Source organism: Streptomyces sp. KR80 (genome assembly GCF_052245555.1).
Classification (GTDB): Bacteria; Actinomycetota; Actinomycetes; order Streptomycetales; family Streptomycetaceae; genus Streptomyces.
The window spans coordinates 1-57078 of record NZ_JBQQCD010000023.1 but is presented as its reverse complement, the minus strand read 5'-3'; the positions used below and the strand labels follow the sequence as shown (position 1 = coordinate 57078).

51 protein-coding genes and 1 riboswitch (1 of these 52 only partly in view) are annotated in these 57078 nt (G+C 71.2%); of the genes, 35 read left to right on the top strand and 16 right to left on the bottom strand.

The genetic code is table 11. From position 1 onward, the window contains the following. Nucleotides 1-802: the 5' portion of a nicotinate-nucleotide--dimethylbenzimidazole phosphoribosyltransferase gene (cobT, locus tag ACTWQI_RS25810; protein ID WP_443274139.1), read on the bottom strand. Its footprint begins 338 nt before the window's first position; only the first 802 of its 1140 coding nucleotides appear in the window; it begins with the start codon at nucleotides 800-802; the stop codon falls past the left edge of the window. Between the two features lie 205 nt (nucleotides 803-1007). After that, complete coding sequence (locus tag ACTWQI_RS25805; protein WP_443274138.1) at nucleotides 1008-2231, bottom strand: bifunctional adenosylcobinamide kinase/adenosylcobinamide-phosphate guanylyltransferase; 1224 nt, start codon at nucleotides 2229-2231, stop codon at nucleotides 1008-1010. A gap of 208 nt (nucleotides 2232-2439) precedes the next feature. Here ACTWQI_RS25805 and ACTWQI_RS25800 point away from each other — a divergent pair, with 208 nt between their 5' ends. Continuing rightward, on the top strand, nucleotides 2440-2649 hold the full coding sequence (locus ACTWQI_RS25800; RefSeq protein WP_443274137.1) for a hypothetical protein: 210 nt from the start codon (nucleotides 2440-2442) through the stop codon (nucleotides 2647-2649). 113 nt (nucleotides 2650-2762) lie between these two features. Here the strand turns inward: ACTWQI_RS25800 and ACTWQI_RS25795 are convergent, their stop codons facing one another. Next, nucleotides 2763-3521, bottom strand: coding sequence for a class I SAM-dependent methyltransferase (locus tag ACTWQI_RS25795; RefSeq protein WP_443274136.1), 759 nt, complete (start codon nucleotides 3519-3521; stop codon nucleotides 2763-2765). Nucleotides 3522-3613: 92 nt separating this feature from the next. Next, entirely contained in the window at nucleotides 3614-4210 is a 597-nt protein-coding gene (locus ACTWQI_RS25790; protein WP_443274135.1) for a DUF3043 domain-containing protein, read from the bottom strand. Nucleotides 4211-4462: 252 nt separating this feature from the next. Between ACTWQI_RS25790 and ACTWQI_RS25785 the strand changes: the two genes are divergently transcribed. From ACTWQI_RS25785 to ACTWQI_RS25765, 5 genes are all read left to right on the top strand, one after another. Then, nucleotides 4463-5245, top strand: a complete 783-nt coding sequence (locus tag ACTWQI_RS25785) for a PspA/IM30 family protein (protein ID WP_443274166.1) — start codon at nucleotides 4463-4465, stop codon at nucleotides 5243-5245. Nucleotides 5246-5294: 49 nt separating this feature from the next. Further along, on the top strand, nucleotides 5295-5573 hold the full coding sequence (gene pspAA / locus ACTWQI_RS25780; protein WP_443274134.1) for a PspA-associated protein PspAA: 279 nt from the start codon (nucleotides 5295-5297) through the stop codon (nucleotides 5571-5573). A gap of 182 nt (nucleotides 5574-5755) precedes the next feature. Beyond that, on the top strand, nucleotides 5756-7096 hold the full coding sequence (locus tag ACTWQI_RS25775; protein WP_443274133.1) for a sensor histidine kinase: 1341 nt from the start codon (nucleotides 5756-5758) through the stop codon (nucleotides 7094-7096). Further along, nucleotides 7093-7779 (top strand): response regulator, encoded by a 687-nt coding sequence (locus tag ACTWQI_RS25770; RefSeq protein WP_443274132.1) that lies wholly within the window; start codon nucleotides 7093-7095, stop codon nucleotides 7777-7779. The genes ACTWQI_RS25775 and ACTWQI_RS25770 overlap by 4 nt, the downstream gene beginning before the upstream one ends. Nucleotides 7780-7923: 144 nt before the next feature. Beyond that, the gene (locus ACTWQI_RS25765; protein ID WP_443274131.1) at nucleotides 7924-11091 is read left to right on the top strand and encodes an efflux RND transporter permease subunit; all 3168 of its coding nucleotides are present in this window, start codon (nucleotides 7924-7926) and stop codon (nucleotides 11089-11091) included. Between the two features lie 90 nt (nucleotides 11092-11181). Here ACTWQI_RS25765 and nadA read toward each other — a convergent pair whose 3' ends face one another. Then, nucleotides 11182-12360: a quinolinate synthase NadA gene (nadA, locus tag ACTWQI_RS25760; RefSeq protein ID WP_443274130.1), complete on the bottom strand. Its 1179-nt coding sequence runs from the start codon at nucleotides 12358-12360 to the stop codon at nucleotides 11182-11184. Nucleotides 12361-12650: 290 nt separating this feature from the next. Here nadA and ACTWQI_RS25755 point away from each other — a divergent pair, with 290 nt between their 5' ends. Further along, nucleotides 12651-13007, top strand: a complete 357-nt coding sequence (locus tag ACTWQI_RS25755) for a HesB/IscA family protein (protein WP_443274129.1) — start codon at nucleotides 12651-12653, stop codon at nucleotides 13005-13007. A gap of 94 nt (nucleotides 13008-13101) precedes the next feature. Here the strand turns inward: ACTWQI_RS25755 and ACTWQI_RS25750 are convergent, their stop codons facing one another. Both ACTWQI_RS25750 and ACTWQI_RS25745 read right to left on the bottom strand, forming a co-directional pair. Continuing rightward, entirely contained in the window at nucleotides 13102-14748 is a 1647-nt protein-coding gene (locus ACTWQI_RS25750) for a hypothetical protein (RefSeq protein WP_443274128.1), read from the bottom strand. A 125-nt stretch (nucleotides 14749-14873) separates the two neighbouring features. Next, nucleotides 14874-15101, bottom strand: coding sequence for a hypothetical protein (locus ACTWQI_RS25745; protein WP_443274127.1), 228 nt, complete (start codon nucleotides 15099-15101; stop codon nucleotides 14874-14876). Nucleotides 15102-15298: 197 nt separating this feature from the next. On the opposite strand from ACTWQI_RS25745, the gene ACTWQI_RS25740 reads away from it, so the two are divergent. Then, nucleotides 15299-16273, top strand: a complete 975-nt coding sequence (locus ACTWQI_RS25740; RefSeq protein WP_443274126.1) for a carbohydrate kinase family protein — start codon at nucleotides 15299-15301, stop codon at nucleotides 16271-16273. A 246-nt stretch (nucleotides 16274-16519) separates the two neighbouring features. Here the strand turns inward: ACTWQI_RS25740 and ACTWQI_RS25735 are convergent, their stop codons facing one another. After that, complete coding sequence (locus tag ACTWQI_RS25735) at nucleotides 16520-17959, bottom strand: cysteine desulfurase/sulfurtransferase TusA family protein (protein WP_443274125.1); 1440 nt, start codon at nucleotides 17957-17959, stop codon at nucleotides 16520-16522. Nucleotides 17960-18890: 931 nt separating this feature from the next. Between ACTWQI_RS25735 and ctaC the strand changes: the two genes are divergently transcribed. The 4 genes from ctaC to ACTWQI_RS25715 all read left to right on the top strand — a co-directional run bounded on the left by ctaC (nucleotide 18891) and on the right by ACTWQI_RS25715 (nucleotide 23343). Beyond that, the gene (gene ctaC, locus ACTWQI_RS25730) at nucleotides 18891-19853 is read left to right on the top strand and encodes an aa3-type cytochrome oxidase subunit II (protein ID WP_443274124.1); all 963 of its coding nucleotides are present in this window, start codon (nucleotides 18891-18893) and stop codon (nucleotides 19851-19853) included. After that, nucleotides 19850-21592 carry an aa3-type cytochrome oxidase subunit I gene (gene ctaD, locus ACTWQI_RS25725; protein WP_443274123.1) on the top strand — a complete coding sequence of 581 codons (1743 nt, stop codon included), beginning with the start codon at nucleotides 19850-19852 and terminating at the stop codon, nucleotides 21590-21592. The genes ctaC and ctaD overlap by 4 nt, the downstream gene beginning before the upstream one ends. Beyond that, a complete protein-coding gene (locus tag ACTWQI_RS25720; protein WP_443274122.1) occupies nucleotides 21589-21987 on the top strand; it encodes a cytochrome c oxidase subunit 4 in 399 nt (132 codons plus the stop codon). Before ctaD ends, ACTWQI_RS25720 begins: the two co-directional genes overlap by 4 nt. Before the next feature lie 123 nt (nucleotides 21988-22110). Continuing rightward, nucleotides 22111-23343 (top strand): Ig-like domain-containing protein, encoded by a 1233-nt coding sequence (locus ACTWQI_RS25715; RefSeq protein ID WP_443274121.1) that lies wholly within the window; start codon nucleotides 22111-22113, stop codon nucleotides 23341-23343. Nucleotides 23344-23353: 10 nt separating this feature from the next. On the opposite strand, the gene ACTWQI_RS25710 is transcribed toward ACTWQI_RS25715, so the two are convergent. Beyond that, the gene (locus ACTWQI_RS25710; protein WP_443274120.1) at nucleotides 23354-23755 is read right to left on the bottom strand and encodes a hypothetical protein; all 402 of its coding nucleotides are present in this window, start codon (nucleotides 23753-23755) and stop codon (nucleotides 23354-23356) included. 134 nt (nucleotides 23756-23889) lie between these two features. Here ACTWQI_RS25710 and ctaE point away from each other — a divergent pair, with 134 nt between their 5' ends. The 6 genes from ctaE to ACTWQI_RS25680 all read left to right on the top strand — a co-directional run bounded on the left by ctaE (nucleotide 23890) and on the right by ACTWQI_RS25680 (nucleotide 31223). Then, complete coding sequence (ctaE, locus tag ACTWQI_RS25705) at nucleotides 23890-24510, top strand: aa3-type cytochrome oxidase subunit III (protein WP_443274119.1); 621 nt, start codon at nucleotides 23890-23892, stop codon at nucleotides 24508-24510. 64 nt (nucleotides 24511-24574) lie between these two features. Beyond that, entirely contained in the window at nucleotides 24575-25384 is an 810-nt protein-coding gene (gene qcrC / locus ACTWQI_RS25700; protein WP_443274118.1) for a cytochrome bc1 complex diheme cytochrome c subunit, read from the top strand. Further along, the gene (gene qcrA / locus ACTWQI_RS25695; protein WP_443274117.1) at nucleotides 25381-26442 is read left to right on the top strand and encodes a cytochrome bc1 complex Rieske iron-sulfur subunit; all 1062 of its coding nucleotides are present in this window, start codon (nucleotides 25381-25383) and stop codon (nucleotides 26440-26442) included. The genes qcrC and qcrA overlap by 4 nt, the downstream gene beginning before the upstream one ends. Continuing rightward, nucleotides 26439-28061 carry a cytochrome bc1 complex cytochrome b subunit gene (gene qcrB, locus ACTWQI_RS25690; RefSeq protein ID WP_443274116.1) on the top strand — a complete coding sequence of 541 codons (1623 nt, stop codon included), beginning with the start codon at nucleotides 26439-26441 and terminating at the stop codon, nucleotides 28059-28061. Before qcrA ends, qcrB begins: the two co-directional genes overlap by 4 nt. Nucleotides 28062-28291: 230 nt before the next feature. Further along, entirely contained in the window at nucleotides 28292-29347 is a 1056-nt protein-coding gene (trpD, locus tag ACTWQI_RS25685; RefSeq protein WP_443274115.1) for an anthranilate phosphoribosyltransferase, read from the top strand. A 97-nt stretch (nucleotides 29348-29444) separates the two neighbouring features. Beyond that, a riboswitch (SAM riboswitch) is annotated at nucleotides 29445-29561 on the top strand. Between the two features lie 216 nt (nucleotides 29562-29777). After that, the gene (locus tag ACTWQI_RS25680; RefSeq protein WP_443274114.1) at nucleotides 29778-31223 is read left to right on the top strand and encodes an aminotransferase class V-fold PLP-dependent enzyme; all 1446 of its coding nucleotides are present in this window, start codon (nucleotides 29778-29780) and stop codon (nucleotides 31221-31223) included. A 306-nt stretch (nucleotides 31224-31529) separates the two neighbouring features. Here ACTWQI_RS25680 and ACTWQI_RS25675 read toward each other — a convergent pair whose 3' ends face one another. Both ACTWQI_RS25675 and ACTWQI_RS25670 read right to left on the bottom strand, forming a co-directional pair. After that, complete coding sequence (locus tag ACTWQI_RS25675; RefSeq protein ID WP_443274113.1) at nucleotides 31530-31811, bottom strand: Lrp/AsnC family transcriptional regulator; 282 nt, start codon at nucleotides 31809-31811, stop codon at nucleotides 31530-31532. A 110-nt stretch (nucleotides 31812-31921) separates the two neighbouring features. Further along, the gene (locus ACTWQI_RS25670) at nucleotides 31922-32641 is read right to left on the bottom strand and encodes a rhomboid family intramembrane serine protease (protein WP_443274112.1); all 720 of its coding nucleotides are present in this window, start codon (nucleotides 32639-32641) and stop codon (nucleotides 31922-31924) included. 138 nt (nucleotides 32642-32779) lie between these two features. On the opposite strand from ACTWQI_RS25670, the gene ACTWQI_RS25665 reads away from it, so the two are divergent. The 5 genes from ACTWQI_RS25665 (at nucleotide 32780) to ACTWQI_RS25645 (ending at nucleotide 38379) form a co-directional block, all read left to right on the top strand. Beyond that, entirely contained in the window at nucleotides 32780-33019 is a 240-nt protein-coding gene (locus tag ACTWQI_RS25665; RefSeq protein WP_443274111.1) for a hypothetical protein, read from the top strand. A 20-nt stretch (nucleotides 33020-33039) separates the two neighbouring features. Continuing rightward, nucleotides 33040-34398, top strand: a complete 1359-nt coding sequence (locus ACTWQI_RS25660; protein ID WP_443274165.1) for an NYN domain-containing protein — start codon at nucleotides 33040-33042, stop codon at nucleotides 34396-34398. A 318-nt stretch (nucleotides 34399-34716) separates the two neighbouring features. Beyond that, nucleotides 34717-35742: an NlpC/P60 family protein gene (locus tag ACTWQI_RS25655; RefSeq protein WP_443274110.1), complete on the top strand. Its 1026-nt coding sequence runs from the start codon at nucleotides 34717-34719 to the stop codon at nucleotides 35740-35742. A 230-nt stretch (nucleotides 35743-35972) separates the two neighbouring features. Further along, complete coding sequence (locus ACTWQI_RS25650) at nucleotides 35973-37013, top strand: NlpC/P60 family protein (protein WP_443274109.1); 1041 nt, start codon at nucleotides 35973-35975, stop codon at nucleotides 37011-37013. Nucleotides 37014-37083: 70 nt separating this feature from the next. Beyond that, nucleotides 37084-38379, top strand: a complete 1296-nt coding sequence (locus ACTWQI_RS25645) for a hypothetical protein (protein ID WP_443274108.1) — start codon at nucleotides 37084-37086, stop codon at nucleotides 38377-38379. Here the strand turns inward: ACTWQI_RS25645 and ACTWQI_RS25640 are convergent. Next, complete coding sequence (locus ACTWQI_RS25640) at nucleotides 38309-39595, bottom strand: glycosyltransferase 87 family protein (RefSeq protein WP_443274164.1); 1287 nt, start codon at nucleotides 39593-39595, stop codon at nucleotides 38309-38311. The two genes, ACTWQI_RS25645 and ACTWQI_RS25640, sit on opposite strands and share 71 nt — an antisense overlap. Nucleotides 39596-39770: 175 nt before the next feature. On the opposite strand from ACTWQI_RS25640, the gene ACTWQI_RS25635 reads away from it, so the two are divergent. Continuing rightward, on the top strand, nucleotides 39771-40913 hold the full coding sequence (locus ACTWQI_RS25635) for a glycosyltransferase family 4 protein (RefSeq protein WP_443274107.1): 1143 nt from the start codon (nucleotides 39771-39773) through the stop codon (nucleotides 40911-40913). A 120-nt stretch (nucleotides 40914-41033) separates the two neighbouring features. Here ACTWQI_RS25635 and ACTWQI_RS25630 read toward each other — a convergent pair whose 3' ends face one another. Next, nucleotides 41034-42830, bottom strand: a complete 1797-nt coding sequence (locus tag ACTWQI_RS25630) for an AMP-dependent synthetase/ligase (RefSeq protein ID WP_443274106.1) — start codon at nucleotides 42828-42830, stop codon at nucleotides 41034-41036. Nucleotides 42831-43152: 322 nt separating this feature from the next. Here ACTWQI_RS25630 and ACTWQI_RS25625 point away from each other — a divergent pair, with 322 nt between their 5' ends. The 6 genes from ACTWQI_RS25625 (at nucleotide 43153) to ACTWQI_RS25600 (ending at nucleotide 48691) form a co-directional block, all read left to right on the top strand. Next, nucleotides 43153-43914, top strand: a complete 762-nt coding sequence (locus ACTWQI_RS25625; RefSeq protein WP_443274105.1) for a metallophosphoesterase family protein — start codon at nucleotides 43153-43155, stop codon at nucleotides 43912-43914. Nucleotides 43915-44075: 161 nt separating this feature from the next. Further along, on the top strand, nucleotides 44076-44525 hold the full coding sequence (locus tag ACTWQI_RS25620; protein ID WP_443274104.1) for an SRPBCC family protein: 450 nt from the start codon (nucleotides 44076-44078) through the stop codon (nucleotides 44523-44525). Between the two features lie 2 nt (nucleotides 44526-44527). Further along, nucleotides 44528-46147 carry an ArsA family ATPase gene (locus ACTWQI_RS25615; RefSeq protein WP_443274103.1) on the top strand — a complete coding sequence of 540 codons (1620 nt, stop codon included), beginning with the start codon at nucleotides 44528-44530 and terminating at the stop codon, nucleotides 46145-46147. A gap of 64 nt (nucleotides 46148-46211) precedes the next feature. Beyond that, nucleotides 46212-46754: a DUF5304 domain-containing protein gene (locus tag ACTWQI_RS25610; protein ID WP_443274102.1), complete on the top strand. Its 543-nt coding sequence runs from the start codon at nucleotides 46212-46214 to the stop codon at nucleotides 46752-46754. A 78-nt stretch (nucleotides 46755-46832) separates the two neighbouring features. Continuing rightward, the gene (locus tag ACTWQI_RS25605; protein ID WP_443274101.1) at nucleotides 46833-47774 is read left to right on the top strand and encodes an ROK family glucokinase; all 942 of its coding nucleotides are present in this window, start codon (nucleotides 46833-46835) and stop codon (nucleotides 47772-47774) included. A 137-nt stretch (nucleotides 47775-47911) separates the two neighbouring features. Further along, nucleotides 47912-48691, top strand: coding sequence for an endonuclease/exonuclease/phosphatase family protein (locus ACTWQI_RS25600; RefSeq protein WP_443274100.1), 780 nt, complete (start codon nucleotides 47912-47914; stop codon nucleotides 48689-48691). Nucleotides 48692-48840: 149 nt separating this feature from the next. On the opposite strand, the gene ACTWQI_RS25595 is transcribed toward ACTWQI_RS25600, so the two are convergent. Together ACTWQI_RS25595 and ACTWQI_RS25590 are read right to left on the bottom strand one after the other, a co-directional pair. Then, nucleotides 48841-49512 (bottom strand): hypothetical protein, encoded by a 672-nt coding sequence (locus ACTWQI_RS25595; protein ID WP_443274099.1) that lies wholly within the window; start codon nucleotides 49510-49512, stop codon nucleotides 48841-48843. Next, nucleotides 49505-50287, bottom strand: a complete 783-nt coding sequence (locus ACTWQI_RS25590; RefSeq protein WP_443274098.1) for an alpha/beta hydrolase — start codon at nucleotides 50285-50287, stop codon at nucleotides 49505-49507. The genes ACTWQI_RS25595 and ACTWQI_RS25590 overlap by 8 nt, the downstream gene beginning before the upstream one ends. A 181-nt stretch (nucleotides 50288-50468) precedes the next feature. On the opposite strand from ACTWQI_RS25590, the gene ACTWQI_RS25585 reads away from it, so the two are divergent. The 4 genes from ACTWQI_RS25585 to ACTWQI_RS25570 all read left to right on the top strand — a co-directional run bounded on the left by ACTWQI_RS25585 (nucleotide 50469) and on the right by ACTWQI_RS25570 (nucleotide 54429). Next, nucleotides 50469-51206: a lysophospholipid acyltransferase family protein gene (locus tag ACTWQI_RS25585; protein ID WP_443274163.1), complete on the top strand. Its 738-nt coding sequence runs from the start codon at nucleotides 50469-50471 to the stop codon at nucleotides 51204-51206. Between the two features lie 23 nt (nucleotides 51207-51229). Then, nucleotides 51230-52585: a MacS family sensor histidine kinase gene (macS, locus tag ACTWQI_RS25580; protein WP_443274097.1), complete on the top strand. Its 1356-nt coding sequence runs from the start codon at nucleotides 51230-51232 to the stop codon at nucleotides 52583-52585. A 35-nt stretch (nucleotides 52586-52620) separates the two neighbouring features. After that, nucleotides 52621-53265: a response regulator gene (locus tag ACTWQI_RS25575; protein WP_443274162.1), complete on the top strand. Its 645-nt coding sequence runs from the start codon at nucleotides 52621-52623 to the stop codon at nucleotides 53263-53265. A gap of 135 nt (nucleotides 53266-53400) precedes the next feature. After that, nucleotides 53401-54429 (top strand): 6-phosphofructokinase, encoded by a 1029-nt coding sequence (locus tag ACTWQI_RS25570; protein ID WP_443274096.1) that lies wholly within the window; start codon nucleotides 53401-53403, stop codon nucleotides 54427-54429. A 136-nt stretch (nucleotides 54430-54565) separates the two neighbouring features. On the opposite strand, the gene ACTWQI_RS25565 is transcribed toward ACTWQI_RS25570, so the two are convergent. Beyond that, a complete protein-coding gene (locus ACTWQI_RS25565) occupies nucleotides 54566-56554 on the bottom strand; it encodes an anthranilate synthase family protein (RefSeq protein WP_443274095.1) in 1989 nt (662 codons plus the stop codon). Between the two features lie 274 nt (nucleotides 56555-56828). Here ACTWQI_RS25565 and ACTWQI_RS25560 point away from each other — a divergent pair. Beyond that, a partial coding sequence (locus tag ACTWQI_RS25560) for a 3-deoxy-7-phosphoheptulonate synthase (RefSeq protein ID WP_443274094.1) occupies nucleotides 56829-57078 on the top strand: 250 nt, incomplete at its 3' end.

Sequence of the window (57078 nt, the reverse complement as noted above, 5' to 3'; positions counted from 1 at the left end):
GGATCACGGGCGTACGGCGCACCGCGCACTGCAGCAGGAATCCGGTGATCGCGGCGAGGTCGGCGCCGCCGGTGGTGGCGAGCAGTTCGAGCTGGTCGCCGAGGACGGGCCGGGCCCGACGCAGGGCATCACGGATCGCGGCGCACTTACGCATCCAGGCCAGGTCGTCGATGCTCGCTCCGCCGCGGCCCGTGACGACGGAGGCGTCGGTGCCGCAGAGTGCGGCGATCAGGGCGCCGGCAGCGGTCGTACCGCCGACGCTGAGATCGCCCAGGACGACGATGTCGGTGCCGGAGTCGGCCTCCTCGTCGGCGATCGCCATTCCCGCGCGGAAAGCTTTCTCCGCCTCGTCCAGGGTGAGCGCGTCCTCGACGTCGATCCGGCCCGAGCCGCGGCGGACGCGATACCGCGCGACGTCCTCGGGAAGCTCGCCCGGGTCGCAGTCCACGGCCATGTCGACGACCCGCACCGGGACGCCGTACCGGCGGGCGAGCACGGCGACCGCGCTCTCCCCGTCGAGTACGGCGCGGACCAGCTGCCGGGCGGTCCCGGCGGGGCGGGCGGAGACGCCGAGCCCGGCCACGCCGTGGTCCCCGGCGAAGAGGATGACGCGGGGCTGCTCGATGGGCGCTACGGGTACGGTGCCCTGCGCCGCAGCGAGCCACTCGGCGAGCTCGTCGAGGCGCCCGAGCGAACCGGGACGTGCGATCAGGCGCTCCCGCCGCTCCTCGGCGTCCCGCCGCACGCCGGCGTCGGGGCGCTCGATCACATTGCCGAAGTCGTCGAGATTCAGGCGGCTCACCCGCAAAACCCTACCCTTCGCCGGGGTGGCCGCTCCGCGCCAGGGGCGTAACCACGGTGGGGCTTCGAGTCCGTGCGACTCGATGCCGCGGGCGGGGTGGGGTTCCAGCCTTCCCCGCGCCAGGCGGGGCCCGCTGCGAGAGGTGAGGGGGACCGTCTCGGAGGGCCCGGCCCCCGACCTGTCCGGAGGCAGCGGACCGGAGTGGTTAGAAGCCCGCCGGAGGGAAAGGGTCGCGGGGGCGCAAGGGCAGGGGCTGGCCCGCTACGACCAGGAGGACGTGTTCGCACTCCGCGGCGAACGCCGCGTTGAGGCGGCCCAGTTCGTCGCGGAAGCGGCGGCCCGCGGAGGTTGCGGGATGGACCCCGGAACCCACCTCGTTCGACACGGCGACCACGGTTCGCCGGGTCGCCCGTACCGCCGCGACCAGCGCGTCCGTACGCTCCCGCAGCGCTCGCCGGCCTTCGGCGGCCCATGTGTCGTCGTTCCAGGCACCGGTGGAGTCCATCGCGTCCGTGAGCCAGAGGGCGAGGCAGTCGATGAGGAGCGGGGGCCCGTCCTGGGACAGCAGGGGGACCAGGTCGCAGGTCTCCAGCGTCCGCCACGAGCCGGGGCGGCGCTCCCGGTGGAGGGCGATCCTGGCCGCCCAGTCAGGGTCGTTCTCCCGCCCACCGCCGGTCGCCACGTACACCACGTCGGGGAAGGACTCCAGCCGCCGCTCCGCCTCGACCGACTTCCCCGAGCGGGCCCCGCCGAGCACGAGCGTCCGCCGCGGCAGGTCGGGCACCGCGTGGTACTCACCGACCACCAGTGACTCCCCGTCTCGTACCGTCCGCGTCCCCGCCGACGCCAGCCTGCGGTGCAGCTCGGCTCCCGGCGGCACGTCGTGGTCGAGATGGACGGCGATCACGTCGGTCGTCGCGGTCACCGCGTCCGCGGCCCGCAGCCGGGCGAGTGCGTCGGGGCGGCCGATGACGTCCAGTACGGCCATGTCGTACGGTTCGAGCCCTTCGGGAAGGCCCGCCGGCGCGGCCCCCGGCGGCAGGTACAGCAGCCGGTCGCCGTCCGGTCCCGTGACCACGTACCCGGTCCCGGGCGCGTCCACCGCGACGGCCCAGACCTTGTGGCCGCTGATCAGAGCCAGTTCTCGCCCGTCGGCCCGGCCCGGTGTCGGCAGCCCGGCCGGCGCCTCGACGGCGGGGCCGTTGTGCGGGTGGGACAGCAGCACCTGCTGGACACCGACCAGTGTCCGCCCCGCGCGGGCGGCGGCGAGGGCGGCCCCGGGGGTGAGGTCGAGCAGCAGCGCGCCGTCCACCAGCAGCGCGGTCGGGGCCCGTGCCTCGTCGCCGACGGCGGTCGCGCACGCAGCACACGGGCAGTCGGGGCGGGGCAGCCCGCCGGGGGCTCCGGTGCCGAGCAGAGTGATGTCCACGCCTCGATCGTCTCGCGTCACCGTTGGGGGCACCTCCCTGGGGGCACCACCCAGCGGTAGTCCCCCTGGGCCCAACGGCCCGGGTGCTACCCCCGGGGGGAAGTCGCGCGGGGCCATCCTGGGGCACCTTCGGGGCGCTGGGGGAGGGGGGCGGCGCAGGCCGTTAGGCTGCGGGCAGCACGCACGCGGAGGGACTCAGGAGGCGGGCATGGAGTGGGCATGGCGGTTCGAGAAGGCCGACGGTACGGAGACGGTGCCGGCGGTCGAGCCCGAGGAGTTCACCACCCAGGGAGACGCGGAGTCCTGGATCGGGGAGGTGTGGAAGGACCTGCTGGAAGGCGGAACCGAACAGGTGACGCTCTTCGAGGACGGCACCAAGGTCTACGGGCCGATGAGCCTGAAGGCCGACGAGGGGTAGCCGACCACGGGACCGGGTCGTGATCACCGGCTTCTCGGGGGCGGTGGCTGTCTCGTCAGCAGGACACGGGAGCCTGATGGGGTGACCGCGTCTCGAGGAGCTGGGGAGACGGCTCAGCCCCGTACGCCGCACAGGTGCAGCAGGGCGGCCACGCTGCGGTAGGGGTCGGTGCGCCCGGCCCGCTCCTCGGCGGCGAGCAGGCGTTCCAGCTCCCCGGCGCTCGGCGGCTGCCGGTCCTCGGGAACGTCGGTGAAGACCCGTACGCCGTACCAGGTCTGCAGCGGGGCGCCGATCCCGGCGAGGGTGGCGGTGAGCGCACCGAGCCGGTCGGCCCGCACGTCCAGCCCGCTGCGCTGCGCGTCGAGCGGGGAGTCGAAGGCCGCCAGCGCGGCGTCCCAGTCGCCGGCCAGCCCCGGCCGCATCGCGAGCGCGTCCGCGTTGCGTACGAGCAGGGAGAGCAGGCCGCCGGGGGCCAGCACCCGGGCGAGGCCGGCGAGCAGGGGGTCCGGCTCGGATATGTACATGAGCACCCCGTGGCACAGCACGATGTCGAAGCTGCCGGGCAGGAAGTGCACGCCCGTCTCGCGGCCGTCGCCCTCGATCAGCCGGACCCGATCGCGGATGCCCTCCGGTTCGGCGGCCAGCGCGGTGCGGACCGCGGACAACACCTGGGGATCGGACTCCAGCCCGGTGACCTGGTGACCGGCGCGGGCCAGCCGGAGCGCCTGCGTCCCGCCCCCTGCCTCCGGCAGCGGGGACCCATGGCCCAGCCCCACGTCGAGGACGCGCAGCCGCTGTCCCACCGGGAAGCGGCGGACTATCTGCTCCTCGAGCTGTCGCGCGATCAGCTCCTGGCGGACGGTGCTCCGCACACAGCCCAGGACCTGGCCCGGCCAGGCCGGCGAGTCGCTGTCCTGCCACTCGGCCGGGAGCGGCGCCCCTGATCCCTGGGCCGTGGCAGCGCTCAGGGCCGCTCTCCCCGCTTGACCTGCGGCTTCGGCAGTCGCAGCCGACGCATCTGGAGGGTGCGCATCAGGGCGTACGGCACGGCGCCGCGCAGGTTCTCGTTCGGGTAGCGCGCCCGCAGCTGCTTCTTCAGACGGATCGAGATGCCGACCGAGTCGATCACGATCATCACGATGACGCCCAGCCACAGCAGCAGCGAGGCGTTCTTGATCGCGAGCGAGGGCAGCATGCTCAGCACCAGGATGAGCACTGCGAGAGGCAGGAAGAACTCCGCCACGGCGAAGCGCGAGTCGACGAAGTCACGGGCGAACCGACGGACCGGGCCCTTGTCCCGGGCCGGGAGGTACCGCTCGTCGCCGCTGGCCAGCGCCTCGCGCTGCCGGGCCAGCTGCTCGCGGCGCGCCTCCCGCTGGCGCTTGGCGCCGTCCTTGCGGTTGGTCGGCGTGGACGCCACGCTCCGGCGCGGTGACTGGGCGTCGCTGCGCTTGGGGGTGGGGCGGCCCTTCGGGGCCTGCGGGTCACGGGGCTGCTGCGGCTGGTCCGCGGTCATCTTGGCGACCGTGGCCTGCTCATCCTTGGAACGGCTTCGGAACACAAAGCCCAAGGGTACGGGGTCCGGGGTCGCGACCCCACCCCCCATGGGCACGATCCGGCAACGCCGCTGGGCCGTGCTGCGCCCGCCGCCTCCTCCTTGCGCCGGATATGCCGATCCCCTGATCGTCCCGGAGGAGGAGCGCATCCAGGTGCGAACAGTGCGGTAATAGAGGCAGGCCCCGTACTGTTGGGTCATAGAGGTGCTGTAGTCCGAGCCCGGAGAAGGGGGCGCGCGAGGCCCATGAGCGGTGTCATGAAGCGGATGGGGATGATCTTCCGCGCGAAGGCCAACAAAGCCCTGGACCGGGCCGAGGACCCGCGCGAGACCCTCGACTACTCGTACCAGAAGCAGCTCGAGTTGCTTCAGAAGGTCCGCCGTGGCGTCGCGGACGTGGCCACGTCGCGCAAGCGGCTCGAGCTGCAGCTCGGCCAGCTGCAGGGCCAGTCCGCCAAGCTGGAGGACCAGGGCCGCAAGGCCCTCGCACTGGGCCGTGAGGACCTGGCCCGCGAAGCGCTGTCCCGGCGGGCCGCGCTCCAGCAGCAGGTCACCGACCTGGAGTCGCAGCACCAGACGCTGTCGGGCGAGGAGGAGAAGCTGACGCTGGCCGCCCAGCGGCTGCAGGCCAAGGTGGACGCCTTCCGTACGAAGAAGGAGACCATCAAGGCCACCTACACCGCTGCGCAGGCGCAGACCCGGATCGGCGAGGCCTTCTCCGGCATCTCCGAGGAGATGGGCGACGTCGGCATGGCGATTCAGCGGGCCGAGGACAAGACCGCCCAGCTCCAGGCGCGGGCCGGGGCGATCGACGAGTTGCTGGCCTCGGGTGCGCTCGAGGACTCCAGCGGCACGGCCAAGGACGACATCGCGGCGGAGCTGGAGCGGCTGTCCGGCGGCTCGGACGTCGAGCTGGAACTGCAGCGGATGAAGGCGGAACTGGCGGGCGGCAGCGGCACGCAGCAGGCCATCGAGGGCGGGCAGCAGGGGCAGTCCGCCCCGGAGGAGTCGCAGGAGCGGCCCAAGTTCGACAAGCAGTAGCCCCCGCCCGGCGGCACACCGCCCCGGCCGTACGCATCGGGAGGTCGTCGTGATCGTAAGGATCATGGGGGAGGGGCAGGTGAGGCTGGGGGACAGCCATGTCGCCGAGCTGAACAAGCTGGATGACGAACTGCTCGCCGAGATGGAGAGCGGTGACGATGCCGGCTTCCGGCACACGCTCATGGCGCTGCTCGGTGCGGTCCGCGAGTTCGGTGAACCGCTGCCCGACGACTCCCTCGAGCCGTCCGAACTGATCCTGCCGTCGCCCGACGCGACGCTGGAGGAGGTCCGGGCGATGCTCCGGGACGACGGCCTCATCCCCGGCTAGGCCCGGTCCGGCCGATCAGGCCGGACGGGACCCCCTCGCCGGGGCGGCCGCTCCGCGCCGCAGAAGTCCTGGGAGCACTCCGCCAGCTAACGCCGGGGTACCCCCACCCTGGGCACCGCCCAGCGGTAGCTGGGGCAGGTAGCTGGGGGAAGGTCGATGCCGGGTGTCGGGACGGCCTAACGTTGCCTCTCGTGACCTCTCTCGCCGTCGGGCCGGGCCTCGTCCGCCCTCAGCGGTGGCTGCGGGCCCACCCGCTCGCGTTAGACGCCGCCCTCGCCGTCGTCCTCCTCGCCCTGATCCTCATCAATCTGGTGTCGGATCCTCATGGCTATCGCGGCCCGTACGGCCCGCGGTTCGGGCAGCACCCCCCGAAGGTGTCGAGCGTCCTCATAGCGGTCCTCGCCTGCGCGGCGCTCGTGCCGCGCCGCCGAATACCGCGCCAGGCTCTCGCCGTCACCGGTCTGCTCACCCTTCTCGAGCTGGTGACCGGCGCAGACGACCGCGGCGCGCCGGTCGCCCTGACCACCGCCGTGGCGCTCTACACCGTCGCCTCCCGCACCGACCGTCCGACGGCCTGGCGGATCGGCGCGCTCACCGTCGTCGTCCTCACCGCCGCCACGATGCTGTTCGGGCCCGACCCGTGGTACGGGCAGCAGAACCTCGGGATCTTCGCGTGGACGGGCATGGCCGCGGCCGTGGGCGACGCCGTACGCAGCCGCCGCGCCTACGTCGACGCCATCCGCGAGCGGGCCGAGCGGGCCGAGCGGACCCGTGAGGAGGAGGCCCGCCGCCGGGTGACCGAGGAGCGCATGCGGATCGCCCGCGAACTGCACGATGTCGTCGCTCATCACATCGCGCTGGTCAACGTCCAGGCCGGGGTGGCGGCCCACGTCATGGACAGCCGGCCCGACCAGGCCAAGCAGGCGCTCGCCCACGTACGGGAGGCCAGCCGCTCCGCGTTGCAGGAGCTGCGCGCCACCGTCGGCCTGCTGCGCCAGTCGGGGGACCCCGAGGCGCCCACCGAGCCGGCCCCTGGCCTCGGAGTGCTCGACCAGCTGATCGACGGCTTCGCCCGGGCCGGACTGCCGGTCGAGGTGGAGGTGTTCTCCACCGGGCTTCGGGGGCCATGGCACAGCCGGCGTGCGGAGCGGGCCGCCGAGGTCGTCGGCGACCTGCCCGCGGCCGTGGACCTGACCGCCTACCGGGTGGTCCAGGAGGCCCTGACGAACACACAGAAGCACGCCGGAGCACGGGTGCACGCCGTGGTCCGGATAGCACGCACCGGGGACCACCTGGAGATCACGGTCGTCGACGACGGAGTCGGGGTGCCGCAGTCGGAGGAGGCGGGGGAGTCTGCGGGCCCCGACGGCACGTCAGAGGCGAGCGATGGTCACGGACTGATGGGCATGCGGGAGCGCGCCGCCGCGCTCGGCGGCGAGTGCCGGACCGGCCCACGTCACGGAGGCGGCTTCAGGGTCCACGTACGCTTGCCGCTCACGACCGCGCAAGAGGGGGCCACGTGACGATCCGGGTGCTGCTCGCCGACGACCAGGCACTGCTGCGCAGCGCGTTCCGCATCCTGGTCGACTCCGAGCCGGACATGGAGGTGGTCGGGGAGGCGGCCGACGGCGCGGAGGCCGTACGGCTGGTGCGCGAACAGCTGCCGGACGTCGTCCTCATGGACATCCGGATGCCCGGCACGGACGGGCTCGCCGCGACCCGCGAGATCAGCGGAGATCCGGCCCTGGACGGCGTCCGGGTGGTGATGCTGACGACCTTCGAGGTGGACGAGTACGTGGTGCAGTCGCTGCGCGCGGGTGCCTCGGGCTTCCTCGGCAAGGGGGCGGAGCCGGACGAGCTGCTGGCGGCGATCCGGGTCGCGGCGGCGGGCGAGGCGCTGTTGTCACCCGCCGCGACCAAGGGACTGATCGCCACCTTCCTTGCCCAGACGGATGGTTCGGAGGCCGCGGAGGAGCGGGCCGTCGACGCCGAGCGGCTCGCGGCGCTCACCGGGCGCGAACGCGAGGTCCTCGTCCACGTCGCGGGCGGGCTCTCCAACGACGAGATCGCGGAGCGGCTCGCGGTGAGCCCGCTGACCGTCAAGACGCATGTCAACCGGGCGATGGCGAAGCTGGGCGCGCGGGACCGGGCGGGGCTGGTGGTCATCGCGTACGAGACCGGGCTGGTACGCCCAAGGGTGGAGTGACCGGGCGGTCACGGTACTGCGCCTGCGGTACTCGGCTCGTCCGAGAACCGACCTGGGAGCGAGGAAATCCGGCTTTTCACGGCTGATCGTATAAGCGGGCCGTAAGCCCTCTCCCGACCGGCGACAGAAGAGAGACCTCCACCCATGTCCTGGCTGTCCAGAATCAGCCTCCTCCAACGCGGTTTGATCGCCCTGACGGCGATCGTCGCGATCGCCTTCGGGGCCGTTGCGATACCTCAGCTCAAGCAGCAGCTCCTGCCCTCCATCGACTTGCCCATGGTGTCGGTGCTGGCCCCCTACCAGGGAGCGTCCCCTGAAGTCGTCGAGAAGCAGGTGGTCGAGCCGCTCGAGGACAGCATCGAGGGGGTCGACGGCATCACGGGGATCACCTCGACGGCGAGCGAGGGCTCGGCCGTGATCATGGCTCAGTTCGACTACGGCAACGGCTCGAAGCAGCTGGTCGCCGATGTGCAGCAGGCCGTGAACCGGGCCCGCGCACAGCTGCCGGACGACGTCGACCCGCAGGTCGTGGCCGGCTCCACCGACGACATCCCGACCGTCGTGCTCGCCGCCACCTCGGAGCAGGACCAGCAGAGGCTGGCCGAACAGCTCGACCGTACGGTCCTCCCGATCCTGAAGGACATCGACGGCGTCGGCCAGGTGACCGTGGACGGCGTCCAGGACCGGATCGTCTCGGTCACGCCGGACGACGGGAAGCTGGCCCGGGCGGGCCTCACGGCGGCCGCACTGGGCCAGGCGCTCGAGGCGAACGGCGCGTCGGTGCCCGCCGGTTCGTTCGCGGAGCAGGGGAGGAGCAAGACCGTCCAGGTCGGCACCGGCTTCACTGCGCTGCGGCAGATCGAGGACCTGCGGGTGTCCCCGGCAGCGGGCGGCCCGGGCGGCGACCGCGGGTCCGCCCAGGCCCCGAAGCCCGTACGGATCGGTGACGTCGCCACCGTGAAGGAGGAGTCGGCGACTCCGGTCTCCCTCACACGTACCAACGGCGAGCGGAGTCTCGGCATCACCATGACGATGGGTCAGGACGGCAGCGCCGTCGCCATCTCCGACGCGGTCCGGGACCGACTGCCCGAGCTGCGCAAGGATCTCGGCTCCGGCACAGAGCTGACGGTGGTGAGCGACCAGGGCCCGGCCGTCTCCAAGTCCATCGACAGCCTCACCACCGAGGGCCTCCTCGGCCTGCTCATGGCCGTCGTGGTGATCCTGGTCTTCCTGGTGTCGCTGCGCTCCACGCTCGTGACGGCGGTGTCGATCCCGCTGTCCGTCGTGATCACCCTGATCGTGCTGTGGACCCGTGACCTGTCGCTCAACATGCTGACGCTGGGCGCGCTGACGATCGCCATCGGCCGGGTCGTCGACGACTCGATCGTGGTCCTGGAGAACATCAAGCGGCATCTGTCCTACGGCGAGGAGCGGCAGGTGGCGATCCTCACCGCGGTGAAGGAGGTCTCGGGCGCGATCACCTCCTCGACGCTGACGACGGTCGCCGTCTTCCTGCCGATCGGCGTCGTCGGTGGCATGGTGGGCGCGCTGTTCGGCCCCTTCTCGCTGACCGTCACCGTGGCGCTGCTCGCCTCGCTGATCGTGTCGCTGACCGTGGTGCCGGTGCTCTCGTACTGGTTCCTGCGCGCCCCCAAGGGCACGGACGGTATGGATCCAGCGGAACTGCGCCGCGTCTCGGAGGCGAAGGAGGCGCGGAGCCCGCTGCAGCGGCTGTACGTCCCGGTGCTGCGGTTCGCCACCCGCCGCCGCTTCACCAGTCTCGTCATCGCGGGCGTGGTGCTTGTCGCCACCTTCGGCATGGCGCCGCTGCTCAAGACCAACTTCTTCGATCCCGGGGACCAGGACACCGTCTCCATCAAGCAGGAACTGGCGCCCGGCACCAGCCTGGACGCCGCCGACGCCGCTGCACAGAAGGTCGAGAAGATGCTCGCGAGTCTGGACGAGGTCAAGGACTTCCAGGTCACGGTCGGCTCGTCCGGCATCATGGCGGCGTTCGGCGGCGGTACGGGTGCCAACCAGGCCTCGTACCAGGTCAAGCTGGCGGATTCCGCCGACTCCGCCGCAGCCATCGACCGGATCCGCGACGGTCTCGACGGTCTCGGCACGGGCATCGGCCAGACCACCGTCCAGGCCGGGGACGGCTTCGGCAACCAGGACCTGAGCGTTGTGGTCAAGGCCGCGGACGCGGACGTGCTGAAGAAGGCGTCGGAGCAGGTGCGCAGCGAGGTCGCGAAGCTCGACGACGTCACAGACGTGCAGAGCGACCTGGCGCAGAGCGTCCCGCGGATCTCGGTCACGGGCAACGAGCAGGCCGCCCGCTACGCCTTCACCGAGGCCACCCTCGGGCAGGCCGTCGCCCAGGCGGTGCGCGGCACCACCTCCGGCAAGGCGACGCTCGGCGACACCGAGCACGATGTCGTGGTGAAGTCGGCGAACCCGGCGACCACCGAGGAGGCACTGCAGAACCTCTCGCTCGCCACGCCGACCGGTGCGGTCGAACTCCGGGAGATCGCCGAGGTCAAGACGGTCCCGGGACCGGTCCAGACGACGCGGATCGACGGCGCCCGGGCGGCGACGATCACTGCCAAGCCGACCGCGGAGAACACCGGCGCGGTGAGCGCGGAGCTCCAGACGAAGATCAATGCGCTGGAGCTGCCCGAGGGCGCCACGGCGAAGATCGGCGGCGTCTCCGAGGACCAGGACGAGGCGTTCTCCTCGCTGGGCCTGGCCATGCTGGCCGCCATCGCGATCGTGTTCATGCTGCTGGTCGCGACCTTCCGGTCGCTGGTGCAGCCGCTGATCCTGCTGGTGTCCATCCCCTTCGCGGCCACCGGCGCGATCGGACTGTTGGTAGCCACGGGCACCCCGCTCGGCGTGCCGGCCCTGATCGGCATGCTGATGCTGATCGGCATCGTGGTCACCAACGCGATCGTCCTGATCGACCTGATCAACCAGTACCGGGCGCAGGGTTACGGCATCGTCGAGGCCGTCGTCGAAGGCGGCCGCCACCGACTCCGGCCGATCCTGATGACCGCGCTGGCGACGATCTGCGCGCTGCTACCGATGGCGCTGGCGATCACCGGGGACGGCGGGTTCATCTCGCAGCCGCTGGCCGTGGTGGTGATCGGTGGCCTGGTCAGCTCCACCGTGCTCACGCTGCTCCTCGTCCCGACGCTCTACGCGATGGTCGAGCTCCGCAAGGAGCGTAGGCGCGCCAAGCGTGCCGCGAGGCGCGCCGCGAAGTCGGCGGAGCTGACGCCTCCGCGCCAAGCGGAACCGGCAGGCGTCTGACGCGCAGAGCCGGTTCGGGGGCATTCGTTCCTCCCCCAGCTAACGCTGGGAGGTGCCCCCAGGCGGAACGAATGCCCCCGAACCGGCTGCCTACGGCAGCGCGAGCATCCGCTCGAGCGCGAGCTTGGCGAACTTCTCCGTCTCCGCATCCACCTGGATCCGGTTGACCACCTTGCCGTCCGCCAGGGATTCCAGCGCCCAGACCAGGTGCGGCAGGTCGATCCGGTTCATCGTGGAGCAGAAGCAGACCGTCTTGTCGAGGAAGACGATCTCCTTGCCCTCGTCGGCATAGCGGTTGGCCAGCCGCCGTACGAGGTTCAGTTCCGTGCCGATCGCCCACTTCGAGCCGGCGGGCGCCGCCTCCAGCGTCTTGATGATGTACTCCGTCGAGCCGACGTAGTCCGCCGCCGCGACGACCTCGTGCTTGCACTCGGGGTGCACCAGCACGTTCACGCCCGGCATACGCTCACGGACGTCGTTGACCGAGTCCAGCGAGAAGCGCCCGTGCACCGAGCAGTGCCCGCGCCACAGGATCATCTTCGCGGCCCGCAGCTCCGCTGCACTCACCCCACCGCCCGGCTTGTGCGGGTTGTAGACCACGCAGTCGTCCAGCGACATCCCCATGTCCCGGACGGCCGTGTTCCGGCCCAGGTGCTGGTCCGGCAGGAACAACACCTTCTCACCCTGCTCGAACGCCCAGTCCAGCGCTCGCTTGGCGTTGGACGAGGTGCAGATCGTGCCGCCGTGCCGGCCGGTGAAGGCCTTGATGTCGGCGGAGGAGTTCATATACGAGACCGGGACCGTCGTCTCGGCGATCCCGGCTTCCGTGAGCACGTCCCAGCACTCGGCCACCTGCTCGGCCGTCGCCATATCGGCCATCGAGCAGCCCGCGGCCAGGTCGGGGAGTACGACCTGCTGGTCGTCGTTGGTCAGGATGTCCGCGGACTCGGCCATGAAGTGAACACCGCAGAAGACGATGTACTCGGCCTCCGGCCGCGCGGCGGCGTCCCGCGCGAGCTTGAACGAGTCCCCCGTGACGTCGGCGAACTGGATGACCTCGTCACGCTGGTAGTGATGTCCGAGCACGAAGACCTTGTCCCCGAGCCGGGCCTTGGCTGCTCGGGCCCGTTCCACCAGGTCCGGGTCGGACGGGGACGGCAGGTCGCCGGGGCACTCCACACCGCGCTCGCTCTTCGGGTCGGCCTCCCGGCCGAGCAGAAGAAGAGCGAGCGGCGTTGGCTGGACATCGAGAGTTTGGGCGGTGGTCACTGCACGCACCCTTTCTTGTTTTCCGCAGACACGCCTTTTCGTCTGATTGACGCTATCTATCATAACTGCTTCGTGTCAGTTTGACGATGGCCATCGTGTCGATGTGACGCATTCCCGGAGCGACCCCGGGCGGCGGAGCCGCGGCCAGGAGCCGGTGCCCCACGCCGCGGTGGTGTGCGAGCATGAAGGCGGAGAACACGCGGAAGACACCGTGCGGGCCCGGAATGAATCCGCGGCCCCGTTGGTTCCAGCCGACGGCAAGCAGTCCGTACAACCCGGGAGAGAAGCAGATGTCCGTTCAGGACGAGAAGACCAGCGTGAGCGACGGCATCATTCTGTCCGACGCCGCCGCAGCGAAGGTCAAGAGCCTGCTGGAGCAGGAAGGCCGTGACGACCTCGCGCTGCGCGTCGCCGTCCAGCCCGGTGGCTGCTCGGGCCTGCGTTACCAGCTCTTCTTCGACGAGCGCTCGCTCGACGGGGATGTCGTCAAGGACTTCGGTGGCGTCAAGGTCGTCACCGACCGGATGAGCGCCCCGTACCTGGGCGGCGCCTCCATCGACTTCGTCGACACCATCGAGAAGCAGGGCTTCACGATCGACAACCCGAACGCCACGGGTTCCTGCGCCTGCGGCGACTCCTTCCACTGAGTCACACGGGCTTGCGCGCATACGCCGAGGGCGGCGGACCTGTTTCAGGCCCGCCGCCCTCGGCACGTCCGGGACCGCTCCCCGGATCCGCTGATCACTTCTTCTTCGGCACGGCCTTGCCGCTCGAGGCGTCCACGACCTTCCGGTCGCCCAGCGGCTCGTCCAGTGTCACCTTCTCCTGGAACCGCTTCGCGATCTTGATGCATGCGTGGCCGGGCTTCTTCTCCTTGCCGATGACCTTGGCCTTCACCGTCCCCGAGGAGACGTCGGCCGAGGCCGAGTAATCACTGCACACCCCGCCCCAGAAGTGCAGGATCAGGGTCCGGCCATCGATGCTGTAGCCGTCGATGTGCTGGGTCTCGACCCGTCCTCCGGGCTTGCCGGGCTCGGTGGTCGGCTCGTCCCCGGGCTTCTCGCCGCCGGGTGCGGACTGGGCGAGGTACTTCGGGTGTACGGCCGGGTGGGTCACGGTGTAGGTGTTCTGCGAGCCCGTGGCACCCGGCAGCTCCACCTCGAACATCCACGACGGCACAAGCGCCTGCCGTCCCGCCACGAAGTGCACCGCCAGCCCGAAGACCGCGTCCCGTACGGTCGAGGGCTTCGGCTTCGCGTCGTTCCGGGGCGGGCAGGGAAGAGTCCCCGCCTCCGCCGCGATCGAGCCCTCGCCCCCGCCGTCCCGCTCCTTGTGCGGCACGGGCGACGCGCAGCCGCCGATGCCGACCTTGCCGGGTCGGCCGGCCTTGTTGAGCTCCTTCAGCGTCTCCTCCGCGCCGAGCACCGGGTACTCCGGGCCGGCCACCAGCTCCGCGAGATGCCCGCTGCCGCCGACCACCTGACCGTCGGAGCCGACCTGCAGACCCGTCTGCCAGCCGTACGTCGGCAGTCCGTCGACCACCGGCTCCGCGTTCACGATGCGCAGCGCACCGATCGTCTGGTCCGCGGCCAGCTTCGCGTCGCTCAGCCCGATGCTCTTCATCACGGGCGCGGCCGCCTTCTTCGCGCGCTCCTCGGAGACCGGTCCCGTGCCGTCACCGCCCTTGCCGCCGTCCGGCGCGGACGGATGTTCGCCCGGGGCGGGGCAGCGTGCGGGCGAGGACGTGGACGCTCCGTCGCCCTTTCCGCCCTCGGGCGGTGGAACGGGCTCCGTGCACCCTCCGCCCGCGCCGTAGCGCACGTACGTCCAGGTACCCGGGGCCTTCTTGGCGATGTCCAGCGTCGGCCCCGCCGCGTCACGGGTCTGCCCGAACTTCCAAGTCTCTTGGACCAGCCGGGGCGCGCCTTGTACGTCGAGCGCTTTCGCCAGCCGCTCGGCCTGCGCGCGCGTCACCTCCCCCTGCACGCGGTGGACCGCTGCCGCATCGGGCCCGTCCGGGAGCGGGCCGTCGGCGCGGTAACGCGCTCCGGAGGGGTCCGGCTCACCAGGGGCGATGCCCGGGCCGTTCTTGCCGTCGCCACGCCCGTACCCGTCCAACCGGAGCGGCGGCGGGTCCCCTTGACCAGCGGCGGGCGAGCCGTTGCCGGTCCCGTCGCCCGACGCGGTCGAGGCCCAGTACGCGCCGCCGCCACCGGCCAGCAGCACCGCGGCCGCAACCGATGCGGCGATCAAGGTGGAGCGCCGGCGCGGCGCGGTGACATGCGTCTCGGGGGTGTCCGGTGCGCCGCTCGCGTCGGCGGTCTCGGCTGCCCCGGGTACGCGATCGTCCGGGGTGCCCTCGGGCTCGGGGGTGTGGTCGCTGCTCACCGCAATGCTCCTTCGGCTCCGCTCGACACATCATGTCGGATCCCCCACCCGGGGGACGCGGATTGGACGGAGCGGCGCGGTGCGCGGTTCCCGTGACGCCGGGCGCGGCCGGCGGGCCGTGCTCCTCAGTCGCCGTACTCGGACATGCCGTCCAGCAGATGGGCGGACTTCGGCGGAACCTTGACACCCCGGATGCGCGAGGGCGGTACGGGCTCGGCCGCTGCCCGGTCCTGGGGGTGGGGCGAAGTCCAGTGCGGAGCCATGCGCGCGCAGTCGCCGCGCAGCTCGTCCAGCGACTCGGGCTCGGCGGCGAGGGTGAGGGGGGAGGCGGATTCGACGCGCTGCTTGGGCATGGGGACTCCCGGTCCATGGGGTGTGCCGGCTGCGGACCCCGTACGAAGGCACCGTATGATCTCGAGCGGAGCCATGAAAGCCCTACTATTGGGTAGTTTTGCCAGGTCGGAAAGGGCGGGCAGGAGCCGGTAGCGTTGGCGGCGCTCTTTCCGTCGTCCTCGCCGTCCTCATCCCCTCGCCGCAGGAGCAGACCGCCGTGCGCATCGCTGTCACCGGTTCCATCGCCACCGACCATCTGATGACCTTTCCCGGCCGCTTCGCCGACCAGCTCGTCGCGGAGCAGCTGCATACGGTCTCGCTGTCGTTCCTGGTCGACACCCTCGACGTACGCCGGGGCGGGGTGGGTCCCAACATCTGCTTCGGGATGGGGCTGCTCGGCCTCAACCCGATCCTGGTCGGTGCGGCCGGGACGGACTTCGCGGAGTACCGCGGATGGCTGGACCGGCACGGGGTGGACACCACCTCGGTGCGGATCTCCGAGGTGCTGCACACGGCCCGTTTCGTCTGCACCACCGACACCGACCACAACCAGATCGCGTCCTTCTACACCGGTGCGATGAGCGAGGCCCGGAACATCGAGCTGAAGCCCGTCGCGGACCGGGTCGGCGGGCTCGATCTGGTGGTCATCGGGGCCGACGACCCGGAGGCGATGATCCGCCACACGGAGGAGTGCCGCTCGCGTGGCATCCCCTTCGCCGCGGACCCCTCCCAGCAGCTGGCCCGGTTGGAGGGCGACGACATCCGCGTCCTCGTCGATCGCGCCGCGTATCTCTTCACGAACGAGTACGAGAGCGCGCTGATCGAGTCCAAGACGGGCTGGACGGCGGACGAGATCCTCCAGAAGATCGGCACGCGGGTGACGACGCTCGGCGCACAGGGCGTACGGATCGAGCGGCGCGGCGAGGACCCGATCCAGGTCGGATGCCCGGAAGAGGAGGCGAAGGTCGATCCCACCGGCGTGGGCGACGCCTTCCGCGCCGGGTTCCTGGCCGGTGTGTCCTGGGAGCTTCCGCTGGAGCGGGCGGCGCAGCTGGGCTGCATGCTCGCGACGCTGGTGATCGAGACCCTGGGGACGCAGGAGTACGAGCTGCGGCGCGGGCACTTCATGGACCGGTTCACCAAGGCCTACGGTCACGAAGCGGCGGCCGAGGTCCGCGCCCACCTGAGCTGACCGGCCCGCCCTCCCGGGGCTGCATCCCCGCATCCCCGGTGGGGGTCCCCGACACCCCGCCGGGGTGCGGGGCTGCCACCCCGCGCGGCTCTGCCCGCCGCTGGTGGCACACACGGCACCGGTTGGGCTCCTTCCGGGACTCCGGTGGGTCCCCGCCGGGACCCAGGGGGCGGGTGCCGCGGATTTCGCGCGGCCCCCGGCGACCCCGCCCTCTGCAGCGGGCAGCTCGCCGGTGGCCGGGTGCGGTCAGGCGAGTCGACGGACCAGGTAGGCGGCGCCGCGCTCCGCGGGGCGCTCGCCCACGTACTCCTGGCCACGCATCTCGCACCAGGCAGGGAAGTCGAGCTTCGCCGCCTCGTCGTCCGACAGCACGGCGACGACCTCGCCCACCTCGACATCGCCGATCACCTTCGCCAGCTCGATCACCGGAACCGGGCAGCGCTTGCCCAGCGAGTCGACCGTCAGCGCGGGCCGCTCGGCGTCCGGTGCGTCGTCCCCAGCCGCGTCCCCGGAGGAGGCGGCGGCCCCGGCCGGTTCGGCGGAAGGGGCGCCGCTGGACGGCGCACCCAGCGCAAGCCGCACCTCCCGCACCGCGTCCGGCAGCACCGCGAGGAAGCGCTCTACGTCCTCCTCCGCCGTGCCCAGCGGCAGCGACAACCGGATGTTGCCCTCGGACAGCACCCCCATGGCCCGCAGCACATGGCTCGGCGTGAGCGTGCTCGACGTGCACGAGGAGCCGGAGGAGACCGAGAACCCCGCCCGGTCCAGCGCATGCAGCAAAGTCTCCCCATCGACATAGAGACAGGAGAAGGTGACCAGATGCGGCAGCCGCCGCACCGGATCGCCGACGACCTCGACGTCCGGCACCAGCTCCTGGACGCGTGACCGGATCCGGTCCACCAGCCCGCGCAGACGCTTGGCCTCCTCGGCGGCCTCCTGCTGCACGGCGCGCAGCGCCGCTGCCGCCGCGACCACCGCGGGGATGTTCTCGAACCCGGCTGCGCGCCCCGACTCCCGCTCGTCCGCCGGGGCTTGTGGCGCGAACCGGACGCCCTTGCGTACGACGAGCAGCCCTACACCGGACGGCCCGCCCCATTTGTGGGCACTGGCGGTCAGAACCGACCAGTCGCCCTCGACTTGACCCCAGGCGAGCGACTGGGCCGCGTCCACGAGCAGGGGCACCCCCGCCGCTCGGCATGCCTCCGCGACCTCGGCCACCGGCTGCTCCGTACCCACCTCGTGGTTGGCGGACTGCAGACAGGCGAGGGCCGTGTCGGGCCGGAGTGCGGCACCGTACTCCTGGGGGTCGACCCGGCCGGTACGGTCCACGCCGACCTCGGTGACCGTCCCGCCGTCCGCGGCATGAGTCTCGGCCGCGTGGAGGACGGAGGAGTGCTCGACCGCGGACACGATCAGATGCCGGCCGACGCGGCGTCGGCCGGCCAGCGCTCCGGCGACGCCGGTGTGCACGGCGCGCGTGCCGGACGGGGTGAAGGTCAACTCGTCCGTCCGGCATCCCACCGCGTCGGCGGCCGCCTCGCGGGCGGCGTCGAGCAGCATCCGGGCGCGGCGACCCTCGCGATACAGCCGGGCAGGGTCGGCCCACCCCTCGTCGATCGAGGCCAGCAACGCCTGGCGGGCGACGGGGTGCAGCGGGGCGGACGACGCCGCGTCGAAATAGACCACGAAGAAACGCTAACGCGCGACGGCCGCCGGCGGCCTTGCCCGACGACCGCCCTTGCGGTGCGGTGGCCCGTCCCCAGCGTTCCGCACACTCGCGGCGCTCGGCACCCTGCCCCACTCCCCTCGAGCTCGCGCGCCGAGGCGCGGACCGTTGCACCCGTTTCTGCGACGGGACTCGCACCGTGGTTGGCGCCCTCGGGGATGGGCCTGGGTTCTGGCGGTTTCGCCCGCGGTGCGCCCGACTCGCATGGCACGCTGTGCGGCGGCGGGCGCCGATCGGAGACGCGTCTCCGGGACAGGTACGATGCCGCTGGCTCAACGGGGGCCGTGAGGGCCCGCAATGAAGCATCACCGCAGGCCAGGACCTTGGAGCGCAGGGGTGCGCCGTAAGCCACCGGCCTTGGGGCCAGGCGGACCGATTCCGCGGCGGTCTCGCCCCTCGGCGCCGCGCGCAGGTGTTGCGCTCTTGCCGCGTGGTGGCCGAAGGCAGGGCCCTGGTCCGTGCGGTGGCGTCGGCACGTCACGTTTCTCCCAGGGGCCCAGAGGGAAACCGCAACTGATCGCCACGGGTTGCTATGGATCGGGCCCGGCGCCGGCCTGGCAGCGGTGGGAGGCGTTGCGTCCGGGTCTGCTTCGCTGGGGCCGGCGGAGCAGCGCGCGGCCCGGCGGCCGGGCACCGGACGCACGCCCTGTGCGGAGCGCCGAGAGGCCCCGCGCCTCGGCGAAATCCCAGCCCACGCCGGAGGCGAATCCCGCATTCCACCCCTTCGGGGTGTGCCGCGGCGCGTTGGGCACCCTCCCCGCGCAGCCCCAAATAGCGTCCAGTAGGGTTTGGTCCGCATAAACATCCAAACCCCTGCCCGCGCCAGGGCCGGCGACCGACCAGCGTGACGGCCGCAGCCGGCCGCGCGGGCGACTCTCGGGAAGGCGCTACGTGAGTCCCAACGGCTCCGACCGCTCGTCGCGGCGCCCGATGCGGCGGAAGCTGCCGCAGGCGCTGGCCGCGGGCCTGGTCCTTGCGACCGCCACCGGTTGCACATACAAGGACTTTCCCCGCCTCGGCATGCCTGGCCCCGTCACGGACGAGGCGCCGCGGATCCTCTCCCTGTGGCAAGGCTCGTGGGCGGCTGCGCTCGCCACGGGTGTGCTGGTCTGGGGCCTGATCCTGTGGAGCGTCGTCTTCCACCGGCGGTCCCGGACCAAGGTCGAGATTCCTCCGCAGACTCGGTACAACATGCCGATCGAGGCCCTCTACACCGTGGTCCCGATCATCATCGTCTCGGTGCTCTTCTACTTCACCGCGCGCGATGAGAGCGAGCTGCTCAAGACCTCCAAGAAGCCGGACCACGTCATCAACGTCGTGGGCTACCAGTGGAGCTGGGGCTTCAACTACCTGGAGGACGTCGACGGCGACCTCAGCACGCCGGCCGAGGCCCCCGCGCAGCTGCGGTCCATCGCGGACCGGAAGCTCGAGGGCACGCCGAAGGGCGCGGAGGGCGTCTACGAGGCCGGTATCCCCGGAGACCGGAACCCGGACACGAAGAACCCTGGCCCGACCCTGGTGCTGCCGAAGGGCGAGTCGGTCAAGTTCATCCTGACCTCTCGTGACGTCATCCACTCCTTCTGGGTGCTGCCCTTCCTCTTCAAGCAGGACGTCATCCCCGGTCACACCAACGTCTTCGAGGTGACCCCGAACAAGGAGGGCACGTTCCGGGGCAAGTGCGCCGAACTCTGCGGCGTCGACCACTCCCGGATGCTCTTCAACGTCAAGGTCGTCTCCCCGGCGGAGTACCGGGCGTACCTGAAGGACCTTGCGGAGCAGGGCCAGACCGGCTACATCCCGGCCGGCATTCCCCAGACTGATGCCGCCAAGAACGCGGAGACGAACGAAGAATGAGCATCCTCAACGAACCCCAGGGTGCTGCCGACACCGCCGCCTACGAGGACGAGCTGCCGATGCGCCGCAGGCAGCCCGGCAATGTCGTGGTGAAGTGGCTGACGACCACCGACCACAAGACGATCGGCACGCTCTACCTCGTCACGTCGTTCGCGTTCTTCGTCATCGGCGGAGCCATGGCGCTGCTGATGCGCGCCGAACTGGCTCGTCCGGGCACGCAGATCATGTCGAACGAGCAGTTCAACCAGGCGTTCACCATGCATGGCACGATCATGCTGCTGATGTTCGCCACCCCGCTGTTCGCGGGCTTCACGAACTGGATCATGCCGCTGCAGATCGGTGCGCCGGACGTGGCGTTCCCGCGGCTGAACATGTTCGCCTACTGGCTGTACCTGTTCGGGTCGCTGATCGCGGTGGCGGGTTTCCTGACCCCCGACGGGGCCGCCAACTTCGGCTGGTTCGCGTACTCGCCGCTGTCGGACGCGGTGCGCTCGCCGGGCATCGGCGCCGACATGTGGATCATGGGTCTGGCCTTCTCCGGCTTCGGCACGATCCTGGGGTCGGTCAACTTCATCACCACCATCATCTGCATGCGCGCCCCGGGCATGACGATGTTCCGGATGCCGATCTTCACCTGGAACGTGCTGCTGACCGGTGTGCTGGTGCTGATCGCCTTCCCGGTGCTGGCCGCCGCGCTGCTCGCTCTGGAGTCGGACCGGAAGTTCGGGTCGCACATCTTCGACGCGTCCAACGGCGGCGCGCTGCTGTGGCAGCACCTGTTCTGGTTCTTCGGGCACCCCGAGGTGTACATCATCGCGCTGCCGTTCTTCGGCATCGTCTCGGAGGTCATCCCGGTCTTCAGCCGTAAGCCGATGTTCGGTTACATCGGCCTGATCGCGGCGACGATCTCGATCGCGGGTCTGTCGGTGACGGTCTGGGCGCACCACATGTACGTCACGGGCGGCGTGCTGTTGCCGTTCTTCTCGTTCATGACCTTCCTGATCGCGGTCCCGACGGGCGTGAAGTTCTTCAACTGGCTGGGCACCATGTGGAAGGGGTCGCTGAGTTTCGAGACCCCGATGCTCTGGTCCGTCGGCTTCCTGGTCACCTTCCTGTTCGGCGGCCTCACGGGGATCATCCTGGCCTCGCCCCCGCTGGACTTCCACGTGTCGGACTCGTACTTCGTGGTCGCCCACTTCCACTACGTGGTCTTCGGCACCGTCGTGTTCGCGATGTTCGCCGGCTTCCACTTCTGGTGGCCGAAGTGGACCGGCAAGATGCTGGACGAGCGGCTCGGGAAGATCACGTTCTGGACGCTGTTCGTGGGCTTCCACGGCACGTTCCTCGTCCAGCACTGGCTCGGTGCCGAGGGCATGCCGCGGCGCTACGCGGACTACCTCGCGGCCGACGGCTTCACCACGCTGAACACCATCTCGACCATCAGCTCGTTCCTGCTGGGCCTGTCGCTCCTGCCGTTCCTCTACAACGTCTGGAAGACCGCCAAGTACGGCAAGCCGGTCGGCGTCGACGACCCGTGGGGTTACGGCCGTTCGCTGGAGTGGGCGACCTCCTGCCCGCCGCCGCGGCACAACTTCCTCACCCTGCCGCGGATCCGCTCCGAATCCCCGGCGTTCGACCTGCACCACCCGGACATCGCCGCGCTCGACCAGCTCGAGAACGTCGGCCCCGCGGAGGACAAGGCGCTGGCGGGCGGCCAGGGCAAGGAGGCCGGAAAGTGAAGATCCAGGGGCGCATGTTCATCTGGCTGGCCGTCTTCATCCTGGCCATGGCCATCGTCTACGGCGTGTGGTCGAAGGAGCCGGTCGGTACGACGGCGCTGTTCCTCGCCTTCGGCCTGAGCATCATGATCGGCTACTACCTCGCCTTCACCGCCCGCCGGGTGGACACCGGGGCGCAGGACCGCAAGGACGCGGACGTCGCCGACGACGCCGGCGAGCTGGGCTTCTTCAGCCCGCACAGCTGGCAGCCGCTCTCGCTCGGCCTGGGCGGCGCGCTCGCCTTCATGGGCGTCGTCTTCGGCTGGTGGCTGCTGTACTTCTCGCTCCCGGTCATCCTCTTCGGCCTGTGGGGCTGGGTCTTCGAGTACTACCGCGGGGAGAACCGGACCCAGTAGTCCCGCTGCGTATGCACATCGGGCCGGGCCCGGCAACCTCACCGGTTGCCGGGCCCGGCCTCATTCACCCGTTCGCAGGCGCCCGGCGCGCTGATTCCACCCCCGTTTCCTACTTTTGTGACCATGAGTCACATACCTCGATTCCGGACGGCAGCGGGCTGCGCCCTGCTGATAACCCCCTTGGCCGTCTTCGCCGCGGCCTGTGACAATCAGCACCCCCTCTCCGCGCAGCCGTACGACGCGACCGGCCAGATAGCCGCAAACGCGGGTGAAGGCGGCACGATAGATCCGGACCGGCCGCTCGAGATATCCGCCAAGGGCGATGACGGCCGAATAACCGACGTGACCGCCACCGACGCCGCGGGGCGCTATCTGCGCGGCGAACTCTCCGCCGACGGCTCCCGCTGGCGCAGCACTTCGCCCCTCGCCGCGGGCGCCCACTACACCGTCCGGGTGAGCACCGAGGACGACGAGGGCGCTCCCGGTCGCCGCACCCTCGGCTTCGAGACCCGCCCCGCCGACAAGCTGCTCCGGGTCTCCCTCGGCCCCGACAGCGGAACGTACGGCGTCGGCCAGCCCGTCACCGCGGAGCTGAGCCACCCCGTCAAGGGCCGCGAGGCCCGCGCCACCGTCGAGCGGGCCCTGAAGGTCGACTCCCGGCCCCACGTGGAGGGCGGCTGGCACTGGGTCGATGACAAGACACTGCACTTCCGGCCGCGCAGGCCCTGGCCCGCTCACACCACGGTCGAGGCCCGCAGCACGCTCGACGGCATCAAGGTCGGCAACCGCCGCGGCGGCCCCGCGAAGCCGGTGCGGCTGCGGATCGGGGACCGCGTCGAGGCCATCACCGACGCGGGCGGCCACAAGATGACCGTGAAGCGCAACGGCAAGACGATCCGCACCATCCCGGTGACCACCGGCAAGCCCGGCTACGACACGCGCAACGGGGTCAAGGTCATCCTGGCCAAGGAACCCTTCGTACGGATGACCAGCGAAAGCATCGGCTCCTCGGACTTCTACGACCTCGGCGTCCACTGGGCGGTCCGGGTGACGTGGAGCGGCGAGTACGTGCACGCGGCGCCCTGGTCCGTCGGATCGCAGGGCGCGGCCAACGTCAGCCACGGATGCACCGGGATGAGCACCGAGAACGCCAAGTGGTTCTTCGACACCGTGAAGGTCGGCGACATCGTCAAGGTCGTGGGCAGCAACGGCGACCGGATGCCCGCGTTCGACATCGGCTTCGGCGACTGGAACATGGACTGGGCGAAGTGGCGCGAGGGCAGCTCCGTGGTGCCGGCCGGCAGTCATGCGGAGAGCGGTCCCGCGGACGCGGCCCGGCTCCGCCCGCAGGTCTGAGGCCCAGGTGTCAGGCCTCGATGGCCAGCCGGGTCCGCAGCAGTCCGGCCAGGGCCTCGGCGAACTCCACCGGGTCGATCGGGTGCGTCACCGCGGCGTCGGCCCGGCTCCAGGTGGCCAGCCAGGCGTCCTGCGGCCGCCCCATGAGCAGCAGTACCGGCGGGCAGTGGAAGATCTCGTCCTTGATCTGCCGGCAGACGCCCATGCCGCCCACGGGCACCGCTTCGCCATCGAGTACGCAGACGTCGACCCCGCCGGCCTCCAGCGCTTCGAGGACGGCAGGCAGTGTCGCGCACTCCCGGATCTCGACCGCGGGGAGATCGGGGGCGGGACGGCGCCCCGTCGCCAGCCGTACCTGCTCGCGGGTGCCCGCGTCATCGCTGTAGACCAGCACCGTGGCGGTCGGCTGCATCGTTCCTCCGCATTGTTGGATCAGGGCCGTTGCGCGGATGCTACTCCGCGAAACCGCCTCGCGAGGAGGGGTTGAACGGGCGGACACACCGAACGGCACCCCCCGGAGTGAGGGCGGGATAAGCGACCGACATAATGTCGGTCGTGGCGACAGCAACGACAGTAGATACCGGGCATGCGCACCCGTCGGTCAACCGGCCGAACCTCACGAGCGTCGGAACCATCATCTGGCTGAGTTCCGAGCTCATGTTCTTCGCGGCGCTCTTCGCGATGTACTTCACCCTGCGATCGGTGACCGGGCCCGACCACTGGAAGGAGATGGCGGACGCCCTGAACTTCCCGTTCTCGGCGGCCAACACCACGATCCTGGTGCTCTCCTCCCTCACCTGCCAGCTCGGCGTGTTCGCCGCCGAGAAGGGTCTGGTGAAGCAGCTGCGCGCGTGGTTCATCATCACGTTCATCATGGGCGCGATCTTCATCGGCGGTCAGGTCTTCGAGTACACCGAGCTGATCAAGCACGAGGGGCTCTCGCTCTCCTCCGACCCGTACGGCTCGGTGTTCTACCTGACCACCGGCTTCCACGGGCTCCACGTGACGGGCGGTCTGATCGCCTTCCTGCTGGTCCTGGGCAGGACGTACGCGGCCAGGAGGTTCACCCACGAACAGGCCACGGCGGCCATCGTCGTGTCCTACTACTGGCACTTCGTCGACGTCGTCTGGATCGGCCTCTTCGCCACGATCTACATGATCAAGTAATCGGGACCCGAACGGTCCACATCCAGCAGCATCGACGCAGAAGATCCTGACACCGGGGTAATCCGTGAAAAAGCTCTCCGCACGACGGCGCCATCCGCTGGCGGCGCTTGTCGTTCTACTCCTCGCGCTGGCGGTCACCGGGGGGCTGTACGCCGCGTTCGCGCCCGCGGACAAGGCACAGGCCGAGGACACCGCCCAGTCCCTTGCCATTGAGGAGGGCAAGAAGCTCTACGCCGTCGGCTGCGGCAGCTGCCACGGCACCGGCGGTCAGGGGACCTCCGACGGTCCGATCCTGGTCGGCGTGGGGTCCGCCGCCGTGGACTTCCAGGTCGGCACCGGCCGGATGCCGGCCCAGCAGCCCGGTGCCCAGGCGCCGAAGAAGCCCAAGGTCTACACGCAGGCCGAGATCGACCAGCTGGCCGCGTACATCGCCTCGCTCGGCGCGGGCCCGATCGCGCCGACCGAAGAGCAGTACGACCCCAAGGGTGCGAACATCGCTAAGGGCGGAGACCTCTTCCGCACCAACTGCGCGCAGTGCCACAACTTCACCGGCAAGGGCGGCGCCCTCACCGGTGGCAAGTACGCTCCCGAGCTCGACGACGTCACGCCGAAGCACATCTACGAGGCCATGCAGACCGGCCCGCAGAACATGCCGTCCTACCCCGACGGCATCATGCCGGAGCAGGACAAGCGGGACATCATCGCGTACCTCCAGACCGTCGGCGGTGAGAAGGCGGAGTCCCCCGGCGGCTTCGAGCTGGGCGGGCTCGGCCCGGTGAGTGAGGGTCTCTTCGGCTGGGTCTTCGGCCTGGGCGTGATGATCGCCGCCGCCTGCTGGGTCGCCGCGCGGACCGCAAAGGCCAAGAAGTCATGAGTGAGACTGGATCCAACAAAGACGTGTCCGAAGAACACCTGCCGAGTGCGCAGGCCGAGACCGGCACGGTAGCCCCCGCAGGGGACCCGTTCGCCGACCCGGGGCTGCCGCCCCACGAGCACCGCATCCAGGACGTCGACGAGCGGGCCGCCAGGCGCTCCGAGCGCACGGTCGCCCTGCTCTTCACGCTGTCCATGCTGGCGACTGTCGCCTTCATCGCCGCGTTCGTCGCCATCCCGGTCGAGAAGATCGTCTACATCTTTCCGATCGGCAACGTCAGCGCGCTCAACTTCTCGCTGGGTGTGACCCTCGGTGTGGCGCTGTTCTGCATCGGCGCGGGTGCGGTCCACTGGGCCCGCACCCTGATGTCGGACGTGGAGGCGGCCGACGAACGGCACCCGATCTCTGCCGCGCCCGAGGTGAAGGCCGGAGTCATGGCCGACTTCCGGCAGGGCGCCGAGGAGTCCGCCTTCGGCCGGCGCAAGCTGATCCGCAACACCCTGTTCGGCGCGCTCGCCATGGTGCCGCTCTCGGGGGTCGTGCTGCTGCGCGACCTGGGCCCGCTCCCGGAGGACAAGCTCCGCCACACCCTGTGGGAACAGGGCAAGTTGCTGGTCAACCAGAACACCAACGAGCCGATGCGTCCCGAGGACGTCGTCGTCGGTTCGCTGGCCTTCGCCAAGCCCGAGGGCCTGGAGGAGCACGACCACGACTTCCAGAAGGAGATCGCGAAGGCGGCTCTGATGATCGTCCGGATCCAACCGGACAACATCAAGGACCAGCGCACGCTCGACTGGTCGCACGAGGGCATCGTCGCGTACTCGAAGATCTGCACCCACGTCGGCTGTCCGGTGAGCCTCTACGAGCAGCAGACGCACCATGTGCTCTGCCCGTGCCACCAGTCCACCTTCGACCTGTCGGACGGTGCCCGGGTCGTCTTCGGCCCGGCCGGTCACCCGCTGCCGCAGCTGCGGATCGCGGTGAACAAGGACGGCTACCTCGAGGCCCTCGGCGACTTCGACGAGCCGGTCGGCCCGAGCTTCTGGGAGCGCGGATGAGTACCTCTAGCGACAAACCTCAGGCACCCCGTGGCGAGCGGCTCGCCGACTGGGCGGACGGCCGGCTGGGCATCTACGGCCTGGCCAAGGCCAACATGCGCAAGATCTTCCCGGACCACTGGTCCTTCATGCTGGGTGAGGTCGCGCTCTACAGCTTCATCATCGTCATCCTCACGGGTGTCTATCTGACGCTGTTCTTCCACCCGAGCATGAACGAGGTGGAGTACCACGGCAGTTACGTCCCGATGCAGGGCGTCCTGATGTCCGAGGCCTACGCCTCGACCCTGGACATCAGCTTCGACGTCCGCGGCGGTCTGCTGATCCGGCAGATCCACCACTGGGGCGCGCTGATCTTCATCGCGGCGATGTTCGTGCACATGATGCGGGTGTTCTTCACCGGGGCGTTCCGCAAGCCGCGCGAGATCAACTGGCTGTTCGGCTTCCTGCTGCTGGTGCTCGGCATGTTCACCGGTTTCACCGGCTACTCGCTGCCGGACGACCTGCTCTCCGGCACCGGTGTCCGGTTCATGGAGGGCGCGGTCCTGTCGATGCCGATCGTCGGCACCTACCTGTCGTTCTTCATGTTCGGCGGGGAGTTCCCGGGTTCGGACTTCGTGCCGCGGTTCTTCTCGGTCCACGTCCTGCTGTTGCCAGGTCTGATGATGGGCCTGCTGGTGGCCCACCTGATCCTGGTCTTCTTCCACAAGCACACCCAGTTCCCCGGCCCCGGCAAGACGAACAACAACGTGGTCGGCATGCCGCTGCTGCCGGTCTACACGGCCAAGGCGGGAGGCTTCTTCTTCCTGGTCTTCGGCCTGACCGCAGTGATCGCCGGTACCGCCAGCATCAACCCGATCTGGGCGCTCGGCCCGTACCGGCCGGACCAGGTCTCCACCGGCGCGCAGCCCGACTGGTACATGGGCTTCTCCGAGGGCCTGATCCGGCTGATGCCGGGCTGGGAGATCAACTTCGCGGGGCACACGCTCGCCCTGGGTGTGTTCATCCCGCTGATGATCTTCCCCCTGGTGCTGGTCGCCATCGCGGCCTACCCGTTCATCGAGTCCTGGATCACCGGGGACAAGCGCGAGCACCACATCCTGGACCGCCCGCGCAACGCCCCGACCCGTACGGCCTTCGGCGCGGCCTGGCTCAGCATCTACTTCATCCTGCTCGTCGGTGGTGGGAACGACATCTGGGCGACCCACTTCAGCCTGTCGATCAACGCGATCACCTGGTTCGGCCGGATCGGCTTCTTCGTGCTGCCGGTGCTGGTCTTCATCACGACCAAGCGGATCTGCCTGGGGCTGCAGCGGCGCGACCGCGACAAGGTGCTGCACGGTCGCGAGACCGGCATCATCAAGCGGCTGCCGCACGGTGAGTTCGTCGAGGTGCACGAGCCCCTCTCGCAGGAGCAGCTGCACACGCTCACCCAGCACCACCAGTACACGCCGGTCGAGCTCCCGCCAGAGGTCGATGAGAACGGCGTGCGGCGCAAGATCAAGCGCTCGGAGAAGGTGAAGGCGCTGCTGTCCCGCGGCTACTACGGCGAGGGCAACCAGATTGCCAAGCCGACGGCCGAGGAGCACCGGGAGATCACCAGCGGCCACGGCCACCACTGATCGGCCGGACAGGCCCTAGCCACACCAGGGCCCCGGACCGCCCCGCTCGGGAGCGGTCCGGGGCCCTCGGCCTTGTCCGGCGCCCGGACCGCCGGGAGCCGACGGACTCCCGGGCCGTCCAGAGTCCGGGCACGGCCCCCGTGCGGTGGCGGCACGCCGATAGGCTGGGACACGCAGAGCCGCAGGTGACGGCTCGTCCCTGCCCACCCACGGATCCGGGAGCGGACACCATGGACGTTGTGACCCCAGCAGGTGGGGACGCCCTCACCTGGCCGGATGTCCTCAGCTCACTGCTGGCAGGCGAGAACCTGAGCGCCGAGGACACCGCCTGGGCCATGGACCGCATCATGAGCGGCGAGGCGACGGACGCGCAGATCGCCGGTTTCGCCGTCGCGCTCCGCGCGAAGGGCGAGACCGTGGAGGAGGTCTCCGGCCTCGTCCGCACCATGTACGCCCATGCGAACCTGATCGAGGTGCCGGGCCAGAGCGTGGACATCGTCGGCACGGGCGGCGACCGGGCCAAGACGGTGAACATCTCGACGATGTCGGCCATCGTGGTGGCCGGGTCGGGCGCGAAGGTCGTCAAGCACGGCAACCGCGCCGCCTCGTCGGCGAGCGGCGCCTCCGACGTGCTGGAGAAGCTGGGCGTCAACCTGGACCTGTCACCGCAGCGGGTCGTCGAGGTCGCCGCGGAAGCCGGCATCACCTTCTGCTTCGCGGTGAAGTTCCATCCCGCGCTGCGCCACGTCGCGCCCGCCCGCCGCGAACTGGGCATCGCCACCACGTTCAACTTCCTCGGGCCGCTGACCAATCCGGCGCGAGTGCGCGCCCAGGCCACCGGGGTCGCCGACGCCCGGATGGCGCCCATCATGGCGGGCGTGCTGGCCGAACGCGGCTCGTCCGCATTGGTCTTCCGCGGCGACGACGGCCTGGACGAGCTCACCACGACCTCGACCTCCCAGGTGTGGGTGGTACGGGACGGGACCGTCCGGCAGGAGACCTTCGACCCGCGGGACGTGGGCCTCGAGCTGGTGCCGGTCCAGGCGCTGCGCGGCGCCGACGCCTCGTACAACGCGGATGTCGCACGGCGGCTACTGGGCGGCGAAACCGGGGCCGTACGGGACGCCGTGCTGCTCAACTCGGCGGCCGCCCTGGTGGCCCTGAACCCGACGGACGCGCCGCTCGCCGAGCAGATCGCGGCCGGTATGGCGAAGGCCGCCGAGTCGATCGACTCGGGAGCGGCGCGGCGGACGCTGGAGCGCTGGATTGGAGCCAGCAACGGCTGATGCCGGCACCGATGTCCCAAGTGATGTGACGCACGGCGCAGTCCAGCGGGCGGACAGCGCCTTGCGCGTCATTGATCATGTGGCATGATGCTGGACAGGTCACGAGTGACAGCGAATCGGCCCCGGCCCGCTGTCCGGCAACCCTCCGTCCGTGGCGGGGTGCCCCGGGTGATGACCAGGCCGTAGGCAGCGAGGTCTGCGGCAAGCGCGGATCCCTCGCCGGGATCCTGGTCCTCGAGGGAGCTCTTCCGTGAATCAGCGAATGCGCTAGGGCCTACGGCCCGTTCTCGACCGCCTCCGTGCGGCGGCGTCGGCTGCTCTTCGAAGCGGCGACGACCGTGCGTCGAGGCACTTCCCGCCCGCCCGACGTCTCTTTTTCGGGCGCGTGCGTCCTTGAAGCCATTCCGCCTTTCCCTGGGGAGATTTCGCCATGTCCGTGCGCCCTGCCGCCCTTGCCACCACCTCCACCGTTCAGCCCCGCGCCACCGAGTCCGACTGTGCGGCGCCCTCCGCAGGCACGCCGCTGCCCGTACTCGGCCGGGACGTCCTCGTCCCGCTCGTCACGGGTGGCGAGGTGACCTACGCGGCCCTCGACTACGCGGCGAGTGCGCCCGCCCTGCAGCGGGTCTGGGACGACGTGGCCGCGTACGCCCCCTACTACGGCAGCGTCCACCGTGGCGCCGGGTACCTCTCCCAGCTGTCCACCGATCTCTTCGAGAACAGCCGGGCGACGGTCGCCGCGTTCCTCGGCTGCCGGGAGGACGACCAGGTCGTCTTCACCCGCTCCACCACCGACTCCCTCAACCTCCTGGCCTCCGCCCTTCCCACGGCCACCAGGGTCTTCGTGTTCGAGACCGAGCACCACGCCGCCCTGCTGCCCTGGCGGCACCGGGACGACGTCCAGGTCACGTACCTCGAAGCCCCGCGCACTCCACAGCAGGCCGTCGAGACGCTGGAGCGCGCCCTGGCCGAGCCGGAGGCACGCAGGCCGGAGATGGCGGAGTCGTACGGTCCGGCGCTGGTGTGCGTGACCGGCGCGTCCAACGTCACCGGCGAGCTGTGGCCGGTACGGGAGTTGGCAGCCGTCGCCCATGCGCACGGTGCCCGCATCGTGCTCGACGCCGCCCAGCTCGCCCCGCACCACCCGGTGGACATCGCGGAGTTGGACGTCGACTGGGTCGCCTTCTCCGGGCACAAGCTGTACGCGCCCTTCGGCTCCGGTGTTCTCGCGGGCCGCGCCGACTGGCTGCGAGACGCGGACCCCTACCTCTACGGCGGCGGCGCCAGCCGGCAGGTCTCCCGACGGGTCGACGGCGGCGTGGACGTCGAGTGGCACACCACCGCGGCCCGGCACGAGGCCGGTTCGCCCAACGTCATCGGCGTCCACGCCATCGCATCGGCCTGCAGGGCGCTCACCGCGGCAGGCTTCGACGGCCTGGTCGAGCGGGAGCAGCGGCTCGTCAACCGGGTCCGCGAGGGACTGGCCGAGGTGCCCGCGGTGAAGGTGCTCTCCCAGTTCGGCGACGATGCGCCCCGGGTCGGAGTCATCTCCTTCGTGGTGGAGGGCTGGAACAGCTCGCACTTCGCGGCGGCGCTCTCCGCCGAGTACGGGATCGGCGTACGAGACGGGCTGTTCTGCGCGCACCCGCTCGTAAGGGCCCTGCTCGGCGGCCGGCCGGACGAGCCGGGTGAGTGCGGCGCGCCGGAAGCGGCGCCGGGGGAGAGGTCGCTCAACGCCATCCGCGTCAGCTTCGGCGCGGGCACGCCCGACGAGCACATCGACCGCTTCATCGGAGCCGTCAAGGAACTGGTCCGCGACGGCGCCCGGTGGAACTACCGCACGGAGGACGGCCGCTGCGTTCCGGTCAGGGGCTAGCCCCTGACCGGAAGGCCGGTGCTTTTTGGCGGCCGCACGCGGCCCCCGGCGGTCCCGGCCCTTGGCTGGGCGCTGCGCGCGCTGCACGGTTCCGTGCCGCCGGCCCGCAGCGCACGCGTCCGGCGCGAGGAGCCCGATGCCCTGTGCGGTGCCCGCACGCCGCGGTGCGAGCCTGCGCCGCAGGCGTGTGTGGTCTCCCGCCGCGTGAGGGGGAAGATCGGCGGTGCGGCGCGGTGGTCATGCGGCGGATGGGCGGGGAACCCGGCGCGGAGCGCCGGGGCTGCACGGTCCCGCGCCGGGAGGCGACTACGCGTCGAGGCCGATGGCGAAGGCCGCCTCGAGGTCGTGCTGGGAGTAGGTGCGGAACGCGACATGCGTATCCGTCGCCTCGACGCCGGGGATCTTGCTGATGTTGCCCGGGATCACATCGGCCAGATCGTCGTGGTGCGCCACCCGGACCATGGCCACCAGGTCGTAGGTGCCGGTGACCGAGTAGACCTCGCTGACCCGGTCCAGAGCGGCGATCGACTCGGCGATCTCGGGAATCCGATCCACGCTGGTCTTGATGAGCACGATCGCGGTGATCACGGCTGGCTGTCTCCCTCGGTCGCCCTGGCTGCTCCCCCAGAGCTTCGCCTGGGAGTACCCCGGCTCACTCTAGCCCTCCCGTCTCCCACCACCACCCTCAACGGAAGACGCTACGCGCCGCTGTCGATTTCCCGTCTCGCTCCGCCACCCTCGACGGAAGGCGCTCCCCGCGACTGCCGATCGCCGCGGAAGCGAAGCCACGCATAGCCGAAGCCGAGGCAGAAGCCGACGAGGTGGGCCAGGTAGGCCACCCCCGGCTGAGGCCTGGCACCGTGCACCGCCAGCCCCTGGACCACGAACCAGAAGAGCAGCACCACCCGGGCGGGAAGCCGCAGCGGGAGAAAGAACAGAAAGGGGAAGAGGCTGGTCACCCGCGCCTTCGGGAAGAGGAACAGGAACGCCCCCAGCACCCCGGAGATCGCCCCGGAGCCCCCGACCAGGCTTTTGGCGGATCCGGCGTGCGCGACCGCGTACCCGGCCAGCGCCAGATAGCCGATCGTGAGATAGAACAGCGCGAACGCCACCCGGCCCATCCGCTCCTCGACCATTCCGCCGAAGACGAGGAGGAAGAGCAGGTTGCCCAGCAGATGCAGCCAGCTGCCGTGGACGAAGAGTGCGGTCAGCGGCGTGAGGAGCGAGCGCGGGGAGCCCGACAACAGCTCGCGGGGGATCACCCCCCAGCGCTCGAAGTAGTCGGCCTGCGCCGCCAGCAGGTCCGTACCGGTGCCGTCCGCCGGGTCGAGGCCGGACGCGGGTCCGACGACGAAGATCAGGCAGCACAGTCCCATCAGGACATATGTGACTCTCACCGTGGCAGCCTTGCGGATCATGAGCAGAGCATGGCGTAAGGGGATCAACCTGCTCATTGCGCCTCGCCGTGCCTCCGTTGGCGGCCCGGCCCCGGCGCCGCGGACCTGCCAGGCCGTAGGGTTACGGAGAAGGCACCCCGCGATCCAAGGACGAACACGATGGGCGTTTCCCAGCCGACGGCTGACACCCGGTGGCGCTGCACCCTGTGCGGCAATCTCACCCGGTTCGACGTGACCCGCACGACCAAGGCCGTCGAGTACGTCCACCTCGACCTGGCAGGGGAGCCGACGATCGAGGAGCGCGACGTGGTCAGTGAGACCATCGAATCGGTGCGATGCCGCTGGTGCAACGCGGCTGACCAGATCGAACTGGTCGATCGCCCAGGCGCGAGCGCCTGACGAAGGAGTCGGTGAAGGTGGTGGAGCGTAGCGACGGTATCGGCAAGGCCGACGAGGCTGCTGGTGCCGCTGAGGTGCTCGACCACCCGCTGCCCGAGGGCGTGCGACACCGGGTCATCGCCGTCGTCGCGGACGCTTTCGGTGGTCTGACGATGGCGGAACTCCCGCCTCAGCTGCGTCAGTACGCCCGCTTCACTCCCTCCCGGCGGGCCAAGTTCGCGGGCAATGCCATGGCCGCCGCGCTGGAGAGCCACACCCTGTTCCGTCAGCGGGTCGCTGAGCGGCTGCGCGAGACCCAGCCCGAGCTGGCCGAGGCCCTGGAGTCGGGCTCTCCGCCGGCCGCCGCCGATCCCCTGGACGTGGCCGCCGCGGCGTACGTGCTCCGCCCGGTCGGCTGGGTCAAGCTGGTCGCCGCCGCCGGTGAGGAGGCGCTGCGCGCCCGGGCGGAGCGGGCCGACGAGGACGCGGCGCGCGAGATCCGGCGGCTCCGTGAGGAGCTCACCGAGGCCCGCGCGGCCGCCCGCGCCGAGGGCGACCGGATCCGCACGGAGCTGGAGGCGGCCCGTAAAGAGGCCGAGAAGGCGCAGCGCAAGCTGCGCAGCTCCCTGAGCGATGTACGGCGCGGGGAGGCGGCGGTGCGCAAGGCCGCGGCCGAGCTGGAGTCCGTACGGGCCGCCGCGGCGGCGGAGAAGGCCGCGGCGGAGAGCGAGACCCGGCGGCTGAAGGCGCGACTGGCAGAGACGGAGGCGGCGCTGGAGGCGAGCCGACGGGCCGCGCGCGAGGGCCGCAGCGTCGAGGACATGCGGGTGCGGCTGCTGCTCGACACGGTGCTGGACGCGGCCCAGGGCCTGCGGCGCGAGCTGGCGCTGCCGCCCGCGTCGATGCGCCCGGCGGACACCGTGGACGCGGTCGAGCCGGGCCGGATGACGCCGAAGGACATCGCGAGCCGGGCGCTGTCGGAGACCGATCCGGCACTGCTGGACCAGCTGCTCGCGCTGCCGCAGGCTCATCTGGTCGTGGACGGCTACAACGTCACCAAGACGGGGTATCCGACGATGCCGCTGGAGAAGCAGCGGCTGCGGCTGCTGGGCGGGCTGGCGGTGCTGGCGGCCCAGACGGGCGCCGAGATGACGTGTGTCTTCGATGGTGCCGAGCTGGCGGCCCCGGTGCTGCTCGCACCACCGCGCGGGGTGCGGGTGCTGTTCAGCAAACCGGGACAAACCGCCGATGAGTTGATCCGTCAGCTCGTCCGGGCGGAGCCCCCGGGGCGTCCGGTCGTCGTGGTGTCCACGGACCGCGAGGTGGCCGACGGCGTCGCGCGTGCCGGCGCTCGGCCGGTGGCGTCCGCTCTGCTTCTGAAGCGGCTTTCGCGCACCTGAGGAACTCCTGGGTTCAATGCCCGAATTGATATCAGCGGTGAGTCAGGTACTCATCACTACCGGTGTGATGAATGTAAAGAATGGTGTGCGTGACAGAGTTTTTTCTCATCAGGATTTGAACCGATCACGGGAAGGTCACTAAGGTCTGGCCACGAACCTTCGCGCGGTGACCGTCCATCCGGGACGGCAGCGGAGGTACCGCCGAGTCCGTGGTGGTTTCCCCAGGTTTGACGGGGAAGGGCCCGATCCACCCGGAGCCGGGGTTTCGCAACCCCCACTTACCCGGTAGGCGGCTGGAGGAAGAAGGAGCTCGCCCCCGTGGCGTCCCACCGTCGACCCAAGCAGTCCAGCCGGGCGCGCGTGACCGTGCTCACCGCCACCGCCGCCGCAGCCGTCGCTCTCACGTCCCAGGCCGCGCAGGCCGACCCCAAGGAGAGCAAGAAAGAGGTCAAGGCGAAGGTCGACGCCCTCTACGAAGAGGCCGAGCACGCGACCGAGAAGTACAACGGGGTCAAGGAGAAGCAGGACAAGCTCGAGAAGCAGGTCGACACCCTCCAGGACAAGGTGGCCCGCGGGCAGGACGAGCTCAACGAGCTCCGCAACGGGCTTGGTTCGATGGCCACCGCCCAGTACCGCACCGGGGGCATCGACCCCTCCGTGCAGCTGATGCTCTCCTCGGACCCGGACACCTACCTCGACAAGGCGTCCGCGCTCGAGCAGCTGAGCACCAAGCAGGCCGACGCGCTGGGCAAGATCGCCGACCAGCAGCGCTCGCTCAAGCAGCAGCGCGAGGAGGCGTCCACGAAACTCGCCGAGCTCGCCGACACCCGCGAAGCGCTCGGCGACAAGAAGAAGGAGATCCAGGGCAAGCTCTCCAAGGCCCAGGCCCTCCTCAACACGCTGACCGCCAAGGAGCGTGCGGCCCTCGCCGCCGCGGAGGCGGCGCGTGCGAGCCGCGCCAACGACCGTGCGAACCTGGGCAATGACGCCTCCGCCTCGCAGCGCGCCTCCGCCGCGTTCAGCGCCGCGAAGTCCAAGATCGGTTCGCCGTACGTCTGGGGCGGCTCCGGCCCGAACTCCTTCGACTGCTCCGGGCTCACCTCGTGGGCGTACCGGCAGGCCGGTGTCTCCATACCGAGGACCTCCGAGTCTCAGGCCCAGATCGGCACCCGGCTCGGCCAGAGCCAGCTCGCCCCGGGCGACCTGGTGTTCTTCTACGGCGACCTGCACCACGTCGGTTTCTACGCGGGCAACGGGCAGATACTGCACGCTCCCAAGCCCGGTGCCTCGGTGCGCTACGAGTCGATCAACAACATGCCGTTCCAGTTCGGCGTGCGGGTCTGACGTCCGTACCGGACCGGAGGTCACACCGCCCATCCGGGCGAATCGCGGCAACCTCCGCTGACTCCACGCCCCGCCGGTGACCTGCATCTCCGGCGGGGCGCCACATTCCGTACCCGACGGCGTCTTTGAACGCTCCGTGTCTGCGCGGCTACTGTCTGCCGCGCAGTGTCGGTCCCAGCTCCGCCCGCCCCGGGCGGCGGGGACTCATCGCGGAAGGAGTGCGGCTTCCAGTGGCGTCCCATCGCCGTCCAGCGCAGTCCACCGGCCTCGACCGGACGACGTGCCTGACCGTTCTGTCCGCCGCCGCGGCCACGGCCGCCGCGGCGCTGTCCGCCGCACCCGCCGACGCCGACCCGCGGGACTCGCCGACCGACCTCGCGAGGCGGATGGACCGGCTGTACGAGCACGCGGAGCGGGCCACCGAAAAGTACAACGCCGCCGACGAGCGCCACGACCGGCTGCTGGTCCAGGTCGAGCAGGTCCAGGACCGGGTGGCGCGCGGCCAGGAGCGGGTCAACCGGATGCGCGACGGCCTCGCCACCCTCGCCGGCGCCCAGTACCGCTCCGGCGGCATCGACCCGGTACTCGCCCTGATGCTGTCCGAGGACCCGGACGGATACCTCGACAAGGCGGCCATTCTCGATCGGATCGGCAGTCGGCAGTCCGGTCGGCTCCGTGCGCTCCAGGAGGCCCAGCGCTCCCTCCGGCAGCAGCGCGAAGAGGCCGCGAGCAAGGTCGCAGAGTTCGCGCTCACTCGCGCCGAACTCGTACGCCAGAAGCGGAACGTGGAGCGTCGGCTGGCCGCCGCCCGCAGGCTGCTGGACTCCCTGAGCCCCGAGCAGCGCGCGGCGTACGGCAGGGCGTCCCGCGGTGACGGCCGCTCCGGCGAGGGCATCGACTGGCTGTCCGGCGAGGTGCCCGCGTCCCCGCGTGCCGCCGCCGCGGTGGCGGCCGCCCGGCGGGCCGTCGGCGTCCCGTACGTCTGGGGCATGGCGGGGCCGGGCGGCTTCGACTGCTCCGGGCTCACCCAGTGGGCGTACGCCCAGGCCGGGGTGGGGATCCCCCGCACCTCCCAGGCGCAGCGCTACGCAGGCCGGCAGGTGCCGATCGACCAGGCCCGGCCCGGCGACCTGGTGACCTACCGGGGTGACGCCAGCCATGTCGGGATGTACATGGGCAACGGGCAGGTCGTGCACGCGCCGTACCCCGGCGCGCAGGTGCGCTACGACCCGATCGGGATGATCCCCGGTGGGACGGTGACGCGCATCTGACCCCGCGTACGGGCCGTACGGGCCGCACGTGTCGTTCGGCTCTTCCCGGACGGCCCGTACGATCGGGGGCGTGGCGGATCGGCGGAGCGCAGCGAGGTGGACGGCCGCGCCGGTTGCGGCGCTTTTCCTCGCCCTCCTTGTCCTCATCGCCCTGCTGGCCGGATGCGGCTCACCCTCCCGGGACGACCCGGACCGGGCCGTCCAGCGCATGCTGGACCGGCGTGCCGCCGCGTTGCTGGAGCGTGATGCCGACGGATTCGTCGCGGCCGCGGACCCCAGCGCCACCGCCTTCCGCGCCCAGCAGCGCCGGGTCTTCCACAACCTCGCGGATGTGCCCCTGAAGGGCTGGGAGTACCGGCTGACCCGCACCGGAGGTTTCGAACCCGCCGCAGGCGGCGAGGGGCGGCGCATCGCGGCCGAGGTCCTGCTGCGCTATCGCATCGAGGGCCAGGGCGCCGCACCCGTGACAGCTCTCCAACGGCTGACCGTCACCGAGCGGGACGGCCGCTGGTACGTCGCCGCGGAGGAATCCAGGTCGCCGGACCGGCGGCACCGCGCACGGCAGCTCTGGGACCAGGGTGAGGTCGTCGTCGCCCGGGGCAGCCACAGCCTCGTCCTCGGCGTGGGCCAGGAACCGCGGCGGCTGCGGGCCATCGCACGCGACACCGACCTGGCCGTGCCCGCCGTGAACGACGCCTGGCGGGGGACCTGGGCGCGGCGCGTGCTGGTGCTCGTACCGGAGTCGGTGAGCGCGATGGGCGAGCTGCTGGGCGCGTCCGAGGACGCGTACCAGGGCTTGGCGGCCGTGACCACGGGTGAGGCGGGCGCGCCGAGGGACACCGCGGCGGACCGGGTGATCATCAACCCGGACGCGTACGGCGTGCTCGGGGAGTTCGGCCGGAGCGTGGTGCTGACGCACGAAGTGACGCATGTGGCGACCCGGGCGCACACCTCGGCCGCCACCCCGATGTGGCTGTCCGAGGGCTTCGCCGACTGGGCCGGTTACCGGGCCACGGGCCGTACGCCTCGTGAGCTGGCCCCCGAGCTCACGCGGGCGGCGGCGGCCGCCCGGCTGCCCCGGCACCTGCCCAGGAACGAGGACTTCGGCTCCGGCGGAGACGGCGGCCGTCCGGGAGTGGCGTACGAAGGAAGCTGGCTGGCCTGCCGGATGATCGCCGAACGCTGGGGCGAGGACCGGCTCGGAGAGCTCTACCGCAGGGTGGGGGCGGACCAGCGGCCGGAAGGCGCGGCGGACCGGGGACTGCGCGCCGTGCTGGGCGTCGGCCTGGACGACTTCACGGCGCAGTGGCGTGCGTATCTCGCTCGGGAACTGCTTCCCGGGGGAGCGGGAACTCCGGGCTCGTAACCGCCTTCGGCATGGGCGGTGGCCCCAGCCGGGGGCCGCTCACTGTCTCCTGCCAGAGTCGCCGGCAGCTCACCACCGTCGCCGCGACCAGCAGGCCGTTGCGCAGCGCCAGCAGCGCGATGCCGAGCACATCGCTCGCCAGCACATGGGAGAACCAGACCGGGAACTCCAGCAGGGTCACCGCGCAGGCCGCGAGCACCAGTGCCGCCGACGGACCCTGGCGGCTGCCGCGGAGCGTCAGACACACCGCGGCGAGGCCGACCGGCCAGACCATGTACTGGGGGCTGATCACGCGGCTGGTGGTGGTGAACAGCAGCACCGCCGCGAGGGCCGCGTCTCCGGGGGTGCCGGGCAGCAGGTGCACGGCCCGCAGGCGCCACACGGCCAGCCAGCCCAGGGCGAGGGCCGTCAGTGCGAGCGAGAGCCGGCTCACCACGGTGACGTACGGGCCGAGGAACTCGACCGAGCCGTAGTTGAGCAGCACCTGGCCCTCCCAGCCGAAGTGCCGCAGCACGTGGAAGAACAGCGAACCCAGCGACTCGATCTCGGTGCCTCGGTCGCGCTGGAAGGTGAGGAAGGCCCAGGCACCCGGCATCGCCGCGGTGAGCAGCAGGGCGAGTACGACCGCGGTGGCCGCTGCGGTGGTCCAGCACGCGCGCGTGGAGCGGCCCCGCTCCGTGCCTACCAGCAGCAGGGCGGGCCAGACCTTCAGCAGCGCCCCGACGGCGGCGAGCGCCCCCGCCGAACGCGGGTGGCGCCCCATGGAGAGCAGCGCGGCCACGGCGACCGCCGTGACCATCACGTCGTAGCGGGCGTATGCGGTGGGGCCGAGCAGCGGCACCCCCGCCACCCACACCCAGGCGCCGGTGCGCTGTCGCCCCGGCCGCCGGCTGGTCCGCAACAGCAGTGCAAAGACGACCGTGTCCGCCAGCCACGCAAGGAGGAAGAAAGCCGACGGGTAGTCGAGGAAGGGCAGCAGGCCGGGGGAGAGGACGGCCAGCGCAGCGGCGGGCGGGTACTGCCAGGCGACGTCGTCGAGCGGGAAGGTGCCGGCCTGCAGCACCTCGTACCAGCGCTGGTAGATCAGCGAGATGTCGTCGGTGACGTCCGGCCCCGGCAGCACCAGCACCTTGAACACGCACAGCAGCAGGACGGTCCGGGTGACCGCCCAGACCGCCACCGGCCGGGCGAGAGGCCACCAGACGCCGTGATACATGGTCACCTCGTCGCATTTCATTGCGGTATGCCGTGTTTGTTGCATCATGGCGGGCGCGAGGGTGCAGAAGCCACGAGGCATGGGCGGCGTGGCGCGGGAGGCCCACGGACGCGGCTGCGTATGCGGCCCGTGCGGTGGGCCGCCATGTGGGCGGACGCGCTACTGTCGGCACGCCATGGACAAGACCCTGATCGTGACCAACGACTTCCCGCCCCGGCCCGGCGGCATCCAGACCTTCCTGCACAACATGGCCCTGCGGCTCGACCCGGCGCAGATGGTCGTCTACGCCTCCACGTGGAAGCGCGACCGGGAAGGCGTCGAGGCCACGGCCCGCTTCGACGCGGAGCAGCCGTTCACCGTCGTGCGCGACCGTACGACGATGCTGCTGCCCACCCCGCGGGTGACCCGGCGGGCCGTGGCCCTGCTGCGCGAACACGGGTGCTCCGCGGTGTGGTTCGGGGCCGCGGCCCCGCTCGCTCTGATGGCGCCCGCGCTGCGGAGGGCGGGTGGCCGGCGGCTGGTCGCGACGACGCACGGGCACGAGGCGGGCTGGGCGCAACTGCCCGGTTCGCGGCGGCTGCTGCGAAGGATCGGCGAGGACACGGACACGATCACGTACCTGGGTGAGTACACCCGCTCCCGGATAGCGGCGGCGCTCACCCCGCAGGCCGCCGGGCGGATGGTGCAACTGCCGCCGGGGGTGGACGAGAAGACCTTCCACCCGGAGTCGGGCGGTGACGAGATCCGCGCCCGGCTCGGGCTGGCCGACCGGCCGGTCGTCGTCTGCGTCTCGCGGCTCGTACCCCGTAAGGGCCAGGACACCCTGATCCGGGCGATGCCGCGGATCGTGGCGGCGGTTCCGGACGCCGTCCTGCTGATCGTCGGCGGCGGCCCGTACCACAAGGACCTGGAGCGGCTTGCCGACGAGACGGGAGTCGCCCGGTCAGTACGCTTCACCGGTGCTGTACCGGGAGCAGAGCTGCCGGCCCACTACGGCGCGGGGGACGTCTTCGCGATGCCGTGCCGTACGCGGCGCGGCGGCCTCGACGTCGAAGGCCTCGGCATCGTCTATCTGGAGGCCTCGGCGACCGGACTGCCGGTGGTGGCCGGGGACTCGGGCGGTGCGCCGGACGCCGTGCTCGACGGCGAGACGGGGTGGGTCGTGCGCGGGGACTCGGCGGAGGAGACCGCCGAGCGGATTGTCACGCTGCTGAACGATTCCGCGCTGCGCCGCCGTATGGGGGAGCGGGGGCGTGCCTGGGTCGAGGAGCGCTGGCGCTGGGACCACCTGGCGGACCGCCTCACCGCCCTCCTCTGACCGGGCCCCTGCGGCGATGCCCGGCCCACGTGGCGCATGCTCCATGCCGGAGGCCCGGGAACGCCGCACTGGTTCCCAGGCCTCCGGCGTGCGGGCTGCAGGGCGCCCCGCGCGCGAGCGCTACGCCGTGTAGATCGCCTCGATCTCGTCCGCGAAGTCCTTGGCCACCACATTGCGCTTGAGCTTCAGCGACGGGGTGACGTGCCCGGACTCCTCGGTGAACTGGGCGGGCAGAACGCGGAACTTGCGTACCGACTCCGCTTTGGACACCGCGGCGTTGCCGTCATCCACCGCCTGCTGCACCGTGGCCAGCAGATCGGGGTCGGTCCGCAGGTCCGCGGCCGTGACACCGGCCGGCTTGCCGTGCTCCGCCGCCCAGCGCGGCAGGAACTCCTCGTCCAGGGTGATCAGCGCACCCACGAAGGGCCGCCCGTCGCCGACGACCATGCACTCGGCGATCAGCGCGTGGGCCCGGATGCGGTCCTCGATCACCGCCGGGGCGACGTTCTTGCCGCCCGCCGTGACGAGGATCTCCTTCTTCCGGCCGGTGATCGCCAGGTAGCCGTCCTCGTCGAGGGTGCCGATGTCACCGGTGTGGAACCAGCCGTCCGACAGCGCCTCGGCGGTCGCGGCCTCGTTGTTCCAGTAGCCCGCGAAGACATGCTCGCCGTGCAGCAGCACCTCGCCGTCGTCGGCGATCCGCACCACCGAGCCCGGCAGCGGCTGGCCCACGGTGCCGATCTTCTGGCGGTCCCACGGGTTGAAGGCGGTCGCCGCGCACGACTCCGTCAGGCCGTAGCCCTCCAGGACGGTGAAGCCGATGCCGCGGTAGAAGTGGCCCAGCCGCTCGCCGAGCGGCGCGCCGCCGGAGATCGCGTGGGTCGCCCTGCCGCCGAGCACCGCCCGCAGCTTGCTGTAGACCAGCCGGTCGAAGACCTTGTGCTGGAACTTCAGGCGCAGCGAAGGACCGGAGGGGGTGTCCAGCGCGCGGCTGTACGCGATCGCGGTGTCCGCGGCCTTGTCGAAGATCTTGCCCTTGCCGTCTGCCTGGGCCTTGGCGCGCGCCGAGTTGTAGACCTTCTCGAAGACCCGGGGCACGCCCAGCACCATCGTCGGCCGGAAGGAGCCGAGTTCGTCGGTGAGGTTCTTGATGTCGGCTACGTGCCCGAGCTTGATCGGCGCCAGAACGCAGGCGACCTCGACCAGCCGGCCGAAGACGTGCGCGACGGGGAGGAAGAGCAGCACGGAGGAGTCGCCGGTGCGGAACAGCGGGCGCAGCCGTTCGACCACATTGCCGCACTCGGCGAAGAAGTTGCGGTGGGTCAGCACGCAGCCCTTGGGGCGACCGGTGGTGCCCGAGGTGTAGACGATCGTCGCGGGGGAGTCGGCGCAGGCCAGCCCGGAGCGCTCGTCGACCTCCGCGTCGGAGATCTCCGCGCCCTTGCTGTGCAGCTGCTCGACGGCGTCGCGTTCGATCTGCCAGACGTTCTTCAATCCCGGCAGCTGATCGCGTACGGACTCGATCGCGGCCTCGTGGACCTCGGTCTCGGCCAGACAGCCCACCGCGCCGGAGTCGCCCAGGATCCAGGCGATCTGCTCGGGCGAGCTGGTCTCGTACACCGGCACGGTGACCGCGCCCGCGCTCCACACCGCGAAGTCCAGCAGCGTCCACTCGTAGCGGGTGCGCGACATCAGGCCGATCCGGTCGCCCGGTTGGACCCCGGCGGCGACGAGGCCCTTGGCGACCGCGCGGACCTCGGAGAGGAAGGCGGCGGCGGTCACGTCCTCCCAGCCGCCGTTGCGCTTACGGGCGATGACCGGCACGTCGGGGTGGAGCGAGGCATTCCGGCGGATGAGATCCGTCAGATTACCGTCCGCGGGGACCTCGTACAGGGCCGGAAGGCTGAACTCGCGCAAGACTGCTGCTCCTCTTAGGGCGCCGGCGCCACGTCGTTGTGTGTTTGCCGACTGCGGTCCATGATCAGGCAGAGTGGGGGTGGACTGCCCGGACGTTACCGACCGGTACGGCGTTCCCGGTAGGGGCTGCGGTCAGATGTTTCATGCGTCACATACCGCGGGGAGCGCCGCTGGTCGACTCCCCCAGCTGCCTCTGGGGGTGGCCCCGGAGGTGCCTCGACGCGCAGCGCGCACAGAGTAGCCCAGGCGCCTGGTGACGCGGAAGTAACCGCAGGTGAGGCCGGTTCCCCGGGGTCCGTGAGACGGCGTAGGGTCAGGAGCCATGCGAGTCCATGTGGTGAGCGACGTGCACGGCAACAGCCGCGACCTCGCCCGGGCGGGCGATGGGGCCGATGCCCTGATCTGCCTCGGTGACCTGGTGCTCTTCCTCGACTACGCCGACCACTCGCGGGGCATCTTCCCCGACCTCTTCGGCGTCGAGAACGCCGACCGGATCGTGGAACTGCGCGCCGCCCGTCGCTTCGAGGAGGCCCGTGAGTTCGGCGCCCGGCTGTGGGACGGGCTCGACCGCACGGCCGCCATCGAGGGCGCCGTCCGCAAGCAGTACGCGGAGCTCTTCGCCGCATTCCCGCAGCCGACGTACGCCACCTATGGAAACGTGGACATTCCACACCTCTGGCCCGAGTACGCCGGGCCCGGCACGACCGTCCTGGACGGCGAGCGGGTGGAGATCGGGGGCCGGGTCTTCGGCTTCGTCGGCGGCGGACTGCGCTCGCCCATGCGGTCGCCGTACGAGATCGATGACGAGACGTACGCGGAGAAGATCGCGGCCCTGGGCGAGGTGGACGTGCTCTGCTCGCACATTCCGCCCGACGTCGCCGAGCTCTGCTACGACACGGTCGCCCGCCGCTTTGAACGCGGCAGCTCCGCGCTGCTCGACGCGATCCGCACCACGCGGCCTCGCTACGCGCTCTTCGGACATGTCCACCAGCCGCTGGCCCGCCGGATGCGGATCGGGGCCACCGAGTGCGTCAACGTCGGCCATTTCGCGGCGACCGGCAGGCCGTACGCCCTGGAGTGGTGACCCCTGGAGGCGTCGGGCGGACCGCCGCCGTACGGAGCGGGCCGTGGAAGGGACGTCGCGCACCGGGCGGACCGGGCATCGGCCCTCCGACCTGTGCGCGGTAGCCTTCAGCGGCAGGCACACAGGCCGCGGACCGGAACCGTAGTGGAGGAGCCACGGCGATGGCGGAACACACTAGCTCGAGCATCACGATCGACGCGGCACCTTCCGAGGTCATGGCGGTGATCGCCGACTTCGACCGCTACCCCGAGTGGACGGGCGAGGTGAAGGAGGCCGAGGTCCTGGCCAAGGACGAGCAGGGGCGGGCCGAGCAGGTCCGGCTGCTGCTCGACGCCGGTGCGATCAAGGACGATCACACCCTGTCCTACACCTGGACCGGCCCCAACGAGGTGAGTTGGTCGCTGGTCAAGTCGCAGATGCTGCGGGCTCTCGACGGCTCGTACAGCCTGGCGCCGCTGGCGGACGGCACGCGCACCGAGGTCACGTACCAGCTGACGGTGGACGTCAAGATCCCGATGCTCGGCATGATCAAGCGCAAGGCGGAGAAGGTCATCATCGACCGGGCTCTCGCGGGGCTGAAGAAGCGGGTCGAGAGCGCGGCTCAGGCCTGAGCGTGCGTACGGTTCTGGTCACCGGCGCGGGCGGCGCCGGCCGCACCACGGTCGCGGCGGCGACCGCCCTCGCAGCGGCTCGCCGGGGCCGCCGCGTGCTGCTGCTCACCACCGACCGGCTGGCGACGCCGGGCGCGATGCCGGGCATCCCCGGCCTCGCACGCCGCGCCGCTGACGCGGCTGGACCGCCGCCCGCCTCCGGGGAGGAGACGTCCGCTGCCGCGATGCACGCCGCTGCCGCGGAGGCGCCCGCTCCAGTGCAGACGGCCGCGTCCGGGTCCGCGTCGGGGCTTCCCTCTGCGCCTGTCGGGAGCCAGGCGCAGAGGGAAGCCTCTGACGCCGCAAGGCCCGTGCCCTGGACCGTGCCGGTCCAGGCAGCCCCAGGCCTGTGGGCCGCTCGCCTCGACGCCGGCGAACACGTCCGCACCGAACTGCTGGCCCTGCAGGAGCGCAGCTCTGCCGTCCTGGACCTGCTCGGCGCGACCCCATTGGACCGCGAGGAGATCACCGAACTCCCCGGCGCCCCCCAACTCGCCCTCATCCGCGCCCTGCAAGCGCTCCACGACCTCGCAACGATCACCGACCGCCCTGAGGGGGCGGCCGTTGGCCATGGCGCCTCGGCTGGGACAGGCCCTACGGGCCTCCCCGCCGCGGGCGGGGCCGCGCGCGCCGGGTGGGACCTCGTGGTCGTCGACATGCAGCCGGTACCGGAAGCACTGGCCGTACTCGGTCTGCCGGAGGAGCTGCGGCGCTGCCTGCGGCGGCTGCTGCCGCCCGAGCGGCAGGCCGCGCGGGCGCTGCGCCCGCTGCTCGCACAGTTCGCCGGGGTTCCGGCGCCCGCACAGTGGCTGTACGACATGACGGACCGCCTCGACCGCGAACTCGCCGCCGCACAGGCCGTGCTGGATTCGCATGCGACCACGCTCCGGGTCGTCGTCGAGCCCGGACCGGCCGGATCCGAGACGCTGCGCGCCGCCCGCGTCGGCGCCGCCCTGTACGGCCTCCCCATCGACGCCGTCGTGGCCAACAAGGTGCTGCCCACTGGCTCCACCGACCCATGGCTCGCCGCCCTGTCCGGTCGGCAGCAGACCGCGGTGAAGACGCTGCACGACGAGGTCGCCACCGCGCACGCGGTCTGCGAGCTGCCGCATCTCGGCCACCAGGCGTACGGACTCGACGACCTCGCCGAGCTGATCGGGCGCGCCGAATCCACCAGGCTTGGCGATGGCGGTGGCGACGGTGGCGGCGACCGCAACGGCACCGTCGGGCCGGCCGAACGCGACGCGCTGGCCGACGGGCTGGCCGACGGGTTGGACCGGCCCGACGGCCCGCGGGACGATCCCCGGAGGGTCGAGGACCGCCGCGCCGACGAGGGCATGCTCGTCTGGCGGATCCCGTTGCCCGGTGCCGAGCGCGGAGAGGTCGACCTCGTACGGCGCGGAGACGAACTCGTCCTCGGCGTCGGGCCGTTCCGCCGGATCCTGCCGCTGCCGTCGGCGCTGCGCCGCTGTTCGGTCGCGGGCGCGAGCCTCGCCGACGGCGAACTCAAGATCAGATTCGTCCCCGATCCCGGCCTCTGGCCGCGTCCGTCGACCCCGCCTTCCGAGCCTTCCGGCGCGTGAACGCGGCGCACCCATTCGGGTAACGTCGAATTGCCCTCCGAAGCACTCCTCGCAGGAGCCCGCCATGAGCGATGCCACTGAGCGTCCCGCAGCCGAACCCTCCGACGCGGCCGAGGCCGACGCATGGGCGAAGGCCTGTGCCGAGGACCTCGCGGCCGAGCGGGCCCGCCGTCGCGGGCAGCAGGGTGCGCAGCCAGGCACGGCCGCCGAGGAGCTGCGCAAGCTGGCCGACGCCGTCGCCGAGAAGCTCTCCGCCCTCCAGGCGCCGCTCGGCGGCAGTGCCGCGGCGGGCGCCGTGCAGCAGCTGATCGCCCAGGCGAAGGCCGCTGTCGAGCCCGTCGTAGAACGCAATCCCGAGGTCTTCGGCCATCTCGCCGCCGCCGGTTCCGAGCTGCTCGCCGCCTACCGGGCCGCCGTCGAGGGCCAGGAGCGCCGCTGGACCCGCGGGGACGCCGGTTCCCAGGGAGCCCGAGGCGCTCAGGGCCCGGAAGCCCGAAAAGGCCCGGATAGTCCAGACAGTCCAGACAGCCCGGACGGCCCGGACGGCCCGCAAAGCCCTGAAGATCCGGACGGCCCCTCCGGCACCGAGCGCATCGACCTCGACTGATCCTCCGACCCCCCTCGGCCGGGCGCCGCTCCGGTACGGTTGGTCGCGGCGGGGATCGACCGAGTAACTGAGGGACACATGGGACTCACCATCGGCGTCGACATCGGCGGCACGAAGATCGCGGCCGGCGTGGTCGACGAAGAGGGCTCGATTCTCGAGACGTGCAAGGTATCGACTCCGCCCACGGCCGAAGGAGTCGTCGACGCGATCGCGGACGCGGTGCGCACCGTCAGCGCGGACCACGAGGTCGAGGCGGTCGGCATCGGAGCCGCCGGTTACGTGGACGACAAGCGCGCCACCGTACTCTTCGCCCCCAACATCAACTGGCGGCACGAGGCGCTGAAGGACAAGGTCGAGCAGCGCGTGGGCCTCCCGGTCGTCGTCGAGAACGACGCCAACGCCGCCGCGTGGGGCGAGTACCGGTTCGGCGCCGGGCAGGGCCACGAAGACGTCATCTGCATCACCCTCGGCACCGGCCTCGGCGGCGGCATCATCATCGGCAACAAGCTGCGGCGCGGTCGCTTCGGTGTGGCCGGCGAGTTCGGCCACATCCGGGTCGTCCCCGACGGCCTGCTGTGCGGCTGCGGCAGCCAGGGCTGCTGGGAGCAGTACGCCTCCGGGCGCGCCCTCGTCCGCTACGCGAAGCAGCGCGCCCAGGCGACCCCCGAGAACGCCACGATCCTGCTCGGCCTCGGTGACGGCACGCCCGCCGGAATCGAGGGCAAGCATGTGAGCGAGGCCGCCCGCCAGGGCGACCCGGTGGCCATCGACTCCTTCCGGGAGCTCGCCCGCTGGGCCGGGGCCGGCCTGGCCGACCTGGCGTCCCTCTTCGACCCGTCGGCGTTCATCGTCGGCGGCGGGGTCTCCGACGAGGGCGACCTCGTGCTGGACCCGATCCGCAAGTCCTTCCGCCGTTGGCTGGTCGGTGGCCAGTACCGGCCGCACGCCCAGGTCCTCGCCGCTCAGCTCGGTGGCAAGGCCGGCCTGGTGGGCGCCGCCGACCTGGCCCGTCAGGGCTAGCCGGACCAGTCACGCGCGCCGTAGTCACCCTCCCCCAGCTACCTCCCCCAGAGCTTCGCCTGGGGGTACCCCCAGGAGGTGCCCCCAGCGGTAGCTGGGGGCGGGTGTGAACCGCCGCTCACCGGACTGGAGGTGGTATGAGCCATCCGCGTACCGCGGGGCAGAGCCTGCCCGATCTCCCCGCCTCGCGAACCGAGCCCGACGGCGCCGCCGTCATCCGCGTACTCAGCTACAACATCCGCTCGATGCGCGACAATCGGGCGGCCCTCGCCCGAGTGATCCGGGCCTGTGCACCCGACCTCGTCTGCGTCCAGGAGGCCCCGCGGTTCTTCCGGTGGCGCAAGCACGCGGCGCGGCTGGCGAGCGCGACCGGCCTGCTGTACGTCACCGGCGGCGCGACCGCCGCAGGACCGATGATCCTCGCCTCGCTGCGTGCTCATGTGGAGCGTGCCGAGGACACCCTTCTGCCCCGCACGCCCGGCCTCCATCAACGCGGCTTCGCGACCGCCGTGGTACGGATCGGGGGCGCCCGGCTCGGTGTCCTCAGCTGTCACCTGAGCATGCACGCGGAGGAGCGCTACGCGCAGGGCGGGCTCCTCCTCGACCGTCTGGCGGAGCTGGACGTGCCGCACGCGATCGTCGCGGGGGACCTCAACGACCGGCCCGACGGCCGTACGTTCCGCAGGCTCGCCGCCGAGCTGCAGGACGGCTGGGCCGTGGGGCCGTGGGGGGACGAGCACACCACGCGGCCCGGCGACCCGCCACAGCGCATCGACGCCGTCTTCGCGACGCGCGGCATCGAGGTGCTCGGCTGCGGCGTGCCGCGCGGTCTGTCCGGCATCACGGAAGCCAACCTGAGATCGGCCACGGATCACCTCCCGGTCCTGGCCGCCCTGAGGATCCCCGCCCTCTCCTGAGGTCCCGCCCTACCGCCGAGTCCCCGGCCCTCTGTCAAGGGCCGTTGCCCCTGCCCGCCCGGGGCGCCGACCGAGCCGCGGTCCACGGCACGCCTCGCATTCCGAGCGCGCCAGGGCGGCGGTTCGGTGGCCTGGCGAGAGGTGGTGATTCAGACGACCGCGCCGCGCCCCGGGTCGTCGTACTCGTCGTCATCGGAGTCCTTCATCCGCAGGACGAGGGTCGCGAAGCCGCCGAGGAAGCCACCGATGCCCAGCGTGGCGATCCACCACGTCATGTCCCACTGCAGCACCACCGTGAGGAGGAGCAGCAGCGGGCCGCCGACGACCGCGAGCCAGGCGAACTTCGCCGTGGTGTCGGCCTCGGGCAGCGGCGGTGGTTCAGGGGGTACGAAGTGCCCCTCGTCGTCCTCGTCGAAGTCGTCCTCCGCCGGCTCGGGCCCCGACCAGTCACGCGGGCCGATTCCCGCCGAGAACACCATCACGCTCGAGCCGAGCGGGGGGCCTGCCGGGCCGCCGCCCTCGCCCGTGCCCGTGGTGGGCTCACCCGGATCGTCGGGGCCCGCCTCGGACTCGTCGCCGGAGTCCGCGGAGTCTCCGGAGTCCCCGGGCTCGTCCGCGCGTTCGGATCGCGTCCCGGCCTCCGGCCCGTCCTCCTCGGCACCCTGCTTCCGGTCGCCCTCCCCGGTCCCGTCCCCGTTCATGGACAGCTCCGGATCCGCGGGCTCCGCGCCGTACGCGGCCACGATCGCCGCCCACGCGGCGTCCTCGTCGACCGGGTCGCGGCCGTCCTCGCGGCCGGGACCGGTGTCGCGCTCAGCCACCGGTCGTCGCCGTCCCTTCCTTTCCCACGCTCGGGGCGAGCCGACCGATGAAGTCGTACGAGTCCTGGAAGATCCGCTCGGCGTCATGGTCGAGCGTCGCCACGTGATAGCTGCGCTCCAGCACCGTCTCGGTGACGTCGGTCGACGAGACCCGGCTCAGGATCCGGGCTGAGTCGGCCGGCGGCACCACATGGTCGACCGCACTGTGCAGCAGCAGCATCGGCTGCGTGACCTGCGGGAGTTCGGCGTCGAGCAGCCGTAGGAACTGGCGCAGCGAGTGCGCCGCGTGCAGCGGCACCCGGTCGTAGCCGATCTCGGCCACGCCGGTCTTGATGATGTCGTTCGTCAAGCCCTTCGTCGAGCGCAGCAGGAACCTCGTGACCGGCAGGGTCCACGCCGCCGGGCCGTGCACCTTGTTGGCCGGGTTGACGACCACGATGCCGCTGATCGCGTCACCGTGCTTGGCGGCCAGCCGCAGCGCCAGTGCCCCGCCCATCGACAGGCCGAAGACGAAGACCTGGCCGCACCGCTCGCTCAGGGCGCGCAGCTCCCGGTCCACTTCGGCGTACCAGTCCTGCCAGCCGGTGAGCTGCATGTCCTGCCAGCGCGTGCCGTGTCCGGGCAGCAGCGGCAGGGAGACGGTCAGCCCGCGCTCTGCCAGGAACTCGGCCCAGGGGCGCAGGGACTGCGGGGAACCGGTGAAGCCGTGGCAGAGGAGGACGCCCACCTCGCCACCCTCATGGCGGAACGGCTCGGCTTCGGGGACGACCGGCACCAGAGGTCTCCTGTTCGTCGTGACGTGATCGCGGGGGTGTTCGCGCGGTGTGGAGTTCACCGTACGCGACGGGGCCGACACCGGGTAGATCCGACCGCGGGGCTCGGGGGCCGGACCTGCACGGCAGCAGGTTAAGGTCTGTTCGTCAGACACAGGAGGTCCTCGGTTGCTTTACGGCGCAATGAAGCTGTCGGTCGGAGGGGTGCTGAAGCTCGCCTTCCGGCCGTGGGTGGAGGGGCTGGAGAACGTGCCCGCGGAGGGGCCAGCGATCCTGGCGAGCAACCATCTGTCGTTCTCGGACTCCTTCTTCCTGCCCGCGGTGCTCGACCGCAAGGTCACCTTCATCGCCAAGGCCGAGTACTTCACCTCGCCCGGTGTGAAGGGCAGGCTGACGGCGGCGTTCTTCAAGGGAGTCGGTCAGTTGCCGGTGGACCGCTCGGGCGTGCGCGGCGCGGGCGAGGCAGCGATCAAGAGCGGCATCGGGGTGCTGGAGCGCGGTGAGCTGTTCGGCATCTACCCGGAGGGCACGCGTTCGCCGGACGGCCGGCTCTACCGCGGGAAGCCCGGCGGCCTCGCGCGCGTGGCGCTCGCGACCGGAGCCCCGGTCATCCCGGTTGCGATGATCGACACCGAGAAGGTCCAGCCGCCCGGGAAGATCGTGCCGAAGATGGTCCGGCCGGGCATCCGTATCGGCAAGCCGCTGGACTTCAGCCGCTACAAGGGCATGGACGGCGACCGGTTCATCCTGCGCTCGGTCACCGACGAGGTGATGTACGAGATCATGAAGCTGTCCGGCCAGGAGTACGTGGACATCTACGCGACCGCTGCCAAGCGGCACATCGCAGAGGCCGCGAAGCGCCGGGCGGAGCTCGAGAAGCAGGAGAAACCGGAGAAGCAGGGGAAGTCGGCGGGGGCGTAGCCGGATCTGTCAGGGGTGGGGACATGGCGCCGCGGAAGCGCGAGAACCGCGAGAGAGCGATACGGATGTCGGTGGAGCTGCCGCTGTGGCGTGCCCTGACCGGCTACCGGATCCTGACCTTCGGCTACGTCGTCGTCCTCTTCGCGCTCGCCTACGACGACTACGCCCATCCCCTCGGCGCTGCGGCCTATATGGCCGTGCTGGCCACGTGGATGGGCCTGACCTGGCACAAGGTGATGTCCGCCGAGCGCTGCACCCGGCGCTTCCTGGCCATCGACCTCGCCATCGCGCTGGCGGGCATACTCCTCACCCGCGTCGTCGACACGCACGAGCGCATCCTCGCCGGAGCCCACACGCTGCCGTCGATCTGGACGGCGGGCGCCGTGCTCGGCTTCGCGATCAAGGGCGGCTGGCGCTGGGCGGCGATGGCGTCTGCGCTCGTCGCGGTCGCCAACGTCGTCGAGCGCGGCAGCTTCGCCCGGGAGACCGTGCACAACGTGATCCTCGTGTGGGTGGCGAGCGTCGCGATCGGCTATGTCGTGGAGGTGGCCCGCGCCAGTGAGCGCACGCTCGCCCGCGCCTTCCGGATCGAGGCGGCGACCCGCGAGCGGGAGCGGCTGGCCCGCGACATCCACGACAGCGTGCTCCAGGTGCTGGCCATGGTGCAGCGGCGCGGTACCGAGATCGGTGGCGAGGCGGCGGAGCTGGGGCGGATGGCGGGGGAGCAGGAGGTGGCGCTCCGCACCCTGGTCGCCGGCGGTCTGGTCCCCGCGGCCCGTACGTCCTCCGACGCGGACTCCGGCGACTCCGCCCGCGCGGACGTAGGTTCCGTCGCCGTCTCCGTGGCGCCGACGGGCTCTCCGAGAGCGGAGGGCTGCTGGCCGCCGGAGGGCGGGGACGACGGCCCCCGGTCCGCACCGGAGGCGGTGCACGCGCGCGTGCCGGACGGGGGGGTGCCGGGCGGCGAGCCCTGCGACCTGCGCGCACTGCTCGCCCCGTACGCCGGTGCGCGGGTGTCCTTCGCGGAGCCGGGGGCACCGGTGCTCCTGGAGGCCGGGGCGGCGGGGGAGCTGGCCGCCGCTGTCGGTGCCGCCCTGGACAATGTGCGCAAGCACGCGGGCGCGGGCGCGCAGGCGTGGATTCTGCTGGAGGACGAGCCGGACGCGGTGATCGTGACCGTTCGGGACGACGGCCCGGGTATCCCGGAGGGCCGGCTGGCGGCCGCCGAGCGCGAGGGGCGCCTCGGCGTCGCGCTCTCGATCCGCGGCAGGCTGCGGGACCTCGGCGGCAGCGCGGAGCTGCTGTCGCTGTCCGGGCAGGGCACGGAGGTCGAGCTGAGGATTCCCAAGGCATCGCGAGGGAATGGGGGGCAACGGTGAGCGACGAACCGGTGGACGAGGCGAAGCTGAAGGTCATGGTGGTCGACGACCATCCGATGTGGCGGGACGCGGTCGCCCGCGACCTGGCTGCGGCCGGGTTCGACGTGGTGGCGACCGCCGGGGACGGCCCGCAGGCGGTCCGCCGGGCCAGGGCCGCGGACCCTGATGTGCTGGTCCTCGACCTCAATTTGCCCGGTTTGCCCGGTGTGCAGGTCTGCAAGGAGCTCGTCGGCTCCAACCCCGCACTGCGCGTCCTGGTCCTCTCCGCGAGCGGCGAGCACGCGGACGTCCTGGAGGCGGTGAAGTCCGGAGCCACGGGCTATCTGCTGAAGTCGGCCAGCACCTCGGAGCTGCTCGACGCGGTGCGCCGGACGGCCGTCGGCGACCCCGTCTTCACGCCCGGACTGGCGGGTCTGGTCCTGGGCGAGTACCGGCGACTGGCCGCGGACCCGGATTCGGCCGCGGCAGATGAGCCGGACGCCCCCCGTCTCACCGATCGGGAGACCGAGGTGCTGCGGCTGGTGGCCAAGGGGCTCTCGTACAAGCAGATCGCCGAGCGCCTGGTGATCTCCCACCGCACGGTCCAGAACCACGTCCAGAACACCCTAGGCAAGCTGCAGCTGCACAACCGCGTTGAGCTGGTGCGTTACGCGATCGAGCGGGGGCTGGACGACGCGTAGCCGCTCGCCCGAGTGAAGATCACACCGAGCGCTTCCATCGAATTCCTCGGAATCAGGCCATACCCCATCCCCTGTGAACTGGATCACCGCTAGCGTGAGCCGGAACTCAGGTCATACAGGAGAAGGGAAGATCCCATGCGGGTCGGAGTACTGACCGGTGGCGGCGACTGCCCCGGGCTCAACGCGGTCATCCGCGGTGTCGTCCGCAAGGGCGTGCAGGAGTACGGCTACGACTTCCTCGGCTTCCGGGACGGCTGGCGCGGGCCGCTCGAAGGCGACACCGTCCAGCTGGACATCCCGGCCGTGCGCGGCATCCTGCCCCGCGGCGGCACGATTCTCGGATCGTCGCGCACCAACCCTCTCAAAGAGGAGAACGGCATCCGCCGGATCAAGGACAACCTTGCCAAGTACGACGTCGGGGCGCTGATCGCGATCGGTGGCGAGGACACCCTGGGGGTCGCGGCGCGCCTGGCCGACGAGTACGGCATCCGGTGCGTCGGCGTCCCCAAGACCATCGACAACGATCTGTCCGCTACCGATTACACCTTCGGCTTCGACACCGCCGTCAACATCGCGACCGAGGCCATCGACCGCCTCCACACCACGGCCGAGTCCCATATGCGGGTGCTCGTGGTGGAGGTGATGGGCCGTCACGCGGGCTGGATCGCCCTTCACTCGGGGCTGGCGGGCGGCGCCAACGCCATCCTCATCCCCGAGCAGCGCTTCGACCTCGACGAGGTGTGCGCCTGGGTCGAGTCCCGCTTCAAGATCCGATACGCGCCGATCGTGGTGATCGCCGAGGGTGCCATGCCCCAGGACGGCGACATGGTCCTCAAGGACGGCACCCTGGACTCCTTCGGACACGTCCGGCTCTCCGGCATCGGCGAGTGGCTCGCCAAGCAGATCGAGAGCCGCACCGGGAAGGAGGCCCGTACGACGGTGCTCGGCCATGTGCAGCGCGGCGGCACACCGAGCGCCTTCGACCGCTGGCTCGCCACCCGCTTCGGACTGCACGCCATCGACGCCGTGCGCGATGAGGACTTCGGGAAGATGGTCGCCCTGCGCGGCACGGACATCGTCCGGGTCCCGATCGCCGAGGCGACCGCGAAGCTCAAGACAGTCGACCCGAAGCTGTACGAAGAGGTGGGCGTCTTCTTCGGCTGACGCGAGTCCGCCATCCTCGCCCGCCTGCGTGACCTGACCAGCGCCTGCGGCGCTGCTCGCTTCCCACCCGCTTCCCCTTCACAGGGCTGGCGGGTGGGAAGTCCCGGCGCGGAGCGCGGGGCCGGGCGCCGTGTGGCTACACGAGCACCTTCGCAAGCAGCGTGGCGGTGATGGCGGCGCCGTCGAGCGTGAGCACCGACTCCGGGTGGAACTGGACGCCGGCGAACCCCGGTCCGCGCAGCGCGTGCACATCCCCGGTGGCCGGGTCGCGGCTCAGCTCCACCCGGTGCATGGCGAGCTCCGCCTCCGCCGCCGCGTCGCAGCGCGCGGTGAACGTGTTGTAGAAGCCCACCACTTCGGGCCGTCCGAAGAAGTCGATGCGCTCCTGCGCACCCTGAGCGGGAGCGCTCTTGCGGACGATCTCCAGGCCCAGCTCGGCTGCGATCAGCTCGTGGCCAAGGCACACGCCGAGCACCCCATGTCGGTGGTCGCGCAGCAGCGCTGCCGCCAGTTCCCGAAGGAAGCGCATCTTCGGGTCCGCGGTGTCTCCCGGGTCGCCGGGGCCCGGCCCGAGGACCACGGGACCGGGGTGCGACAGCGCCGCCTCCCGCAGCCCCGGCTCGTCGTAGCGCCGCACAGTGACCTCCAGGCCGGAGGAGCGCAGCAGGTGCGCAAGCATCGCCGTGAACGTGTCCTCACCGTCCACCACCAGAGCGTGTCCGTCCATCGCGGCCGACCGCTGCTGCATCCGCAGCCAGAACGGGGCGAGATCCGCCCGGCGGGCGTCCAGCGCGGCACGCACCCGCGGATCGTCCGCCAGCCGCGGCCGCTCGCCGTCCGCCTCGGGCACTCGTCCGGGCCGTACCCCGAGCGCGGTGAGCACGCCCGCCGCCTTGGCGTGCGTCTCCGCGACCTCGCCGTACGGATCGGAGCGCCGGACCAGCGTGGCGCCGACGGGCAGGCGCAGCCGCCCGCCCGCGTCGATGTCGGCGGTCCTGATGAGGATCGGTGAGTCGAGGGTCTGTGCGCCGCCCGCGTCCCGCCCGATGAGGGCCAGTGCGCCCGCGTAGTAGCCACGGCCGACTCCGTCCCGCCCGACGGACTCATGGCGCTCGATGACCCGGCAGGCGTTCTGCACCGGGCTCCCGGTCACGGTGGCCGCGAACATCGTCTCCCTGAGGACCTCCCGCACGTCCAGGGAACTGCGTCCGCGTAGCTCGTACTCGGTGTGCGCGAGGTGCGCCATCTCCTTCAGTCGCGGGCCGACGACGACCCCTCCCTGGTCCCCGACGGTGCACATCATCTTGAGCTCCTCGTCGACGACCATGGACAGCTCCTCCGTCTCCTTCGGGTCGCGGAGGAACGCCAGCAGGTCCTCGACGCCGGGACCCTCGTCGGGGTACCGGTAGGTGCCGCTGATCGGGTTCATCACCACGGTCCCGCCCGACATCCGGACGTGCACCTCCGGGCTGGCTCCCACGAGCGTCCGGGCGCCGGTGTGCACCACGTACGTCCAGTACGCCCCCCGCTCGCCTGCCAGCAGCCGCCGGAAGAGCACCAGCGCGTCCGCCCGGCCGTACCCGGGGATCTCGCCCCGATACGTCCGCCGGATGACGAAGTTCGCGCCCTCGCCCTGCCCGATCTCGTCCTCGACCACGCGCCGGACGATGCCGGCGTACTCCTCGTCCGGGATGTCGAAGGCGCCGCCCTCGACGCGCACGTCATGCCGGGGCAGCGCCTCCCGTACGGCCTCCGACGGCAGCTCGTACGCCTCGTCCGGCAGGAGGACGGTCAGCGGCGTGCCGTCGTCGCGGACCTCGAATCCGCGCTCGCGGATCTGCCGGAACGGCACCAGCGCGAGCGCGTCCGGCACGGCTTCGCCCGGCGCGCCCGCCGGCAGCGGAATGTCCGCCAGCCGCGCCACGTCCCGGGTGGTGCCGATCAGCACGTCGACGACGTCCGCGTGGCGGCCGGGGGTGCGGCGGTGGAGCAGGGCGAAGGGCGGGGCGTCGTCGGCGGTCAGTCGCCGCAGCAGGGCGGGGATGTGCGGGTCCCTCCCCGGGGGCACCTCCCAGCGGTAGCTGGGGGAGAAGCTCTGGGGGAGCTGCGCGGAGTCGCGATGCATGAGGTGTTCCTTCCGGAGGGCAGATCTCGGATCGTCGATCGGAGTCGGAGGAACGGCCCTGCGGATACGCCGAAGGCCGCCCCTCGGGCGGCCTTCGCGTCGGTGTGGGAGTGCGCGCAGTCAGTGGGCCGCCGGAGAAGCGGTCCACCACCAGTCCATGGTCGGGTGCGCGAACATGCCGTGAACCCTAACGGACATCCCGGTCGCTGTGTCCGCTGTCTCATCTTGTGGGCCGCGGTCCGAGTGCCGGACAAGACCCCGTAATGTTGACGACGTGACCGTGAACGCTGACACCCGCGCCGGTGGCAACACCTGGCGAGACCTGCCTGCGGCGCAGCAGCCCGAGTGGCCCGACCCCGGGGCTCTGCGCGATGTGATCGCGGACCTCGAGTCGTATCCTCCGCTGGTTTTCGCGGGCGAGTGCGACCAGCTGCGTGCCCGTCTGGGAGCCGTCGCGATGGGCGAGGCGTTCCTGTTGCAGGGTGGCGACTGTGCCGAGGCCTTCGACGCCGTGGGCGCTGACC

Excerpts from the sequence above, each read along its gene's own strand:
- qcrB (WP_443274116.1), top strand. The coding sequence starts at position 26,439 with ATGAGTACCTCTAGCGACAAACCTCAGGCACCCCGTGGCGAGCGGCTC.
- ACTWQI_RS25640 (WP_443274164.1), bottom strand. The coding sequence starts at position 39,595 with ATGTATCACGGCGTCTGGTGGCCTCTCGCCCGGCCGGTGGCGGTCTGG.
- ACTWQI_RS25635 (WP_443274107.1), top strand. The coding sequence starts at position 39,771 with ATGGACAAGACCCTGATCGTGACCAACGACTTCCCGCCCCGGCCCGGC.
- ctaE (WP_443274119.1), top strand. The coding sequence starts at position 23,890 with ATGTCGGTCGTGGCGACAGCAACGACAGTAGATACCGGGCATGCGCAC.
- ACTWQI_RS25715 (WP_443274121.1), top strand. The coding sequence starts at position 22,111 with ATGAGTCACATACCTCGATTCCGGACGGCAGCGGGCTGCGCCCTGCTG.
- ACTWQI_RS25605 (WP_443274101.1), top strand. The coding sequence starts at position 46,833 with ATGGGACTCACCATCGGCGTCGACATCGGCGGCACGAAGATCGCGGCC.
- ACTWQI_RS25680 (WP_443274114.1), top strand. The coding sequence starts at position 29,778 with ATGTCCGTGCGCCCTGCCGCCCTTGCCACCACCTCCACCGTTCAGCCC.
- ACTWQI_RS25665 (WP_443274111.1), top strand. The coding sequence starts at position 32,780 with ATGGGCGTTTCCCAGCCGACGGCTGACACCCGGTGGCGCTGCACCCTG.
- ACTWQI_RS25570 (WP_443274096.1), top strand. The coding sequence starts at position 53,401 with ATGCGGGTCGGAGTACTGACCGGTGGCGGCGACTGCCCCGGGCTCAAC.
- ACTWQI_RS25800 (WP_443274137.1), top strand. The coding sequence starts at position 2,440 with ATGGAGTGGGCATGGCGGTTCGAGAAGGCCGACGGTACGGAGACGGTG.
- ACTWQI_RS25745 (WP_443274127.1), bottom strand. The coding sequence starts at position 15,101 with ATGCCCAAGCAGCGCGTCGAATCCGCCTCCCCCCTCACCCTCGCCGCC.
- ACTWQI_RS25575 (WP_443274162.1), top strand. The coding sequence starts at position 52,621 with ATGGTGGTCGACGACCATCCGATGTGGCGGGACGCGGTCGCCCGCGAC.
- qcrA (WP_443274117.1), top strand. The coding sequence starts at position 25,381 with ATGAGTGAGACTGGATCCAACAAAGACGTGTCCGAAGAACACCTGCCG.
- ACTWQI_RS25600 (WP_443274100.1), top strand. The coding sequence starts at position 47,912 with ATGAGCCATCCGCGTACCGCGGGGCAGAGCCTGCCCGATCTCCCCGCC.
- trpD (WP_443274115.1), top strand. The coding sequence starts at position 28,292 with ATGGACGTTGTGACCCCAGCAGGTGGGGACGCCCTCACCTGGCCGGAT.
- macS (WP_443274097.1), top strand. The coding sequence starts at position 51,230 with ATGGCGCCGCGGAAGCGCGAGAACCGCGAGAGAGCGATACGGATGTCG.
- ACTWQI_RS25755 (WP_443274129.1), top strand. The coding sequence starts at position 12,651 with ATGTCCGTTCAGGACGAGAAGACCAGCGTGAGCGACGGCATCATTCTG.
- ACTWQI_RS25565 (WP_443274095.1), bottom strand. The coding sequence starts at position 56,554 with ATGCATCGCGACTCCGCGCAGCTCCCCCAGAGCTTCTCCCCCAGCTAC.
- ACTWQI_RS25670 (WP_443274112.1), bottom strand. The coding sequence starts at position 32,641 with ATGATCCGCAAGGCTGCCACGGTGAGAGTCACATATGTCCTGATGGGA.
- ACTWQI_RS25785 (WP_443274166.1), top strand. The coding sequence starts at position 4,463 with ATGAAGCGGATGGGGATGATCTTCCGCGCGAAGGCCAACAAAGCCCTG.
- ACTWQI_RS25585 (WP_443274163.1), top strand. The coding sequence starts at position 50,469 with ATGAAGCTGTCGGTCGGAGGGGTGCTGAAGCTCGCCTTCCGGCCGTGG.
- ctaD (WP_443274123.1), top strand. The coding sequence starts at position 19,850 with ATGAGCATCCTCAACGAACCCCAGGGTGCTGCCGACACCGCCGCCTAC.
- ACTWQI_RS25625 (WP_443274105.1), top strand. The coding sequence starts at position 43,153 with ATGCGAGTCCATGTGGTGAGCGACGTGCACGGCAACAGCCGCGACCTC.
- ACTWQI_RS25710 (WP_443274120.1), bottom strand. The coding sequence starts at position 23,755 with ATGCAGCCGACCGCCACGGTGCTGGTCTACAGCGATGACGCGGGCACC.
- ACTWQI_RS25620 (WP_443274104.1), top strand. The coding sequence starts at position 44,076 with ATGGCGGAACACACTAGCTCGAGCATCACGATCGACGCGGCACCTTCC.
- ACTWQI_RS25610 (WP_443274102.1), top strand. The coding sequence starts at position 46,212 with ATGAGCGATGCCACTGAGCGTCCCGCAGCCGAACCCTCCGACGCGGCC.
- ACTWQI_RS25765 (WP_443274131.1), top strand. The coding sequence starts at position 7,924 with ATGTCCTGGCTGTCCAGAATCAGCCTCCTCCAACGCGGTTTGATCGCC.